Here is a 55,668-nt window from a genome sequence, read left to right as displayed (position 1 = left end):
AACTCGGCGCGGGACCTCCCCGACGAGATCGGCAGCGGTTGGGGCACCAACGCCGACCGGATATACGTGTGGAGCAATCCCGAACTCGACTTCGGCGTCAAGCAAGGCGGCCCGGTGGTCTTCGGGAGCCTCAACTGGGACTCGCCGCGGACTGCACATACGGTCATCCAAGCGTCCATCCCGCCCTTCGGCGTGAATGTGCACAGCACGATGATGGTCGGCTACGGCGTGAGCGAATCGCGGGGCCGGTTCCGGTACGACGCGTCGACAGGCGACGCACGGTTGATCTGGCCTGCCAGTGGTGACACGAGGATTCAGTGGCGCCATATTCATCCGACTGCACTCAAGATCGCCGGGCCGGGGTCGGTCCTCACCGACTCCAACAGGTTTGTCGACACCACCTGGCATCCGCTCGGCGGTGCGGCGATGGGCGCCGTCTGTGACCTCAGCGGCAGGGTGCACGGTCAGCAGGGCCTCTACGTGATCGACGGAGCACTGATTCCGGGAACCGCCGCGGCCTGCAACCCGTCGATGACCATCGCGGCGATCGCCGAACGGGCGCTTGACGACATCGTCGCGAACGACGTCGGGGTCACGATCTGAGTGTCACGCCGCGGGCGTCGAACGATGCCCGCGGACGGTCCTGGTCACCGGCCCGATCCGCGACTCGACCCGTCCCAGGACGTCGGCGAGTTGGATCGGATCCTCGACATCGGCGACCATCGCGACCGTGTAGCCGTTGTTGCCGACCATGAACGGCAGCACCGGGGCGTACTGGTCGCTTACCACGGCCATCGGTGTGCCCGCCTCGGCGAGGCGCCTCGCGTACTCGGTCGTCTCGTCGTCGAGGACGATGAGTGGAATGTCGGTGGGAGTGATCTTCCGTCGGTTTCTCATGCACCGAGAATGGCTCGCGAAGTTGGAGCCCCGATGCGAGCGACGTGGGAGTCGCCTGTGAGCGTTGACGCCAGCCTGCGAGACCGTCAGGCGGCCTCGGCGTCGGACGGGTTGTTGCGGCGACGGCGCAGCCACTCGAACACCATCGGCAGCACCGAGATCAGAACGATCAGGATGAAGATCGGTTCGATGAGCTTCTGGACGATCTCGAACTGGCCGAGCCAGTAGCCCAGCAGCGTGATGCCTGCGCCCCAGACGATCGCGCCGACGACGTTGTACAGCGAGAACACCGCGAACTTCATGCGGGCGGCACCCGCGACGATCGGAGCGAGAGTGCGCACGATCGGCACGAAGCGTGCCAGCAGGATCGTGATCGGGCCACGCTTCTCGAAGAACGCATGCGCCTCGTCCAGGTACTTCTCCTTGAGGAAGCGCGCATCGGGCTTGAACATGGAGGTGCCGGCGTAGCGGCCGATCCAGTACCCGATCTGGCCGCCGATGATGGCGGCGATGGGTACGGAGATGATCAGTATCCAGATGTTGAAGTTTGCAGCTTCGACCTTCTCTTTGTGATCGCCGGTCGCGCTTCCTGCCGCGATGAGACCCGCGACGAAAAGCAATGAGTCCCCTGGTAGAACAGGGAAGAGGACTCCCGATTCGATCAGAATCACGAGCAAGAGGCCGGCAAGAGCCCATGTCCCGAAGTACCCGATCAAGTTGAACGGATCCATGAATCCGGGCATCAGGGCGACGGTCGAGGTGGACTCGGCAAGAAGTGTGTCGATCACAGGCCCACACGATACCGGTGAAACCTTCAAGAACCCTTATAGACGATTGACGGGGGACCGCCCCGACGTCGAGAGCGACCTGGCAGACTGGATGCCGATCCCTATTTCAAGCGTGGAAAACATCCACCGGCTCGACAGGAACATGCGCATGCCCATCGCAACACCCGCCAAGTACGCCGAGATGCTGGCGAAGGCGAAGTCGGAGGGCTACGCCTTCCCCGCCATCAACTGCACCTCGTCGGAGACGATCAACGCAGCCATCAAGGGCTTCGCCGACGCGGGCAGCGACGGCATCATCCAGTTCTCGACCGGCGGCGCGGAGTTCGGATCGGGTCTCAACGTCAAGGACATGGTCGTCGGTGCTGTTGCGCTGGCAGAGTTCGCACACGTCGTCGCCGAGCAGTACGACGTGACGATCGCCCTGCACACCGACCACTGCCCCAAGGACAAGCTGGACGGCTTCGTCCGCCCGCTCATCGAGATCTCGCGCGAGCGCGTCGCGAACGGTCAGAACCCGCTGTTCCAGTCGCACATGTGGGACGGTTCGGCCGTGCCGATCGACGAGAACCTCGAGATCGCCAAGGAACTCCTCGCCAAGACCAAGGAAGCCAACATCATCCTCGAGGTCGAGATCGGCGTCGTCGGCGGCGAAGAGGACGGCGTCGAGAACGAGATCAACGACAAGCTGTACACCTCGGTGGAAGACTTCGAGAAGACCGTGGACGCCCTCGGCACCGGCGAGAACGGTCAGTACCTGCTCGCTGCGACCTTCGGAAACGTTCACGGCGTGTACAAGCCGGGCGGCGTCAAGCTGCGCCCGGCGGTCCTGAAGGAGGGCCAGGACGCGGCGATCAACAAGCTCGGCCTCGCCGCCGATGCACAGCCGTTCGACTTCGTCTTCCACGGCGGCTCGGGTTCGCTCAAGAGTGAGATCGAAGAAGCCGTCAGCTACGGCGTCATCAAGATGAACGTCGACACCGACACCCAGTACGCATTCACGCGACCGGTCGCGGCGCACATGTTCGCGAACTACGACGGCGTCCTGAAGGTCGACGGAGAGGTCGGCAACAAGAAGGTCTACGACCCGCGCAGCTACCTGAAGAAGGCCGAGACCTCGATGGCCGAGCGTGTCGTCGAAGCGTGCAACGACCTCGGTTCGGCAGGTAAGACCATCGGTCGCTGACCCGCGGCACTGACAAGAAGGGGCGCCCGGATGATTCCGGGCGCCCCTTCTTCGTCTCGTTCCGCCTTTACGGCTTCTTGCAGACCTTCCAGTCGTCGCCGACCTTGTGGAGGGTGATCTGCGCGGGAGCCTTGTTCGACGGGTCGCCGGACGGGTACATGTCGACACCGACACGGGCGGTGTCGCCGTCGATTGCGACCGCGTTCACGTCGTCGAACTTCATCAGCTGGTCGTTGGCCTTCTGAGCCTGGTAGGCCTTGTTGAACTCGGCCTCGTCCATCGACGTGTAGGTCGTGTTCTCCTCGCCGCAGGTGATGTCGCGGAGCTTCGCGAGGTCACCGTCGTTCATCGCCTGCTGGTACGACTTCGCGGCGTCCGCGGCCTTCGTCTCGGGTGAGGTGCCGATGGTCATGTACCAGATGCCGACTGCGATGGCCGCGATCACGACGAGAGCTGCGATCACGAGGCCGATCAGCTTGCCGCGCTTGCTCTTCGGAGCGGCCGGAGCGGCCGGGGCGGCGGGAGCGGCGGGGGCGATCACCTGCGGAGCCGCCGGCTGTGCCGGAGCTTCGGGCGCCGGGGCAGCGGGAGCCACAGGTGCGGCAGGTGCAGGCTGCTGAGCGGCGAACTTCTCGGTCTTGTCCGCGGTGGCGGCTGCAACCGGCGCGGCGGCGGCAGCGGACTTGGTGATCTGGACGGTCGGAGTGACGTCAGCGGTCGATTCGACGGAACCCTCCGTCGAATCGTTGGCGTCAGAGGCCACATCGACTGACTCCTCGACGACGTCCGAGCTCGCCGCATCGTCGGCCGCGGGCTCGTCTGCCTCGGCTGCGGGCTCGGGTGCCTCGACTGGATCGCCGACGACGTTCTCCTCCACAAGTTCGTCGCCGGATGTCGCGGCTGCGGCTGCCGCAGCCACATCTGCGGGCACGGCGAACGCCCTCGTCGGCGACTCCGAGTCGCTGCCCTGGGGCTGGGGAGCCTTCGGGGCGTCGTCGCCCAGTTTCACGACGCGCGTGGGTGCGTCGGGGGTGGACTTGTCGTTGTCTGAGTCAGGCATGCGGCTCAATCCCGTGTGGTGAAAAATGATGCAACGCGCATACGCGCGTCGCCTGAGACTATCGAATTAGTCTGGCAACGGTCTCTTCGGAGAGTCCAGTCGAATGATTCAATGGTGGTGTGACGTCATTCGGAGACCTCCTCGGACCCCAGCCCACGCTCCTCACCGGAGACGATGAGGCCGAATCGGACCTGCTCAACGGGGCCGACCCGGCCGCTGTCGCGGCGGAGCACCCGACGGCGTCCATCGCGTGGGCGTACTTGGCTGAAGCTGCACTGGACGGTGCGACTGACGGCGCCGAGCCGGACACGGCACGAATCGTCGCCGCCTACGCCTACGCGCGCACCGGCTACCACCGTGGACTCGACCAGCTGCGTCGACACGGCTGGAAGGGTTTCGGTCCGGTGCCGTGGAGCCACGAGCAGAACCAGGGGTTCCTGCGCTGCGTCGGCGCCCTCGCGCGGGCCGCAGGGGCGATCGGTGAGGAGGACGAGCACCTCCGCTGCCTCGACCTGCTCAACGACAGTGATCCCCGCGCGATCTCCGAACTCGGCCTCGACTGACCGGAGGTCCTGCTGAGCAGCACTGCGCGTTCGCTCCGCGACGCTCATCACGCCGGTGACGAGGCGTTGCGGACGATGCGTGCCCGCATCGCCAGGCGAATCCCGCGGTGGTTGTTCGTGCGACTCCGCCGGCTCTGGCTGTCGCTGGTCCCCATCGCGCAGTGCGCGGCCGCGGCGGGTCTTGCGTGGTGGGTGGCCGCGGATCTGCTCCAACACTCGAGACCGTTCTTCGCGCCGATCGCCGCGGTGGTCTCCCTGGGTCTCTCCCTGGCGAAACGATGGCGCCGCTCTGTTGAGCTGATCGGCGGAGTGCTCATCGGCATCTTCGTCGGAGACCTCTTGATCTCCACGATCGGCTCCGGTGCCTGGCAGATCTGTGTGGTCGTCGCCGTCGCGATGTCGATCGCGGTGTTCCTCGACGGCGGTCTGATGATTCCCATCCAGGCGGCATCGTCCGCTGTGCTCATCGCGACGCTGATCCCACCGGGACCGGGAAGCCTGGACCGCGCGGTGGACGCTCTGATCGGCGGCGGCCTCGGCATTCTGGTGGTGGCAGTGGCGCCCGTGAACCCTGCTCGACGAGCACGCCGTGACGCCGCTGCGATCCTCCACACGCTCAAGAACCTGTCGGCCGACCTGGCCGTGGGGCTCCGTACGAACGACGAAGACGCCATCTATCGCGTTCTCGCGTCCGCGCGCGGCACACAAGCGTCGATCGAGGCGCTGCGGAACGACGTTGCCGCGGGACGTGAGGTAGGACGGCTGTCTCCCCTCTACTGGTCGTCGCGCGACCGTCTCAAGCGGATCGCCGCCACTGCGGATCCGATCGACAACGCCGTCCGAAACTTCAGGGTGATCACCAGACGGTGCCTCGGCGTCACCCAGCGCGGCGTGACCATCGAGCCGGCGATCGTCGAGATCATCGACTCGATGTCGTCGGGGTTCGAGATGCTGCGAGCCATGATGATGGCCGAGCCCGGGGAGTCGCCCGACCAGGCCGACGCGGCTCGTGAGATCAGGTCGATCGTACGCAAAGCACGAACCTCGATCGCCGACAACGTGGAGGACATCTCCGAGACTGCGGTTCTCGTGGAGCTGCGATCCCTGCTCGTCGACATGCTGATGGTCGCGGGGTTGAAGCGGTCGTCGGCCATCGCCCAACTCCATCTCAACCGGTGAACGGGCTGCCCGGCTGACATCCGCTCCTCTCGTCGACATCCGCTCACTTCGGGAGGTGAGCGGATGTCGGTGAAGGGAGCGGATGGTCGACGAAGGGAGCGTCCAAGACTCTTGACATATTCAATAATGCGCATATATTGAGGTCATGGGTAGTGAGCATGGACATGAGGGGCACTCGCACGGGCCGACGGCCGCCGACCTGGCCTCGGGTGCGGTCAACCGCAGGTTGTGGCCGATGGTCGTCTCCGTGGTCATCATCGGCGGATTCTTCGTCGTCGAATTGGTCGCCGGACTCGTGTTCGGTTCGTTGGCGCTGGTGGCCGACGCCGGGCACATGCTCACCGACGTGGTCGCGCTCTGCATGGGTCTGTCCGCGTTGTTGTTGGCGCGACACGGTCGGGTGACCGACGGTCGGAGCTTCGGTTGGTATCGCGCGGAGGTCTTCACCGCAGTGGTGAACGCGGTGCTCCTGATCGGTGTGGGCGTGTTCGTCCTCGTCGAGGCGATCCGCCGCATCGGCACCGACCCCGAAGTTCCCGGCGGCGCGATGATCATCGTCGCCAGTCTCGGGCTGCTCGCCAACATCGTCGTGATGTTCCTGCTGCGTGCCGACGCGGAGGGGTCCATCGCGGTCCGTGGCGCGTATCTCGAAGTGCTCGCGGACGCCGTCGGCAGCGTCGGAGTCCTCGTCGCAGGCGTCATCGCGATGACGACCGGGTGGGGATACGCGGATCTGCTCGTCGCGGTCCTCATTGCCCTGTGGGTGGTGCCTCGCGCGGTCAAGCTCGCTCGTGACGCGCTCAAGATCCTCAACCAGCAGGCGCCGGCTCATCTCGACCTCGCGGCGCTGCGGACCGAACTGACAGATCTGCCGGGTGTCGACGATGTTCACGATCTGCACGTCTGGTCGGTGACCACCGGCATGGACGTCGCAACCGTGCATCTGACCAGCTCGGGCGATCACGAGCAGGTGCTGGCGGACGCTCGCCGTGTGCTCGACGGTCACGGGCTGGAACACGCGACGGTTCAGATCGAGTCGAGTGGCACTACGGGCGCATGTTCTGGTGAGCTGACCTGGTGATCACGACCCACTGCGCCGACATCGTGGACGCCGCACTGCGAACCGCACGATCGGCGCTTGTCGTGGCCCGGTCCGGAGTCGCCGACGTCACTCGACCCGACCACGCACTGGCATCGGTCATCGACATGCGGACGATCGGTCCACTCGCCACCCCGGTCGCTTCGAGTGCCCGCCGGTACCCGGACCGCGTCGCGGTGATCGACGGTGACCGATCGATCTCCTACGCCGAGCTCGACGCGGCGTCGTCCGCCCTCGCCGCCTCCCTCGTGAAACGCGGAAGCACGCAGGGACGCACCGTCGGAGTCCTGTGCCGGGACGGCATCGGCTCGATGGAGGCGATGATCGCGGCGTCGAAGACCGGCGCGAGGGTGGTCCTGCTGAACACGGCCATGGCGGGTCCCCAGGTGGCAGAAATCGTGGCGCGCGAGAACGTCACGGTGCTCGCGTACGACGCGGAGTTCTCGCCGATCGCCGAGATGTGCGCGGTGCCGAACCGATTCGTCGTGAACGGCGACACCGCAGGGGAGGAGAGCGTCGCCGACCTCATCGCAGAGGGCGTCACGTCGGCGCCCGCGCCGCGGCCGAAGCGTCCGGGCTCGATGGTGCTGCTCACCGGCGGCACCACGGGGCTTCCGAAGGGCGCCGAACGCAGCGTGCGCAATCCCCTCGACGCGGCCGGTCTCATCGAGCGGATCCCGCTCCCACGCTGCGGAGTCGTGGTGTGCGCGGCGCCGCTGTTCCACGGCACCGGGCTGAGCCAGGTCCTGTATTCGATGTCTCTCGGCAGCACCATCGTGCCCGCGGCGGGCCGCTCGTCCGACGAACTGTGGGAACTGATCGAGCGGCACCGCGCGACGTCGATCGTCCTCGTTCCGACGATCCTCCAACGACTCCTCGCCGTCCCCGATCACACCAGGTTCGACGCGTCGAGGGTCGAAGTGATCTTCACGGCGGGCTCCCTGCTTCCAGGCCCCGTCGCGGTAGCGGCGCTCGAACGGTTCGGCCCGGTGCTCTACAACCTCTACGGGTCGAGCGAGGTCAGCGTCGTCTCGGTCGCGACACCCGAGGACCTCGCGGCGGCCCCGACCACCGCAGGCCGCCCGCCATCCGTCGTCCGCACCAGGATCTACGACGAGAACGGTCGAGAGATCACCGAACCCGGACTGATCGGATCGATTCACGCGGGAAGCGCGCTCGCCTTCGACGGCTACACCGGTGGCGGCACGAAAGACCGCATCGACGGACTGCTCGCCACCGGCGACCGCGGCCACTGGGATGCCGACGGCAGGCTGTTCGTCGACGGCCGGGACGACGACATGATCGTGTCCGGCGGAGAGAACGTGTATCCCGGCGAAGTCGAGGATCTCATCCTCGCGCACAACGACGTGCTCGACGCCGCGGTCGTCGGAACGCCCGACGACGACTTCGGCCAGCGGTTGGTGGCAGTTGTCGTCCGCGGGGCCGGGTCCACGGTGACCGCGGACGAGATCCGAGCCCACGTGAAGCAGAACTTGGCGAGGTACAAGACACCGCGTGAGGTGCACTTCGTCGACGAACTGCCCCGCGCCGCCGCCGGGAAACTGCTGAGGCGGACGCTGGTGGAGCGTTACCGCCAGAACTCGAACAGCGCCCAGCCGTAGCTGATGAACGCCGAGTCGATGCCGAAGGTGTCCATCACCGTGTATACGATGTTGAAGAACGTCCTGTTCAGCACGGGAATGTAGAGCAGGACGAACACGATGAGGAAACCGAACGGCGCGACCTTGGCGACCGAGCGACGAGTCTCGTAAGAGAGGTACGGCTCGATCGCGCCGAAACCGTCGAGTCCGGGGACCGGCAGCATGTTCAGCAGAACGGCCGTGAACTGCAGGAATGTCAACAATGCCAGCGCAGAGTACAGATTCAGGCCTGCGAGGTCGTCGCCGGGGGCGAGACCGATCAGCGCCGCACACAGCACCAGACCGAGTATCAGGTTCGCCGCCGGGCCCGCGAGCGAGACCTTGGTCCGCTGTTCCGGGGTGAAGCCGGCCTCGTTCACGTAGACGGCTCCGCCGGGGAAGCCGATGCCTCCGAGCGCGATGATCAGCAGGGGGAAGCCGATCGACATCGCCGGGTGGGTGTACTTGAGCGGATTCAACGTCAGATACCCGCGGAGCTCGGCCGAGCGGTCGCCGAACCTGAATGCGGTGAACGCGTGCGCGAACTCGTGCAGCGACAGCGAGATCACCCAACCGCTCAACACCACAAGCACCGTGCCGACCGTCGCGGTGGCGGTGTCGTCCTTGCCCGAGTCGATCAGCAGGTAGACGCCGACGCCGAACGCGGCGCACAAGCCGAGGAACACGGGTCCGGGGCGGACCGACTTCAATGCGGCCGCGGTGGGTGTCGTCACGTCGCGACCAGCTTCCAGTCGATGTGGTGGCGGTAGAAGGTCGACCGCTTCACCACCCGCTCAGTGAGCACACCTTCGCGTTCGACGACCACGTTGGTCCCGCCCGTCTGGACGGCGCGCCCGGCGTGCCAGCCGCCCGGCAGCCTGCGCGCGACACGCCCTCGGACTCCCGGCTCGTCAACGGTGGGCTCGATCTCGACGGCCGTCGTCTCCCCGTCGAACAGCCGATGCGAGTCCACGTACGTCTCGCCGTGCAGCCGCGCGCCCTCCGCACCCAGATGGCGAGCCCGTCCGACGAGCACGGTGGCGGCGTCATCGCGGATCAAGGGGAGTGTCCGGGCCACGCCCGACTCGGCGAGAGCGATCGCCCTGGCGCCGTGCTTCAGCCCGTACACCTTGGTCGCCCGTGTCGAATGCGGTGCGATGTAGGCGATTTCGATGTCGAGGCGGTCGTTCTTCATCAGCGCCGCCACCACCTGGGACAGAAAGACGTCCGGGTCGACGCCCGACTCGGCTGCGGCCGGGGGCGACACGATGAGGCGGGTCAGGTCGGGGTCGGTCACGGCGTCGGCCACGAGTTGAGCCGCTGTGAGGCCACCGTCTTCCGGCCTCGACGGCGTGAGATGTGTTGCTGCCACTCGACCAGCCTAACCAGCGGCTCACGCCACGCCTGTCGAGTCGCTGCCGAAGACACTCGGCGACCAATAGGCGCTCGCGGCCCGCGACCCGATAGGGTAGTGCCGAACAGGAGGAGCACCAGACATGGCTGCGATTGTGCTCATCGGCGCCCAGTGGGGCGACGAAGGCAAAGGTAAGGCGACAGATCTGCTCGGCGAGAAGCTGCAGTGGGTGGTCCGCTACCAGGGTGGAAACAATGCGGGACACACGGTTGTCCTGCCGAACGGTGAGACGTTCGCCCTCCACCTCATCCCGTCCGGCATTCTGACCCCGGGCGTCAACAACGTGATCGGCAACGGCGTCGTCGTCGACCCGAGCGTTCTGCTCGCTGAACTCAAGGGCCTCGAAGACCGCGACGTCGACACGTCACGACTGCTGCTGTCGGCCGACGCGCACCTGCTGATGCCGTACCACGTCGCCATCGACAAGGTCACCGAGCGATTCCTCGGCAACAGCAAGATCGGCACCACCGGCCGCGGCATCGGTCCCTGCTACCAGGACAAGATCGCTCGCGTCGGCGTGCGTGTCGCCGACGTCCTGGACGAGAAGATCCTCACGCAGAAGGTCGAAGCGGCCCTCGAGGTCAAGAACCAGATCCTCACCAAGATCTACAACCGCAAGGGCCTCGACCCGAACGAGGTCGTCGACGGCACCCTCGAACTCGCCGAAGGCTTCAAGCACCGCATCTCCGACACGCGTCTGCTGCTGAACCAGGCGCTCGAGCGCGGCGAGACGATCCTGCTCGAAGGCTCGCAGGGCACGCTCCTCGACGTGGACCACGGCACATACCCGTACGTGACGTCGTCCAACCCGACCGCGGGCGGCGCGGCCGTCGGCGCGGGCATCGGCCCGGGCCGCATCGACACCGTTCTCGGCATCCTGAAGGCGTACACCACCCGCGTCGGCGAGGGGCCGTTCCCGACGGAGCTGTTCGACGAGTGGGGCGCGTATCTCGCCAAGACAGGCGGCGAGGTGGGTGTCACCACCGGCCGTGCACGGCGCACCGGCTGGTTCGACGCCGTCATCGCGCGTTACGCCACGCGGGTCAACGGCATCACCGACTACTTCCTCACCAAACTCGACGTGTTGTCGAGCCTGGAGACGGTCCCGATCTGTGTCGCGTACGAGGTCGACGGCGAGCGTGTCGACGACATGCCGATGACACAGACCGGATTCCACCACGCGAAGCCGATCTACGAAGAGATGCCCGGCTGGTGGGAGGACATCTCCGGCTGCCGCACGTTCGAGGATCTGCCCAAGAACGCACAGGACTACGTCTTGCGTCTGGAAGAGCTGTCGGGCGCACACATCTCGTGCATCGGTGTCGGTCCCGGTCGTGACCAGACCATCGTCCGTCGTGAGATCGTCTGAGACTGGCTAGAGTCCTCTCATGAGGATGCCGGGGATCAGCAGGGACTACGGTTCCGTGCTGCTGGGGTCGGCTGATCAATCGAGCCGCAGCCAGCGGGTGCGGATCCAGACGTTCCTCACCATCGCGATCGTCACGGCGAACGTGATCGGCATCGTGATCGCGATCTGCCTGGTGCTGTTCGGCATCCCGGAACCGTCGTTCCTGCGGCGTGACCTGGTCCTGATCAACTTTCTCGCAGTGCCGGTCTACATCGGAGTGGCACTCCTGCTCGGTGTGGTCGTCGGAACGGCGTCGACGGTCAAAGCCGTCCGGTGGTCGATCGACGGGGAGGTCCCGTCTCGCGACGACGCCAGGCGGGCGCGTCGTGCACAACGACGCCTCGTCCTTCTGCAAGGTGTGCTGTGGATCGGGGGCGCGGGTGTGCTCGGCCTGCTGTACGGGCTCGCCGATCCCGAGCTGATCCCGAAGACGGTCCTGATCATCCTGATGTGCGGACTCGTCGTCGTGTCGATCGCGAGTCTGTTCACCGAGATACTGCTGCGGCCGGTGTGGGCGAGGATGATGCAGGCAGGCCTCGGCATGCGCGGCGGCACGGTGCGGTCTCGCGCCTTCACCAGTTGGTTCATCGGTACGGGCGTGCCGCTGCTCGGCATCACATTCGTCGTGCTGTTCGGCGCGATACGCGGTGAGACGAGCAGTACCAGCGTCCTCATCTCAGTCTCCGTGCTCGCGGTGATCGCGGGAGCGGTCGGTCTGCTCACTACGTCGCTGTTCGTGTGGAGCATCACCGGGCCCCTGCAGAGCGTACGTGCAGGGATGGCGGAGGTCCGCGGCGGAGCCGTCGATCACGACGTCGACCTCGTCGTCTACGACGGCTCAGAGCTGGGAGAACTGCAGTACGGATTCAACACGATGGTCTCGGGGCTTCGGGAGCAGGAGCGACTGCGAGACTTGTTCGGACGGCACGTCGGGCGGGACGTCGCCGCCGCCGCTCTGCGCAGCGACCCAGAGCTAGGCGGAACCGAGCAAGTGGTCGCCGTGGTCTTCGTCGACGTCATCGGGTCGACGACGATCGCCGAGAAGCGCTCACCGACCGAGGTCGTCGCCCTGCTCAACAGGTTCTTCGCCGTCATCGTCGACGCCACTGAACGCAACCGTGGACTGGTCAACAAGTTCGAGGGCGACGCGGTTCTCGCGATCTTCGGCGCCCCGGTCGCGCTCGATGAGCCGGCGACTGCAGCGCTCACCGCAGCCCGGGAGATCGCCGACGGACTCGCCGCGGACGTACCGGAACTGACGGCGGGCATCGGCGTCAGCCACGGGACTGTCGTCGCGGGCAACGTCGGCGCCGTCCAGCGGTTCGAGTACACGGTGATCGGTGATCCAGTCAACGAGAGCGCTCGACTCTCCGAGGTCGCCAAAGACGATCCCCGCCACCCCGTCGCGTCGGCTCGTGCGATCGGCGCCGCATCACCCGACGAGGCCGCGCATTGGTCGCTGCTTCGTGAGATGACCCTCCGCGGTCGGACCGAATCGACGCCCGTCTACCGCGCACAGTAGCCACCCTGTTCCTTGAGCGGCCGCAGTACCCACCGTGCCCACTCAACCCGTGGCCGACGCCAGACGCTTCGACTGGCTGCGCTCGCTCAACGAGCAGTAGGGCCTCCGTCGTCAACGAGCCGCGGCCCTCGTCGACGAACGCGGCTTTCGTTGACGAAACCGACGCTTCGTTGGCAAATGCGGCCTCTGTGAAGGCCGCGTTTGTCTGTGAGGGTCGCGGCGAGGGTTGTGGTGGGTGTGAGGGGCTTCGTTCGCCTGTGCTCGGCAGGGAGATGGCCGGTTCGGCGTGAATCAGCCCGTTCTCGTCGTGGACACGGCTTTGGGTGTTGCTCCCGTAGGGAGCGGCCGCGCTGGACGTCGCCCGCGACTTCCACTGACAGACGCGGCCTTCAGGGAGGCCGCGTTTGCCAACGAGGTGGCGGTCGGTGTCGAGTAGTGCAGTGTTCCTCAGTCGAGGCAGAACTCGTTGCCTTCGGGGTCGGTCATCACGATGTAACCGCCCTCCATCGGCGGGACGGGATCCTGGCGGCGCACACGCTGTGCGCCGAGCGACGTCAGGCGAGCGCACATGTCCTCCAGCGCGGCCATGCGGGCGTCGCCGACCAGGCCGGGCGCCCCGCGCACGTCGAGATGCACACGATTCTTGACGACCTTGTCTTCCGGTACCTGCTGAAAGAACAGCCGTGGACCCACTCCGTCGGGATCCTCCGCCGCCGACCGCGAGTTCCACTGCGACGCGGGCACGCCGAGGCCTGTGAGGAACGTGTCCCACGCGTCGAACGGGTCGTCACCCGGTCCGAGTTGAACTCCAGGTGGGCCCGGAACGCGGTAGTCGAGCACTGCCGCCCAGAAACGCGACTGACTCCGCGGATCGTGGGCGTCGAAGGTGACCTGGATGTCGAGACTCATGATTCCTATCCGTGATGTCGATGCCACGCGGCTCGCCCGCGTGCGTACTCCGGCCGGTCTCGGTAGACGAACTCGAAACCCTGTGCTGCACTCTCCGAGTTGACCGGGAGGATTCCGAACTCCTCCGGCAGTAGTCCGACAGTCGCGATGTACGCGGTCGGTGTCGCGGTGCCGTACTCGCGCGACTTCGGGATGTAGTCGACTCGAGGCAGTTCAACGCCGGGGAACATCGTCGCGACGCGGGCGTTGTCCTCTGCGGACTGCTTCACTGCGAGATTCTGAGATGCCTTCTTCACGGAGTCGAACACGCCCATCAACCGAGCGTACTTCCATCGAATGCCGCCGTGGGTGGTGCACGCGCGGATGCCCGTAAACTGCCGGGTATGGCGTCTACAGTGATCGGCACCCCGCTGAGTCCGACCGCGGTCAAAGTCCTCCTGCTCGGTTCGGGTGAGCTCGGCAAAGAAGTGACGATCGCTCTGCAACGATTCGGTGTCGAGGTCGTCGCCGTCGATCGATACGCCGACGCTCCGGCCCACCAGGTGGCACATCACGCCGAAGTGATCGACATGACCGACGCCGCGCAGGTCCGTGCCGTGATCGACAAGCACAAGCCGCACTACGTGCTCCCAGAGATCGAGGCGATCGCGACCGACGCTCTCGAAGCGGTCGAGAGCGAAGGCCTGGCCGAGGTGATCCCGAGTGCCAAGGCGGTGTCGGCCACGCTCGATCGTGAACGGATCCGTCGCCTCGCCGACGAGGAACTCGGGCTCCCGACGTCGCCCTACCTGTTCGCGGGCTCGTTGGAGGAGATGCGCCGCGCCGTCACGAGCATCGGATTCCCGTGTGTGGTGAAGCCGGTGATGTCGTCGTCGGGCAAGGGCCAGAGCGTGCTCAAGGGCCCCGACGACATCGATGCGGCATGGGAAGCGGCGCGGACCGGCGCCAGAGTCAACAACGACCGCGTGATCATCGAGGGCTTCGTCGACTTCGATTACGAGATCACCCTGCTCACCGTGCGCGCCGTCGATCCGTCGACAGGCAAGCTCGCAACCTACTTCTGTGATCCCATCGGCCACCGTCAGGTGTCCGGCGATTACGTCGAGAGCTGGCAGCCTCAGCCGATGAGCGAGATCGCCTACGGCACCGCTCGGTCGGTGGCCGCGCGGATCGCCACCGCGATGGGCGACGGCGAGGGCACCGGCCGCGGTGTGTTCGGCGTTGAACTGTTCGTCAAAGGCGACGAGGTGTACTTCTCCGAGGTCAGCCCCCGCCCGCACGACACCGGACTGGTCACCCTGGCCACTCAGCGACTCTCCGAGTTCGAACTCCACGCTCGAGCGGTCCTCGGGCTGCCCGTCGACACCACCGCGGTGTCGCCGGGCGCGTCTGCCGTCATCTACGGCAGGCACGAAGCCGTCGGCATCAAGTTCGCGGGCGTCGCCCAGGCGCTGGCCGACCCGGCCGTCGACGTCAGACTGTTCGGAAAGCCGGAGAGCTTCGCGCGCCGTCGGATGGGCGTCGCCGTCGCGACCGCGCCGACCACCGACATCGCGCGTCAGAAGGCGACACGCGCGGCGGAACTCGTTCAGCCACTCGTCGCCGACGCGGCCGAACCCACGGCGCCGCCGACCGTCGCGCAGGAGACTGTCGCGGTCAAACGTCCGCAGCCCGCGCAGCCCCGGCCGCCGATGCCACGCGGAGGTCCCATGGGCCAGCCTCCGCGCCCACCCATGGGACGTCCAGGAGGACCGCGCCCCGGACCAGCCGGACCCGCAGGCCCGAGGCCCGTCGCCCCGCCTCCGCCCGGTGCGGGCGGCCACCCCGCTCCGCCCCGCAGGCCGGGACCCTCACCCGCCTGATCCGTGCCCCACCTGAGGAAAACCTGAACAGTTTCGTAACACCCGTGTATGCGGGTCCCGATAGACCGGTTAAGGGCGGACACGCTTCCACCTGTTGCTCTATCAGATGAAACGAAAGGTACTCCTCATGAAGAAGACCCTGACACGTGCTGCCGTCGGCATCGCCGCGGCGGGCGCAATCGGTGCAAGCTCGCTTGTCGCTGCTCCGGCTCAGGCCGCAGGCCCCGGAGATCTCCAGATCATCGGCGGCGTCACCTGTACGTTCAAACTCTGGGGCCCCAACTGGTCCGACGGCCCCGTCTGGCAGATGAACCGCTTCATGGGCGTCAAGAACATCGGCGGCTCGACGATGACCGGCGTGACCGTCACCGAGTTCGGCGGACCGACCCGGTGGGTCAAGGCAGACAAGGACAAGAAGACCAAGACCGGCGAGCTCAAGCCCGGTCAGACCGCGATCCTGTGGAACGACAAGTGGAAGGGCTGCTGGCCCGCGTCGATCTCCGGCTACACGATCGGCCAGCAGGTCGAGAACCCGTTCAACAACGCAGGCTACTGGCAGAACGTGAAGCGTTCGCAGCCGAAGCCGTAGACTTCGACAACAGACAAAAGGTCCGTCCCTTTCGGGACGGACCTTTTGTCGTCTGTGCAGATCAGACCTTGTCAGGCTCGGATGCGGCCAACATGTCGTGGCGCTCGACGACCTTGATGCGGTCGCGACCCTGCTCGGCGCCGAGAGCGCGCTCGTGCTCGTCGAGACGGTTCCAGCCGTCCCACGTGGTGAACGGGATCTTGCGCTCTTCGAGCAGCGCGATGATCGCGTCGTCTGCCGGGGTCGCAGGCGTGTTCAACGTGCCGGCCTTCATGTCGTCGAGAATGCACTCGACGGTCTCGTTGGCGTCGCCCTTGGTATGGCCGATGAGACCGACGGGCCCGCGCTTGATCCATCCGGTCGTGTACAGCCCGGTCAGATGAGCGCCGTCGTCGAACACTCGCCCGGCCTCGTTCGGGATGACGCCTGCCTGGCTGTCGAAGGGGAGACCTGGCAGATTGTCCGAGAGGTATCCGACCGCGCGGTAGATGGCGGTGACATCCCACTCGCGGATCGCGCCGGTCGGCTTCACGTTGCCCGTGCCGTCGAGCTCGGTGCGCTCGGTGCGGAGACCGACCACCTTGCCGTCCTCACCGAGGACCTCAACGGGGTTCTCGAAGAAGTGCAGGAACAGCTTGTGAATCGCGCCCTGCTTCGGCTCACGGATCGCGTAGTTCTCGATGATCGTCGCGACCTGATCAGTGATCTTGCTGCTGCGGCGGGCGACGGCCGATCCCTCGTCGTACTCGATGTCCTCGGGATCGACGATCACCTCGATGTTCGGCGAGTGATCGAGTTCCTTGAGCTCGAGCGGCGTGAACTTGGCCTGCGCCGGACCACGACGGCCGAACACGTGCACCTCGATCGCCTTGTTCGACTTGAGACCCTGGTAGACGTTGTCCGGGATCTCCGTCGGCAGCAGTTCGTCGCCGGTCTTGGCGAGGACACGCGCGACGTCGAGTGCAACGTTGCCGACACCGATGACGGCGACCTTCTCCTCCTCCAGCGGCCAGGTGCGCGAGAAGTCGGGATGGCCGTCGTACCAGGCGACGAACTCGCCTGCGCCGTAGCTGCGCTCGAGATCGATTCCCGGGATGTCCATGCCGCGGTCGTCGGTGGCACCTGTCGAGAAGACGATGGCGTCGTAGTGGGCGCGCAGGTCGTCCAGCGTGATGTCGGTGCCGTAGTCGATGTTGCCGAGCAGGCGGACCTGCGGCTTGTCGAGGACCTTGTGCAGGGCGTTGATGATGCCCTTGATGCGCGGGTGGTCAGGCGCGACGCCGTAGCGGATCAGGCCGAACGGAGCGGGCATGCGCTCGTAGAGGTCGATGCTCACGCCGCGTTCACCGGCGGTGTCCGACTTCATCAGGGCATCGGCACAGTAGATGCCTGCCGGTCCGGCGCCGACGATGGCGACCCGCAACGGGCGGTTGGTGTCAGTCATGTGCTCGTGCTTCCTCGCACTGGTTGGAATGCTGTCGTCTCTTACGTTAGGTCGTGTGCGGTCCCTGCCAAAATCTCTAAGTGAGGTGAACCTCAGTCGTCCTGGGCGTGAGGGAAACTCTTGACGATCTGGACCCGGTATGCCGCGCTGAACTGGGCGGGACGCCCCGCCGACCACCGACGCCCAACTCGATAGACTCAGGACCTATGAGCGCGAAACAGCCCGACAGCACCGACGTGCCCGCCGAGGAGCAGGCCCCGAAGACGTGGCGGGACGCGCTGCCTTTCATCATCGCGTTCGTCGTCGTGCTGCTCGCCGTCGGATTCATCGGGATCCGTCACTGGACCAACCCTGCGGAAGAGCGGCTCACCGACTCCGCTCAGGTCCAGAACGTCGTCAACGACATGTACACGGCGCGGAACTCGCTCGACTACGAGAAGTACCGCAGCACCCAGTGTGAGAAGAACCTCTCCGACGCCGCATTCCCGAAGTCGTTGGACTTCGCCAACCAGAACCGGGCCGAGCGAGATCGCGACGGAAAGCTGATCGTCCCGAACATGGACGTCGAAGTGGCCGGGGACCGTGCCGCGGTGACTGTCACCGAGAAGCGCGAGAACAAGGGAGTCGAGACCAAGACCGAACTCACCGTGATCAAACAGGGTGACGAGTGGAAGGTGTGCGCAGCATGACGTACTCCGGCGACATCCCGGTCAGCGACGCGTGGGTCAGGCTCCGCGACAACCCGAAGGCCGTGCTCGTCGACTGCCGTACCCGTGCGGAGTGGAACTTCGTCGGTGTCCCCGACATCACATCGCTCGGCAAGCAGACGGTGTTCGTCGAGTGGGTCGACTACCCGAACGGCGCCCGCAACCCGCACTTCGTCGACGAACTCCGCGCCGCCGGCCTGACCGACGACGATGAGGTGCTCTTCCTGTGCCGGTCCGGCCAACGATCGATCGGTGCCGCCGAAGCCGCGACTGCTGCGGGCTTCCAGTCGGCGTTCAACATCAGCGACGGCTTCGAAGGCGCGACCGACGCCGAGGGGCATCGCGGCGGCGCCGGGTGGCGCGCAGAATCTCTTCCCTGGCGACAGCCGTAAGGAGCATCAATCATGAGCAACGAGCTTCCCGACTGGGTGTCGCCGGAGACCCTCGCCGTCCGCGGCGGGCTGATGCGTTCCGGCTTCTTCGAGACCTCGGAGGCGCTGTACCTGAACAGCGGCTATGTGTACGAGTCCGCTGAGGCGGCGGAACGCGCGTTCACCGGTGAAGACGAGCGTTTCGTCTACACCCGCTACGGCAACCCGACGGTCGCCATGTTCCAGGAACGCCTCCGGCAGATCGAGGGCACGGAGGCGGCGTTCGCCACCGCCAGCGGCATGGCTGCGGTCTTCGTCGCACTCGGTGCGATCTGCAAGAAGGGGACGCGCCTTGTCGCCGCACGCAGTCTGTTCGGGTCGTGCTTTGTGATCTGCAACGAGATCCTGCCGTCGTGGGGCGTCGAGACGGTGTTCGTGGACGGTGAAGACCTCTCCCAGTGGGAGGAGGCGCTGTCCAAACCGACGGACGCAGTGTTCTTCGAGACGCCGTCCAACCCGATGCAGACGCTCGTCGACATTCGCGCGGTCGCCGACATGGCGCACGCGGCAGGCGCGAAGGTGGTGCTGGACAACGTCTTCGCGACGCCGCTGTTGCAGCGCGGCCTCGACTTCGGCGCCGACGTGATCGTCTACTCGGGCACCAAGCACATCGACGGCCAGGGCCGGGTGATGGGCGGGGCGGTGCTCGGCACACAGGAGTTCATCGACGGGCCGGTCCGCGAACTGATGCGGCACACCGGGCCTGCCCTGAGTCCGTTCAACGCGTGGACCATGCTCAAGGGTCTCGAGACGATGAAGGTGCGCCTCGACCAGTCGGTGTCGTCTGCGCTGCGCATCGCGGAGTTCCTCGACGCCGACCCCCGCGTCGCGAACGCGATCTACCCGTTCCTCACCTCTCATCCGCAGCACGATCTCGCGCGTGCCCAAATGGCGGGCGGCGGTACCGTGATCACCTTCGAACTCGGTGCGCAGCCGGGGAAGTCGGGCAAGGAGCGGGCCTTCGAGGTCCTCAACAAGCTGCAGGTGATCGACATCTCGAACAACCTCGGCGACGCGAAGAGCCTGATCACGCATCCGGCGACCACCACCCACCGGGCGATGGGCCCGGAGGGACGCGCCTCGATCGGTCTCACCGATGCGATGGTGCGCCTGTCGGTGGGGCTGGAAGGCGCCGACGACCTCCTCCGCGACCTCGACCAGGCTCTCGGCTGATTTCGAAAGGTCGTTGGAGCAAGCGCGTTGGGATCAGTCGGACAAGCCGAGGGCGGACAGCACGGTTCGGAACTTGGCTTCTGTCTCGGCCACTTCGGCGTCCGGATCGGAACCGGCGACGATGCCGCCGCCCGCCCACGTCGTCACACCGGTGTGCGCCGCGTCGAGTTCGAGGCAGCGGATCGAGACGAGCCACTGGCCGTCACCCGAGGCGTCGCACCAGCCGACTGCGCCCGCATAGAAGTCTCGGGGGCCTTCGATCTCTGCGATCAACTCGGCCGCCGCCGTCGTCGGAGTCCCACAGACGGCGGGAGTCGGGGACAGCAGAGCTGCGAGGTCGAGTGAAGTGATCGAGGCGTCCGCCAGCACACCGCGGATCGGCGTCGCGAGATGCCACACAGCGGGCGTGGACTGGATCTGCGGCCCATCCGGTACGTCGAGCTCGGTGCAGAGCGGACGGAGCGCGTTGACCAAGGAGTCGACGACGAAGGCGTGTTCGCGAAGGTCCTTGTCGGAGGCGCGCAACGATTCGACGGCTGCGCGGTCGGATGCGGCGTCACTCCCACGAGGCGCGGTGCCGGCAAACGGGTGACAGGTCACGACTCGGCCGGACCGGCGGACGAGGAGTTCGGGGCTCGCGCCGATCAACCAGTGTCCACGGCGGCCGGCAGCGTCCAGGGGGACGGCGAACGCGGTGGTGGTGGTCGCATCGCGGCCGGGAACGAACCGCGACGCGAGTGCAACCGGGTCGATCGGATCGTCGAACCGGAGATTCAGGGTGCGTGCGAGGACCGCCTTGCCGACTCGGCCTTGACCGATGGCGGCGAGAGCGGACCGCACGCGGTCGGCGTGCACGTCGGCCGGAGTGATCGTGGAGACGGCTCGACCGAACCCGGAGGTGACGACGGACAGGGGTGCGGCGGGGCCGAAGGTCTCGGGCGCGATCAGCGCGGCGTCGCCGGTCGGGTCGAATCCGAACGCGCCGGTCACCGTGGCGACCGCACCGGCGGCCATCGCGTCGTGGGCCTGCCCGACGCTGCTGAACTCGGCGGACACGCCGGAACCTCGCAGGGTCAGGGTGGGTGAGGAGAAGAACGAACTGAGGGTCACTGAGCCAGACCAGCAGGTGGCTCGGGCTGGTCGCGGCGCTCCGCCGGCTGGGGCGGGAGAGGTGGGATCGGCGGCAGCGTCGGCGGCGTCGAAAGACCGGAGTCGAGTCCGGGAGCGAGCGTGATCGACGCGGCGGCCTTCTCGAAATCAGAGATGCCGCGGTCCACGGCGGCCAGCGGATCGGCTTTCGCGTTCGCAGGCAGCGCCCAGATGGTCACCAGTCGTTGATCGAGTTCCCGCGCCGTGATCAGCAGGCGTGCGCGCTCGTCGAGCTGAGTGACGTCGGCGTTGCCGATCGTCGCGTCGAGGGCTTTGGCGGCATCACGGATCCGGCGATGCAGTCGAGCCTCCGGATCGTGCGAGCCGGCCCAGGACGCGGGGACGGCGACGTCCACTCCGGGGATGTGGATCGCCGCTGCCTGCGACTTCCTCCCCGATCTCGCCAGTGCGACGGCGAACGCGGTCGCAAGGCCGGCGATCGCCACGAGCACGAGCAGGATCACGACAACGATCATGGAGTTACCTCATCCTCTGATACAGGAACACGATGACGCCGATCAGGATCAGCCCGGCGATGACGGCGGCGGCGATCTTCACCTTGCTCCACGGTCGCTGGCCCTGGACCTCGCCGGTCAGCCCGTTGACGACCACCTGGAACGGCTTGCCGTCGAAGTTGACTGTGAGCAGCCACATGGGCAGCAGGAGATACATGAACTGCAACATGTCGAACGACGTCTGCTTGCGGCTGATCCGCTGGTGGTCGCCGCCGATGTCGTAGCGGATGGTGCTCTCCACCTGGGCGTCGACGCGCGGGCGGGCGTCGCGGTCGAACACGTCGCCCGGGTCGCGGTCGTAGGTCCGAGACAGATGTCCCGCGACGAACTCCGGCGTGTACGGCACCGCTGCCTGGATCGGCCACGGTTCGAGCTCCCGCACGCGCGGCTCGTCCATTCCGGTGTTGGCGAGTTCGGGCAGGTCGCGAATGCTGTTGTGGACCACCCCGGACACCGACCGCCAGGCGATGCGTGTCTCAGTGTGCTGGTTGTCGCCCGATCCGACGACGACGGTGTAATTGTCGCCTCGCTGCCCGGAGTAGCCGGTAGTCGCCTCGACGTCGTAGGTGTAATACGACATGTAGACGCTGGTGAACGAACCGAGCGTCCGATACTTCTTGAACTCGGTCGGTGCGAACCAGCGGCTGTTGATCCACTTCTCGATCGAGTCGCGGGCCTGTGGCTCGCCGACCTGCAGCGGCAGGACGGCGTCCAACGCGAGACGCTCGGGAGCGTCCTGGACGTCGTCGCGCTGAATCGGAGTGGCGCAGTACGGGCAGCGGGTTGCGGTGAGGCTGCCGTTGAAGATGGTCTTGCCGCCGCACGCCTGACACGTGACGACGTGTTCGTTTCCGCCGATCGACGCGAGGCCGAGGGGCGCCCGCTGAGCGAGCTGGTTCATCGTCGACTGCAGGTCGTGTTTGACGATGCGCGCCGACTGATCCAATTCGATCGGGTACGACGTTCCGCACGACGAACAGCCGAGACACTGCCGCTCGGGGACGAATGCGAGCGGTGCCCCGCAGTTCCCGCACGGGTAGGTGCGGGTCTGCTCGGTCACCTGACGCTGCGCACGGTCGGCGGCGTTGGGTGTCGAGGGCGGTGCGGGCACAGGCGCGGCGGCCCTCGGGATCGGCGGTGGCGCGCCAGAGGGCCCGCCGGTCGGCGGGATGGGTGGCGGTTGGGTCATCGGGTCACTGCCCGGGCGCAGGGGGTGCGGGCGGAGCCTGCGGCGGCAGGGGCGGAGGCCCGGCCGGGGCGAACAGCGGTGCGAGTGCCGGAACTTGGCCCGCCTGCGTCCAGCCGGCCATGCCCTGGGACCAGACGAGTGTGGTCGGCGTGAGTGAGCCGCGCAATTGGTCGATCGTGAACGGGCCTGCGGCGGTGCCGTTCTGATCCACGTGGAACGTCTGTGCCGACGGAACGGGTGGCGGCCCGGCAGGCGCCTGCTGCTGTTGCTGCTGATTGAACTGGTTGGCGAACTGCCCGGCCATCGCCATCCCGACGCCCATGCCCATCATGTCGCCCGCGGTGCCTCCGCCGGGATTCTGGGCGGCGGCGAGCATGGCGTCGCCCGCACGACCCTGCTGGAAGCGATTCATGTCGCCGACGTTGTTGAGGAAGCCGCGTTCTTCGACACCTCGGGCGACACCGCGGGTCATCGCGGCGGTGATCTCGTCGGGCAGCGAGATGTTCATCGTCACCGACTCGATGGCCAGTCCGTACTCGTCGTCGACGCGGGTCTGCACGTATTCGCGGAGCTTGTCGCTGAGTTCCACCTGCTTGCCCTGCAGGTCGATCGCCCCGACTCCGGTCTCGAGGATCATGTCCGAGAACGCTGTGGAGATGACGCGACGCAGCAGTTCGGCGATCTCGTCGGCGTTCACCTGGCTGTCGGCGCCGATCACTTCGCGGAGGAAGATCGCCGGGTCGGCGATGCGGATGACGCACAGTCCGTTGGCGCGGACCTGGACCATGCCGAAGTCGGGATCGCGCAACGTGATCGGGTTGGGCGTGCCCCAGCGCAGGTCGGTGACTGGCCTGCGGTTGATGAAGTACACCTCGCTGCGGAACGGGCTGTTGAACCCGTGCTTCCACCCCTGGATCGTGCTCATGATCGGCAGGTTCTCGGAAGTCAGCTCGTAGTGGCCCGGCTCGAAGGTGTCGGCGAGCTGCCCGCGGTACACGAACACCGCCTGCTGGCCCTCGCGCACGATCAGCTGAGCGCCGTTCTTGATCTCGTTGTTGTAGCGCGGGAAGCGCCACGCGAGGGTGGAACGCGAGTCGTCGACCCATTCGATGATGTCGACGAGTTCGCCACGCATCTTGCCGATGATGCCCATGTGAAGTCTCCGTTCGCAGATGGTGTGCAGGTCAGACCGCGCGGGCGGCGGTGATCTTCTCTTTGTTGACGAGTTCGGGAAGCAGTTCGGACGCCTCCGTGCTGAGCGTGTCCGCAGAGTGCGCAAAATCGACGCCGACCACGCGGACACAGTGTGTGTCGTCGACCCGGGTGGTCGCACCGCGGCGCGATGCCTTGGCATGCGACGAGCTGTTGTCGACGTCCTGCGTCCACGTGCCCAATTGCAGGGACTCGTCGCGCGGGCACGTCCCGGATCGGGCGATGAGCGCGTGGATCGGTACGCCTCGGCCGCCGCTGGCGAGCGACTTTCCGTCGGAGTCGATCTGGTCCGGGGAGCGGGTCTCGGAGTCGGGGACGATCATCGTCACGTTCTTGTCCTCAATGGTGCCGGTGGTGAGCGTCCACCCCTCCGGGACTTCGACGGTGAGGGCGATGCTGTCGTTGAGCATCGCGGTCTCGGTGTGCGGGCCGGATTCTGCCTCGGACTTCCGTGGCTGCCAGATGAGTACGCCGACCCCGACGCCGATCACCGCGACCAGCGCGGTGAGGCCGACGATCAGCCCGGTCCGCGACTTCTTCGGAAGCGGCGGGTACCCGAACGGGTTGGGTGGGCCGAACTGATTGGGCGGGCCGAACTGCGCCGGGCCGAACTGCGGGGGTTGCTGCCCGTACTGCGGAGGTGCGTATTGGGGAGGCGTGTACTGACGGGGCGCCTGCGCCGCCGGACCGCCGAAGCCCGGCCGTGCGCGCGGGTCCGCCGGGCTGCCAGGGTGGCCGAAGCGCGGGTCCTGCGGATACGTCACGGGGTCGGGCCTTCCATCGTGGTCGGGCGATGCCCGAAGTGTCTGCTGACGACTCTATCTGTCGACTGAGGCGGGGAGGAGTCGGCGACGAGTGAACGAATGACCCGGAAGTTGAAACCACCGCGCGCCAAACCCTCGTCTGCACCCACGAGGCCGCGGATAGTGGTCGGCAGGTCACGAGTATCAGCGACAAGCCCCGGCTAGCTGGTCGGCAACCCTCCTCCGCGGTGGGGTGCTCCGGGTGACGACCTGGCCGCGCGCAAGGAGTGCGCGGCAAGCGCGATTTTCAAGGAGTCTTCACCATGACCGCTGTTCTCGACGCGCCCGTGTGCCGTCCTGCCTCTGTTCTCGCTCTGGCCCCGGTGGTGGGCGCCGATGTCACGGTGCCCGCTACCGGACACTCCGGGGGCGTCGCGTACGCCAATCTCGACTACGCGGCGTCTGCTCCCGCGTTGACCGCAGTCGCGGATCGACTCGCGGGTGCGCTCGCGGAGTACGCGAGCGTGCACCGCGGTGCAGGTCACCTGTCGCAGGTCACGACGGCCCGCTACGAGCAGGCCAGAGAAACGGTCCGGACGTTTGTCGGCGGTCGTGCGGACGACACCGTCGTGTTCACCCGCAACACCACCGACTCGATCAACCTCGCCGCATCGATCGTGCCGGGCGACGTGGTCGTCCTCGACATCGAGCATCACGCCAACCTGCTGCCGTGGACGCGCACCGGTCGGGCCCGCATCGTCGAATCGCAGTCGACGATCGACGCCACGCTCGCCGCTCTCGAGGACGAACTCGCGTCGGCGCCCGCTGCGCTCCTCGCCGTCACCGCTGCGTCGAACGTGACCGGCGAGGTGCTCCCGCTCGCACGCCTCGCAGGTTTGGCGCATCGCCACGGGGCCAGAATTCTCGTCGACGCGGCTCAGCTGGTGGCGCACCGCGGGGTGTCGATAGCGAGCTTCGGCATCGACTACCTGGTGTTCTCCGGCCACAAGGTGTACGCGCCGTTCGGCGCGGGAGTGCTCGTAGGTCGTCCGGATTGGCTCGACAGCGCACCTCCCTACCTCGCAGGCGGGGGAGCGAGCGCCGACGTCTCGATCGACGACGTCGCATGGCATGCCGGGGCCGCTCGGCACGAGGCCGGTTCGCCGAACGTGCTCGGCGCCGTCTCCATCGCCGCGGCGGCCGACGAACTGCGCCGAGTCGGCTTCGAGAACATCGGGGCTCACGACGACGTGCTGATCCGCCGCCTCGACGCGGGTCTCGCAGCGCTCCCGCACGTGCGTCCGCTCCGCGCGTTCGACGACGGCCTCGACCGGGTCGCCATCGCGAGTTTCACTGTCGTCGGCCACACGCCTCGTGCTGTGGCCGAGCATTTGAGCAGTCGCGGCATCGGCGTTCGCGACGGCAAGTTCTGCGCGCACCCGCTCCTGGCCAAGCTGGGTCATCCGGACGGCGCCGTCCGCGCCAGCTTCGGTGTGGGCACCACGTCCGACGACGTCGATCGCCTTCTCAACGCTCTGGCGGAACTGGCCTGACTTTCTCCAAACGCGACCCTCCCCGCTCACTGAGCGGGGAGGGTCGCGTCGTTCCGGCGGCGCTAACGGCGCGCGGTCAGTGTCCCGTTCTCGCTGAATGTCCTGGCCAGGTCGATGGCAGGAGTTGATAGCGGGGCCGCTGTCGGATCGGCGGCGCCGCTGTCGAGGCGGATGCAGTACGTCGAGTCGACGCGCATGATGCCCTTGCTCACCTTCGCGTGGAACCCGACCTTGTCGGTCACTTTGATATCGAGGAAGTCAAAGCCGCCGACTGGCAGCGCCGCGACGTTCTCGGGGCACAATCCTGCATTCAAGAACGCGACGTCGAGGCCGAGGTCGCTGATGCCTTCGGCTCGATCCGCCATCGAGATGTCCTTCTGCAACTCCGCAGTAGTCCGCGGATCATCAGCGCGTACGACCGCGAAGGCGTTGTCCGGCTTCGCTCCGATGGTGACAGGTACAGTCTTCCAATCTTCGTGGAGGCGCAGGGTTGCCGTGACGCCGTACTCCAGCGACAGCGTGCGATCGGTGACTGTCGGCGTGGGCGAAGGTGGAATCAAAGACGTCGATGTGTCTGACGTGTCTGACGTGGCGGAGTCGTCGTCGGACTTGCTGTTCCACGGTTGCAGGGTTGCGATCAGACCTCCCGACACGAGCAGTGCGGCGGCCAGGACTCCGATGACGATCAGGGCGGTCCGCGACTTCGGATGCTGCGGTGTCGTGTGCTGCCACGGATCCGTCATTGTTGGCCTTTCGCGTGCTCAGTGTTTCGAGTCAACTGATCGTAGACGCTTCGCCGTTTCATCCGTTCCGTGGGATTGGGCGGCTATCGCCGAGTTGCTAGCTGATCTCGGCGAGCGCATGCTGGTGGACCTGAACTTAGTTGCACAACGCAAGTAATTGGAGTCGAACCATGCCCGCGCCCGAATGCATCGACGAGGTGTTCCTCGCGCTGGGGCGATTCATCAGACTCCGCGACCGGGGCATTCACACGTCGTTCCGCTCACCGGAAGGCGAAGTCGAGACAGCGGCCTACCGTGGGCTGTTCGTCCTCAAACACGGCCCCATGCGCGCGAGTGAACTCGCCGCGGCGATGGCCGCCGACCCGTCCACCACCAGCCGGCATGTCGCCAAGCTCGTCTCCGAAGGATTCGTTCGGCGAGAACCGGATCCCGCAGACGGCCGCGCGTTCCGCTTGATCCTCACCGACGAAGGTCACGTCAGAGTCCGCGAACTCGGCGCACGTCGTCGCCAGGTGGTCGGCGAGATGGTGGCCGACTGGTCCGACGAAGAGTTCGACACCTTCTCAGCTCTGCTGACCCGATTCGTCGACGCGGTGGAAGACCGCATCGATCCCTGTAGTGAGAAAGGAGAAGCCCGATGACCTCCGCAGCTTCGGCCGACTTCCCCGGAAAGGGTCTGACACACCGCCAGATCCTCACGGTGATGGCCGGCCTGATGATCGGCATGTTCCTGGCCGCGCTCGACCAGACGATCGTGTCGACGGCCATTCGCACCATTGCCGACGACCTCAACGGTTACGACATGCAGGCGTGGGTCACCACTGCCTATCTCGTGACGTCGACCGTCGTGACGCCGCTGTACGGCAAGGTGTCCGACATCTACGGACGCAAGCCGTTCTTCCTGGTGGCCATCACGATCTTCGTGATCGGCTCCCTCGCGTGCAGCATGGCGACGTCGATGTACGAGCTCGCCGGATTCCGCGCACTGCAGGGTCTCGGAGCCGGAGGTCTGTTCACGTTGGCGCTCACCACGATCGCCGACATCGTTCCGCCGCTGGAACGAGCCAAGTACCAGGGCTACTTCCTCGCCGTCTTCGGCACCTCGAGCGTCCTGGGGCCGGTGCTCGGCGGCCTGTTCGCCGGAGCCGATTCGATCCTCGGTGTGTCCGGGTGGCGCTGGGTGTTCCTGGTGAACGTGCCGATCGGCCTGATCGCACTCGTCGTCGTCTACAAGGTCCTGAACTACCCGCAGCAGAAGCTCGTCGGACACCGCACGGACTACTGGGGTGCGGCGACCGTCGCCGTGGCCGTCACTCCGCTCCTGATCGTGGCCGAGCAAGGCCGCACCTGGGGATGGACGTCGACCAACTCGATGATCTGCTACGCCGTCGGCCTCATCGGCATCGCGCTGTTCGTGCTCGTCGAATCCCGGATGGGTGACGAGGCGATCATCCCGCTGCGCGTGTTCAAGAACCGAGTGTTCACGCAGGGCGTCTTCATCTCATTGGTGGTCGGCGCCGTGATGTTCGGCGGCATCTCCATGCTGCCGCAGTACTTCCAGGTGCTTCGCGGTTCGAGCCCGATGATGGCCGGTCTGCAGATGCTGCCGATGGTCCTCGGCATGATGAGCGCCTCGATCCTGTCGGGCCAGTTGATCTCCCGGAGCGGGCACTACAAGAAGTTCCCGATCATCGGCTCGATCCTGATCACCACGATGGCGTTCCTCCTGCACTACCTCAGCACCGAGACACCGCTGTACCTGGTGATGCTCGCGGCGTTCGGCCTCGGCTTCGGCCTCGGCAACCTGATGCAGCCGATGATGCTCGCGATGCAGAACATCCTGCCGATGCGCGACGTCGGCATGGCGACCGGAACGGCGACGTTCTTCCGTCAGATCGGTGGAACGCTCGGCGTGGCGGTGTTCTTCTCGCTGCTGTTCTCGACGATGGGAACCAACATCTCCGACGAGATGCGTGCCGCCGCCGGAGCCCCGGAGTTTCAGCAGGCGGTGGTCGAAGCCGCGCAGAGCGACGACCCCGACGTGGCGGCATTCGGCAAGGGCCTCATCGCGTCCGCCAAGAACCCGGAAGCCGGCGGAGGCGACAGCGATGGGCTGATGAAGGACACGACGATCATCGAACGGCTGCCTCACGGCATCTCGCACCCGATCAAGCAGGGTTTTGCGGACTCGATGGACAAGGTGTTCCTGTCGGTGTCGATTCTGTCGCTGCTCGCGATCATCGGCACCATCACCTGGACTGAAGTGCCTCTTCGCGGTGGCCCGAAGAAGGAATCCGAACCCGCAGAGGTTCTGGCCGCCGAGTGAGAAGAAAGACGCCGCGAACCTCAGTGGTTCGCGGCGTCTTGGTGTATCTCGGGAGGAGTGTCAGCCCTGGTAGCGGGCGACAGCGGCCTCGGCGACCTTGATCGCCTCGTCCTTGCCGACCCAACCGCCCGGGGTGACGGACTTACCGGGCTCGAGGTCCTTGTAGCGCTCGAAGAAGTGCGCGATGGCCTTGAGCTCGAACTCGTTGACGTCCCCGACGTCCTGGATGTGGTCCCACCGCGGGTCGCCTGCGGGCACCGCGAGCAGCTTGTCGTCGCCGCCTGCCTCATCGGTCATCGTGTACATCGCGACGATGCGCGCCTTGACGATGACGCCGGGGTATACCGACTCGGGGAGCAGGACCATCGCGTCGAGCGGGTCGCCGTCCTCGCCGAGGGTGTGGTCGATGTAGCCGTAGTCGGCCGGGTAGCCCATCGACGTGTACAGGTAGCGGTCCAGGTAGACCTTGCCCGTCTCGTGATCGACTTCGTACTTGTTGCGTGCGCCCTTGGGGATCTCGACGGTGACCTCGAACTCCATGCGTTCACTCCTTCATCTCGTGTGTGGGACCCTGCATCAAAGCGTGTGGGCCCAGCGCCGGTGGAAAACACGTGCGACGGCCTCCAACGATACTGTTAGTTCCGTCCCCTGTATTTCCCAGACCGGAGGTTCCGTGGCTTCGCGCATCCCGCCGACCGTGATCCCGCCGACGGGCGAGCCCACTCGGAAGTCCCGAAAAGGCTTGCGCATCACGCTGATCCTGCTGCTCGTCGCACTGCTCGCAGGCGGCGGAACGGCGGGCTGGTGGTCCTACACGCAGCGACCGGACCCCGTGCCGGACGGAACCCCCGCGCAGCCGGCCGCGGTCACCGTCGACCAGGTGATCACAGCCGTGTCCGAGACTGCACCCGCACCGACGGCAGCCGGTGTCCGCGCGGTGCTGTCGAAGCCGTCGCGGGCCGATGCACTCGGTGAGTTCACCGGGCAGGTCACCGACCCGCTGACCGGCAAGGTGTTGTGGAGTCGTGACGCCGACGAAGCGCGGACCCCCGCGTCGAATGCGAAGATCCTCACCGCGGCGGCGGTCCTGATGACGCTTCCCCATGACAAGCGGATCACTACGAACGTCGTCCTCGGCGACGACGGCCAGGCGATTCTCGTCGGTGCGGGCGATCCGACACTCACCTCCGGCGACGGGGAGCAGACGTTCTACTCGGATCCCGGTCGCATCTCCGACCTGGCGACGCAGATCAAACGGTCCGGAGTGGAGGTCACCTCGGTGGCGTTCGCGACGCCGGGCTTCACCGGACCGTCGATGGTTCGCACGTGGGATCGTCGAGACATCGAGGGCGGGGACATCACCCCGCTGACGTCGCTGATGGTCGACGCCGGCCGCCGCGATCCGCTGGACGAGTACTCGCCGCGTACCGATCAGCCTGCGGAAGAGGCAGGCCGTGCACTCGCCGACGCGCTCGGCGTGCACAGTCCAGTCACCGAGGTCGACGCCCCGGCGGGCGCTCGGACCATCGCGTCGGTGAAATCTGCTCCGCTCTCCGTGCGGGTCGGCGACATGATGCGGTTCAGCGACAACGTGCTCGCCGAGATGCTCGGTGTCGAGCTCGCCGCAGCGACCGGCGGCGAGGCGAGCACAAGCGGCGGTGTGGACGCCGTCCTGAAGGCCCTGCGCACCGCGGGGTTCGACGTAGACGACGTGAAGCTGTCCGACCTGTCCGGACTGTCGTACGCGGACAAGGTGCCTGCCGGTGTTCTCGACGCAGTGATGGGCGCGACAGTGGGCGGCGACAACTCGCCGAAGCTGCGATCGCTCCTCGACACGCTTCCAGTGGCGCATGGCACCGGAACGCTCGCCGACCGATTCGATCCGGACGAGATGCCCGGTGCGGGATGGGTGCGTGCGAAGACCGGAACATTGACAGGCGTCACGTCGTTGACCGGAATAGTGCAGACCGTCGATGGTCGAGTGCTGTCGTTCGCATTGATGTCGGGCGGCACCTCACCGGCCGACGCGCGGCCCGCGATAGACACCGTCGCCGGCGCGCTCCGCGAATGCGGATGCCGGAGTTGACATGACCGACCCACAGACCAGGAGCCACGACATGGCCGAGACCACCCGGGACGAATCGATCGTCACCGCCGAGACGTCTGCGCTCACTGTCGGCGTGGACTGGGAGCTCGCGGCCTCGATCGGGCGACGAGTGGCGCGGCCGGGGCCGCGCGTGACCCGCTACACGATGGACCAGGCGCGCGCCGAACTGGCGGCCGCCGCAGTGCGCGCGGAGGGCCCGGTCCGGGAGGTCACCGGACTCGCCGACGGACTGCGCGTGCCGACGGCGCGCATCGTCGACCGCGCCGGATGGATCGACGCGGCGTCGCGGTCCATGCCTGCGATGCTGACTGACGACCCGCAACCCGAGACGGGGCTGGGAGCGAAGATCGCAGGTGTCCAGGCCGGCGGTCTGCTGGCGTTCCTCTCGGGCGCGATTCTCGGGCAGTACGACCCGTTCAGCACCGACCCCGACACCGGTGAACCCGGAGTGCTGCTGCTGGTGGCGCCCAACATCATCGCGGTCGAACGGCAGCTCCGCGCAGTGCCGTCCGACTTCCGGCTGTGGGTGTGCCTGCACGAGGTGACCCACCGCGTGCAGTTCTCCGCCAACCCCTGGCTCACCGGCTACATGCGCGAGAACGTCAGCGGACTCGCGGGCGGCGACGAGGACTCGGTGACCGAGGTCCTCGCACGCGTCACCGAGGCGGCGCGGAGCGGGAAGCCCCGCGAGAAGGGCATGGTCGGAGTCATGCAGCTGCTGCAGTCGCCGGAACAGTTCGAAGCGTTCGAGCGCGTCCTGGTGCTCGGGACTCTCCTCGAAGGGCACGCAGATCACGTGATGGACGCCGTCGGACCAGCCCACGTTCCCACCGTGGAGCAGATCCGCGCCGGATTCGATGCGAGGCGCAGTGCGCCGCGCAATCCGCTGCAGCGGCTCATCAGGGCGCTGATCGGCATGGACGCGAAGATCGCACAGTACGTGCGCGGCAAGGCGTTCGTCGACGAAGTCGTCGAGACCGTCGGCATGGAGCGGTTCAACACCGTCTGGACCTCTCCCGACACGCTCCCGAAGATGAGCGAGATCGACGAGCCGTCGAAGTGGATCGACAGGGTTCTCTGACCGGCCCCGCGGAACGCGCCGTGATCGGCGCGATCCGCGGCTTCGTGTCGGCCCACCTCGACGGCGGTCCCGTCTGCGTCGCATTGTCGGGAGGTGCGGACTCACTCGCGTTGACAGCGGGTGCGGCACGCGCGGGACTGGACGTCCACGCGATCGTCGTCGATCACGGCCTGCAGACCGGATCCGATGTCGTCGCCGAAACGGCTGCGGCCACGGCCAGGAAGCTGGGGGCGACCGCCGAGGTCCGCCGAGTGACTGTCGACGGCGGCGGAGGGCTCGAAGCGGCTGCCCGGACGGCGCGCTACGCCGCGCTGCGGGCGGGGCGCGACGGCAGGCCGGTCCTGCTCGGCCACACCCTCGACGATCAGGCCGAAACCGTTCTCCTCGGTCTCGGACGCGGATCGGGCGGCAGGTCGCTCGCGGGAATGCGGCCGTGGTCGTCCCCCTGGGGGCGCCCACTGCTCGGCATCCGTCGCGCGCAGACCGTTGCCGCGTGCGCGGGCTGGGGGCTGCCGGTGTGGGACGACCCGCACAACGACGATCCGCGGTTCACACGCGTCAGGGTGCGCACCGAAGTGCTCCCGTTGCTCGAGGACGTGCTGGCGTCCGGGGTCGCCGAAGCCCTCGCGCGCACCGCTGATCAGCTCACCGCCGACTCCGACGCCCTCGACGGGTTCGCTGAGAGCCTCCTCGACCGGCAGGTGGACGAGGGGCTCGCGGTGGGCGACATCGGAGACGCGCCACCTGCCGTTCGCACCCGTGCGGTGCGTTTCTGGCTTCAGCGGCGGGGGATCGAGACGCCGTCGCACCGAAATGTCACGGCCGTCGACGCTCTGGTCTCCGACTGGCGCGGACAGGGGCCGATCGCAGTCGGGGGAGACGACGAGGCCCGCCTGGTCGTGACCAGACGGGCCGGAGTGCTCGTCGTCGAGCGTGCCGCTAGGTGACCTTGCAGAACTTCGGCTTGAACTTCGAGTGGATGGTGTCGAAGTAGCGGGTGAAGGTGCCTGCCACGGCGGCGCCGCCGAGGCCGAGTCCGACGCCGACGACAACGCCGATCGCTGCGCCCGCAAAAGCGAGCGGGCCGCCGACAAGACCGACGACCGCGCCGATCACCGCGCCGGCGAGACCGCCGATGGTGGTGGCCGTCGCCAGCTCGGAGTTCATCCGATTGAGTGCCTCCAGATCGCGCTGCTTGCGTGTCTGCGGGCCGCAGAGTTGCTTCTCGTCAGCCACCGACTGTCGGACCTCGGCCGCGTTCCGGACCCGCGCCGGAGCGGCGACCGAACGGGTGACGTCGGTCGACGGGACCAGGGTGGCGGTACGGCCCTTCACCGTCGCATCGATCGGGTACGCGCGCTTGTCAGTGTTCAGGTATGCGAGGGGGACCGTTTCGAGTACGGACCCGGCCGCGTCGCGGACGACGAGCGAACCGGATTCGACGGTGAGCGACCCGTCCGCGATACGGACGACGACGTCGTTCTGGTTCGCCTGAACGGTGGCTCGGACAGGGGTGTTCGCGGGTGCTGCTGCGGCCGGTCCGGCGACGAGGGGGATGGTCAGAACGGCTGCGATGAGCGTGATGACCGTGATTCGGACACGGTTGAGCCTTGGGGTGGGCATGGGCCTCATTTCAATGATGGAGCGCGCACGAGAGCGCGGAGTGTCGTCTGAACGTGCCACACGAAACATGATGGATTCCTCGCTTTCGGCAAAGTTGTGACAACTGTGATGGAAGAGACTTCTGATTCTCTGAATCAGTGGTATTTGCAGCCTTCGATCGATCGGATCGGTGCCGATGTGCCGCACCGATGGTCGGCGTGACAAGCTAGAGACGTGGCACGTGACGACAACGCCTTGGGTTCAGACAGCGGTTACGGCGGAGACATCGAGTCCGTCCTGATCAGCCGTGAGCAGATTCATGCACGCACGGTCGAGATGGCTCAGGCCGTCGGCGAACGGTACAAGGACGCGGACGAAGACCTCGTCCTGATCGGTGTCCTCAAGGGCGCGATCATGTTCATGACCGATTTCGCTCGTGCACTGCCGATCCCGTCGCAGATGGAGTTCATGGCGGTCTCCAGTTACGGCTCGTCGACGTCGTCGTCCGGTGTGGTCCGCATCCTCAAGGACCTCGACCGGGACATCGCGGGGCGTGACGTTCTGATCGTCGAAGACGTCATCGACTCCGGACTCACGTTGTCGTGGCTGATGAAGAATCTCGCGACCCGTTCACCGCGGTCACTCGAAGTGGTCACCCTGCTGCGCAAGCCGGATGCGATGCGCGCCGTGATCGACGTGGCAGACGTCGGCTTCGACATCGGCAACGAGTTCGTCGTCGGATACGGACTCGACTACGCCGAGCGGTACCGCGATCTGCCGTACATCGGCACCCTGCATCCGGACGTCTACTCGTCCTGATCTGGCGTCGCCGGGAACACCGCGGGTCGCCCGAGCGTTGACAGGTAGCCTCGTATTCGTCGAACGACGGGAAGGACTAGAGGTCCGGTGCCCATGCGCGGCGAGTACGCCACCTCACGCACCGGTCCACGCGCACACCCATGAACCGTAAGAAACTGTTCCGAAACCTCGCCATCGTGGCCGTGGTGCTGCTCGCCCTGTGGGGTTGGAGCGTGATGCGGAACTCCGACCGTGAATACACCGGCGTCGACACGTCCGTCGCCATGGCGCAGCTGGACGCGAAGAACGTGAAGTCGATTCAGATCGACGACCGCGAACAACGACTCCGGATGGAGTTGAAGAAGCCCGTCAAGGTCGACGACGCCGACCAGACCAAGGTGACGACGCAGTACCCGTCGGGTGTCTCGTCGCGCATCTTCACCGCAGCCCAGAAGTCGGGGGCGACCTACCAGACGAACATCACCAAGGACTCGGGGATCTGGCAGTCGATCCTGATCTTCGTCCTCCCGATGATCATCCTGTTCGGCCTGTTCTTCTTCCTGATGAACCGGGCTCAGGGCGGTGGACGCGGCGGCGTGATGGGCTTCGGGAAGTCGAAGGCCAAGCAGCTCAGCAAGGACATGCCGAAGACGACGTTCGCCGACGTCGCCGGCGCCGATGAGGCCGTCGAGGAACTCGACGAGATCCGCGACTTCCTGCAGAACCCGGCCCGCTACCAGGCGTTGGGCGCGAAGATCCCGAAGGGCGTCCTGCTCTACGGTCCGCCGGGAACCGGCAAAACGCTCCTCGCGCGCGCAGTGGCGGGCGAGGCGGGCGTGCCGTTCTACACGATCTCCGGCTCCGACTTCGTCGAGATGTTCGTCGGTGTCGGTGCGTCGCGTGTCCGTGACCTGTTCGAACAGGCCAAGGAGAACAGTCCCTGCATCATCTTCGTCGACGAGATCGACGCCGTCGGACGCCAGCGCGGCGCAGGCATGGGTGGCGGTCACGACGAGCGCGAGCAGACGCTGAACCAGCTGCTCGTCGAGATGGATGGATTCGGCGACCGGTCCGGCGTCATCGTGATGGCCGCGACCAACCGTCCCGACATCCTCGATCCGGCGTTGCTGCGGCCCGGCCGCTTCGACCGTCAGATCCCCGTCTCGAACCCGGACATCGCGGGCCGTCGAGCCATCCTCGCCGTGCACGCCAAGGGCAAGCCGATCGCGCCCGACGCCGACCTCGACGGTCTCGGCAAGCGCACGCCCGGCATGTCGGGCGCGGATCTCGCGAACGTCATCAACGAGGCCGCACTGCTCACCGCCCGTGAGCACAAGAACGTCATCACCGGCGAGGCGCTCGAAGAGGCGGTCGACCGCGTGATCGGCGGACCGCGTCGCAAGAGCCGCATCATCAGCGAGCACGAGAAGAAGGTCGTCGCCTACCACGAGAGCGGTCACACGCTCGCCGCGTGGGCGATGCCGGATCTGGACCCGATCTACAAGGTCACCATCCTGGCCCGAGGCAAGACCGGCGGACACGCGCTCGCCGTGCCCGAGCAGGACAAGGAACTGATGACCCGCTCGGAGATGCTTGCGCGTCTGGTGATGGCGATGGGCGGTCGGGCCGCGGAGGAACTCGTGTTCCACGAACCGACCACCGGAGCGAGCTCTGACATCGATCAGGCCACCAAGATCTCGCGCGCCATGGTCACCGAGTACGGAATGAGCGCCAAGCTCGGCGCCGTCCGTTACGGCCAGGAACAGGGCGACCCGTTCCTCGGGCGCGGGATGGGCAACAGCGTGGACTACTCGTCCGGCGTGGCGGCCGAAATCGACGCCGAGGTCCGTGACCTCATCGAGGCGGCCCACACCGAGGCGTGGGCCATCCTCGACGAGAACCGTGACGTCCTCGACGTTCTCGCGGGCGCTCTCCTTGAGAAGGAGACGCTGCTCCGCAAGGATCTCGAAGAGATCCTCGAAGGCGTCGTGAAACGTCCGCGGATCACCAAGTTCGACGTCTTCGGCGACCGCACGCCTAGCACCAAGCCGCCGATCAAGACGCCGGGTGAGCTGGCAGTCGAGCGTGGGGAGGAATGGCCGCCGAAGCCTGCAGAGCCCGTCGCACCGGTTCCGCAGAATCAGCCGCCCCAGTACCAGGCGCCGCAGAATCAGCCGCCCCAGTACCAGGCTCCCCAGTACCAGCAGGCGCCTGAGTACCAGCCGCTGCCCGCGTACGACGGACAGACGTACCCGCAGCAGCCGCCTGCGTACGGTGCTCCTGCCCAGTACGGGCAGCCTCCGGCTGGGCAGCCGTCGTACGGGCAACCTGCGGGCGGGCAGCCGGCCACCGGACCACAGCCACAGGCAGGCCAGGGCTACCTGTACCCGGGGACGACACCGCCTGCCGCCCCGAACGGTCAGTCCACGCACGGCACGCGGCCCGATTACGGGGCTCCGCGTGACTGGTCGGCACCCGGATGGCCGCCGGAGAACCAGACTGACGGCGACGGCTCGTCCGACCGCCGGTGACTCGAGGAGAGACAATGACCAGCGTCGACGACACCCACGCGGTGGACGGCGTGACTGCGCCGGGACACGGTGCGGTCGGAGAGTTCGACCAGGCTCGCGCGGAGGCCGCAGTCCGCGAGCTTCTCATCGCAGTGGGCGAGGATCCCGACCGCGAAGGGCTCAAGCGCACGCCGCACCGCGTCGCCAACGCCTACCGCGAGATGTTCGCCGGGCTCTACATCGAGCCCGACGAGGTCCTCGCGACAGTCTTCGACGAGGGTCATTCAGAGCTGGTCCTGGTCAAGGACATCCCGATGTACTCGACGTGCGAGCACCATCTCGTCGCGTTCCGCGGCGTTGCGCACGTCGGCTACATCCCGGGTGAGTCGGGGCAGGTCACCGGCCTGTCGAAACTTGCTCGCGTCGTCGACCTGTACGCGAAGCGTCCGCAGGTTCAAGAGCGCCTGACCAGTCAGATCGCCGACGCGCTCGTGCGTCGACTCGACCCGCGCGGCGTGATCGTCGTGATCGAGGCCGAGCACCTGTGCATGGCGATGCGAGGCATCCGCAAGCCCGGAGCCACCACCACGACGTCCGCCGTGCGCGGACTGTTCAAGACCAGCGCGACCTCGCGCGGCGAAGCTCTGGACCTGATCACTCGGTGACCGGCCGACCACTCGCAGACGAGCCCGTCGATGAGCGCACCCTGGTGATGGGTGTGCTCAATGTGACGGCCGACTCGTTCTCCGACGGCGGTCGGTACCTCGACGTGGACGACGCGGTTCGGCACGGCCAGGCTCTCGCCTCGGCCGGCGCCGACATCGTCGACGTCGGCGGGGAGTCCACGAGGCCGGGCGCGATTCGCGTCGATCCCGGTACGGAGGCTCAGCGGGTGGTCCCGGTGATCTCGGCGCTCACCGATGCCGGGGTTCGCGTGTCCGTGGACACGATGCGTGCGTCGGTCGCGGCGGCGGCGTTGGAAGCGGGTGCGAGCATCGTCAACGACGTGTCGGGTGGCCGTGCCGACCCTGACATGGGGCGTGTCCTCGCCGACGCCGGCGCGCCGTGGATTCTCATGCACTGGCGACCAGCGGGTGAGGCTGCGGCCGGAGACCGTCACTTCACCCACCGGGTCGACGACGCGGTCGGGTACCGCGACGTCGTCGCCGAGGTCTCGGGTGAACTCCTCGGTCAGGTCGACGCGGCAGTCGCCGCCGGAGTGGATCCGGATCGGATCGTCCTCGATCCGGGTCTCGGCTTCGCGAAGACCGCGGAGCACAACTGGGCCTTGCTGCACGCGCTTCCAACGCTTGTCGGACTGGGTTTCCCGATTCTGATCGGGGCGTCGCGCAAGCGATTCCTCGGGTCCCTGTTGGCCGCGGACGGGCGTGACCGCCCGCCTGCCGGACGTGAGGTCGCGACCGCGGCCGTCTCGGCGTTGTCGGCGGCCGGGGGCGCGTGGGGAGTGCGAGTGCACGACGTCGCGGCGAGCCGTGACGCGATCGACGTGGCCGCCGCATGGCGTGCCGGGGGACGAAGGGGAACTCATGGCTGACCGGATCGAACTCCGTGGACTGCGGGTCCGCGGCAACCACGGCGTCTTCGACCACGAGAAGCGCGACGGCCAAGAGTTCATCGTCGACGTCACACTGTGGGTCGACCTGCGCGCCGCCGCCGCGTCCGACGACCTCGCCGACACCGTCGACTACGGCACGCTCGCGCAGCGTGCGCACGACATCATCGCAGGTCCGTCGCGCGACCTCATCGAGACGGTCAGCGCCGAGATCGCCGACGCGGTGATGGCCGACGATGAACGGATCGTCGCGTGCGAAGTGACACTGCACAAGCCGTCTGCGCCGATCCCACTGACCTTCGACGACGTCGCGGTCGTCGCACGACGCTCACGGAAGCCGCGCGGAGCGTGACCAGCCGCGCAGTCCTGTCCGCCGGGTCGAACATCGGCGACAGCGAGGCGTTCCTGCGGTCGGTGGTCGACGCTGCGGGCGACGACCTGGTCGCGGTGTCCGACGTCTACCTCACCGCGCCGTGGGGCGGCGTCGAACAAGACGACTTCGCCAACGTGACCCTGATCGTCGAAGCCGACCGGACTCCGGCGGAATGGCTCGAGTTCTGCCGATCGTGTGAGCAGGCCGCGGAACGGGTCCGCGACGTGCGATGGGGGCCGCGGACCTTGGACGTCGACGTGATCACCGTCGACGTCGACGGAACGACAGTCGTCTCGGACGACCCGGACCTCACGCTCCCGCACCCGCGTGCCCAACTGCGTGCCTTCGTGCTCGTGCCGTGGCTCGCAGTCGACCCCGACGCCGTGCTCGTCACAGAGGCCGGTCCGCGGGCAGTCGCCGACCTGATCAGCGGTTTGGATTCCGCCGAAGCGGCGGGCGTCCGCCGTGCGGGAGCGCTGCGATGAAGGGGACCGGCGACGACGAAGAGCGGATGACCCTCACCCGCGTCCGCGACCTGCTTCTGATCGCCGTGGTCGCCGGACTCGCACTGTGGATCCTGATCCGCTACAACTACGGCGCGTTTCCGTCGCTGCCGTGGCCCGCCGGAGTGTCCCTGTACGTTCTCGCGGTGTTCGAGTTGATCACGGGCTTCATCGTTCGAGCGCGCGTCGCCGGACGCGACATCGGTCGGGCACGCGGACAACTGCACCCGATCGCCGTCGCCCGAGTGATGGTGCTGGCGAAGGCGTCAGCCATCCTCGGTGCGATCGCCGCAGGCGGGTGGACCGGTGTGCTCGTGTTCCTGCTCGACAACGGCCTGCTCGACGCTGCGCGCGCCGACCGTCCGGCCGCGATTGTCGGGGCCGTCGGTGGTGTCCTGCTCGCGGCCGCCGCAGTGTGGCTGGAACACTGCTGCCGCGCACCCGACGATCCCGACTCCGAATCGGACGCCTCCGACCCCGCTCCCGCCTGACAGCGTCGCCTCGATGGGGGGCGTCGGACGGCGAACGAAGGCGACGGGACGACTTTCCGAGGTCCGGTACGTCCGTACGCGTCTACGGGCCGGTAAGTTGGCGTGCATGACCGACGAGGCACAGTCCGACTCCAATCAGGGTTCGCGTACTTCCGCAGGCCAGTGGGTGATCGCGCTCTTCGTGGTGCTGGCCCTGGTCGCGAGTCTGCTCATGGTCCTGGGCGACGACCTGTCGATGCAGGCGTCTCTCGCCGTGATCGCGGCTCTGTGGGCGGCGGTGATCGGCGCGGTCCTGGTGACGAAGTACCGACGCCAGGCAGACGTCGCCGAAGGGCGCACCCGAGATCTGCGACTCGTCTACGAGCTCCAGTTGGAGCGTGAGATCGCGGCCCGTCGTCAGTACGAGTCGGACGTCGAGGCGTCGATCCGGCACGAGATGTCGACGGAGACCAACCACGAACTCGAAGACCTCAAGATTCAGGTCCTGGCGCTGCGGTCGAGCCTCGAGCAGTTGCTCGGCGAGCCACTGCCTGCGTCGCGGATCGCGATCGGCCTCGAACGGCCCCGCGAACTCGGATCGGGCCTTGCGGGAGCGACATACGCCGGGGACTCGGACGACCGTGCCGCCGCTGAGCGAGACTTCGCCTCGACGGCCCCGCCCGTCGAGTCGGGACGCCATGCCCCCGCGAGTGACGTCCCGCCGTCGGGCATGACGGAGATCATCCCTGTGGTCACCGAGGAGCCGGCACCCGAACCTGTCCGTGCAGAGCCGCAGCCGTCTCAGGCCAAGCCCCAGCAGGCTCCATCGGGCCGGTTCCCGCAGCCGCCGCCGGTCCCGCAGGCGCCCCAGCGTCCCCAGCAGGCCGGACCCGCACCACGGCCGCAGTTTCCCGCGGGCCCGCAGACCGGTGGACATCTGCGTGCCGCGTTCGGCGCAGGCGCGTACGAACCGCCGTCGGGCCCAATGCGTCAGACGCCCGCTCGCCCGCAGCGTCCCCAGCCCCCGAAGTCCCAGCCCCCGCAGTCCCAGCCGCAGCAGCATCCGAACGAAGACGGCGCGCACGCCGCAGGCCGGCCCGCTAGTGAACTGTTCTCGCGCCTTCGCGAAGGCGCGAACGACGGCGAACGCAAGTCCGGAGGCCGCCGCCGCCGCGACTGATCTGCGTCGGGACTCACCACGGCGACAACACTTCAGGGTGAAGCCAGTCACAGGCGTCTGGCGAGGTCGTGGCGGGACGCCTATCGTGGTGTCCGGACGTCTGGTACCCGGAGCATGCGCACCGCATGTGGGAGGGACTGGAACATCGAGTTGGAGGCAGCGGTGAATTCACCGACGGCGCCGGCGCGGCTACGCGTCGGGATCGTGAGTGCGGGACGTGTCGGTACTGCACTCGGCGAAGCCCTAGCCGCCGCAGGTCACCACGTGAACTCCGTCGTCGCGAACTCCCCGCAGTCTGCGGCACGCGTCCATGATCGACTGCCGTCCGCTGAGATCTGCGATCTGAACTCGCTCGTCGCGGCGTCTGACCTCATCGTCGTCGCCGTCCCGGACACCGTTCTCGCCGACGTCGCATCGCAGATCGCCGCCGCCGACGCCTTTCGGCCGGGAACCATCGTCACCCACACCGCAGGCGCCCACGGCGTCGATGTCCTCGGCCCGATCGCCCGCCGCGGCGGCATCGTTCTCGCGACCCACCCGGCCATGACATTCGTCGGCACCCGCGACGATACGGCTCGGCTGTCGGCGTCGTGCTTCGGCGTCACAGCGGCCGATGAGATCGGCGACGCGATCGCGATGGCTCTGGTGCTGGAACTGGGAGCGACGCCCATCCGCATCGCCGAGACGAGCAGGACGCTCTATCACGCGGCCCTCGCGCACGGCGCGAACAATTTGAACGCACTGATCACCGACGCCGTCACGGCATTGCAGGCGGCGATCGCGGGGCCCGGCGGTCACGCCGCGCGCACCGCGACAGTCGACGGCGGATCCATCGGTCTCGCCGAGCAACTCCTCGCACCGCTGGTCACCGCGTCGTTGGAGAACGTGCTCTCACAGGGGCGGTCCGCGCTGACCGGTCCCGTCGCCCGCGGTGACATCGACACAGTCGCCCGACACCTCGATGAATTGTCCGACGTCCACGAGGGCATCGCTCACGGTTACCGTGTGCTCGCCGGTCGAGCTGCAGCCCAGCACGACTCGCCGCAGGCCCTCCGCGAAATGCTGGAGGCACACCCGTGACCGATGCACCCCTGTTCACGCCCGGCGAGCTGACCGTGCACAGCGAACCCGCGGTGATGCGTCGCATCACCAAGGCCCTGCGCGGCACCGGCAAGCGCGTCGCGCTCGTCCCGACGATGGGCGCCCTCCACGAGGGACACCTGCAGTTGGTGCGGACCGCACAGGACCTGGGCACCGTGGTGGTCGTGTCGATCTTCGTCAATCCGCTGCAGTTCGGCGCGGGCGAAGACCTCGACGCGTACCCGCGCACGTTCGACGACGACGTCGCCAAGCTCCGCGAGCTCGGCGTCGAGCTGGTGTTCGCGCCCACCGCGAAGCACATGTATCCGATCGGGCCGCGGACGACGATCCACCCGGGCCCGGCAGGGGAGATACTCGAGGGAGCTGCGCGTCCCACGCACTTCTCGGGCATGCTCACCGTCGTCAACAAGCTCTTCAACATCGTGGCCCCGCACGTCGCGTACTTCGGCGAGAAGGACTACCAGCAGCTCGTTCTCATCAACCAGATGGTCAACGATCTGAACCTGGACGTCGCGGTCGTCGGTGTCCCGACGGTTCGCGAGGCGGACGGCCTCGCCCTGTCGTCGCGCAATCGGTACCTGTCGGCGCAGGATCGTGAACTGGCGACAACGCTGTCGGCGGCTCTGCTCGCTGGCACGCATGCCGCAGAGCACGGGGAGGCCGCGATTCTTGCGGCGGCCCGGGCCGTGCTCGACACCGAGCCGAGCATCGAGGTCGATTACCTCGCGCTGCGCGGCAGAGGACTGGAAGATCCCCCCGAGGTGGGGGACGGGCGGCTGCTCGTGGCGGCCCGACTGGGATCCACGCGACTGCTCGACAACGTCGGCGTCGCGATCGGTACCGGGTTCATCGGAAAAGAAGAAGGTTGAGCATGTTCCGCACCATGATGAAGTCCAAGATCCACCGGGCGACGGTGACGCAGGCCGACCTGCACTACGTCGGCTCGGTCACCATCGACGCCGACCTGCTCGAGGCCTCCGACATCCGCGAGGGCGAGCAGGTGACGATCGTCGACATCAACAACGGCAACCGCCTCGAGACGTATGCCATCGCAGGCGAACGCGGCACCGGCGTGATCGGGATCAACGGTGCTGCAGCCCATCTCGTCCACCCTGGCGATCTGGTGATCATCATCGCCTACGGCGTGATGGACGAGGCCGAAGTGGCCGCCTACTCCCCGCGCGTGGTGTTCGTCGACGCCGACAACCGACAGATCAGCGTCGGCGACGACCCGGCGGACGTCCCCGCCGACTCCGGCCTCAAGGATCCGCGCCACCCCGAGCGTGAACTCGTCACCACCCCCGCCTGATGCTCCTCACAGTCGACATCGGCAACACGAACATCCATCTCGGAGTGTTCGCAGGTGTCGGTGACAATGCGGCACTCGTGCGCGACTGGCGAATACACACCCAGCCGAACTACACCGCTGACGAACTCGCGCTGACATTGCGCGGCCTGCTCGGGCGCGACGTCGAGCAGGTGACGGCGGTGGCAGTGCTGTCGACGGTCCCGTCGCTGCTGCGTGAGATGCGCGTGATGCTGCCGCGGTACTTCGGGAACGGGCCGCACGTGCTGCTCGAGCCGGGCGTCCGGACGGGTGTCCCATTGCTCGTCGACAACCCGAAGGAAGTCGGCACGGACCGGGTCGCCAACGCGCTCGCCGCACACGAGAACTTCCCCGGCCGCCCGTGCATCGTGGTGGCCTGCGGAACGGCGACAGTCGTCGACGCGGTGTCGGCGAACGGCGAGTTTCTCGGTGGTGCGATCGCTCCCGGCATCGACCTCGCCGTCGGAGCTCTCAGCGACCACACGGTGACCGTGCGCAAGGTGGAACTCCGACCCCCACGCAGCGTCGTCGGCAAGAACACCGTGGAAGCGCTGCAGTCGGGCATCCTCTACGGATTCGCAGGTCAGATCGACGGTCTCGTCCAGCGGATCCGCCGTGACGTTCCGGGCTTCGACGGTCCGGACGTCGCCGTCGTCGCGACCGGTTACCTGGCGCCGCTCATGTTCGGCGAATGCGTCACGCTCACCGACCACAGGCCCCATCTCACCCTGGACGGCCTGCGTCGCGTCCATGAACGGTCCCGTAAGCGCTGAGCGAGTCTCACCGCATAGGTAGCGTCGAAGGCGATGCAAGCCTTCGACGACGGGAGAGCGATGTCAGACGTGGCAGGAATCGACGCCGCGAAGTACGGCCCGTGGGCGGTGATCGTCGGGGGCTCCGAAGGCGTCGGCGCGGAGTTCGCCGAACAGGTCTCCGCAGCCGGTCTGAACGTCGTCCTGGTCGCACGGAAGAAGGCTCCGCTCGAGGAGACTGCGGAGCGATGCCGGGCGCTCGGCGCCGATGTCCTCGTGATCAGCGCCGACCTCACAGTTCCCTCCGACCTCCAACTCGTCATGGACGAGACTCACGGGCTCGACGTCGGGCTGCTCGTCTGCAACGCGGGCGCCAACAGTTACGGCTCGCGGTTCGTCGAAGGCGATCTCGGCGAGTTCATGAACGTGTTGACGCTCAACGTGACCGTGCCGATGGCGCTCGCTCACCATTTCGGCGCGCGCATGCGCAAGCGTGGCTCCGGTGGGATCGTCACGATCGGATCGATGAGCGGGTATCTGGGATCGGCGGAGCACACGGTCTACGGCGGGTCGAAGGCGTACATGCGGATCTTCACGGAAGGCCTGTGGCTGGAGCTTCGGGATGCGGGCGTCGACGTCCTCCATCTCGTCCTCGGAGTCACCGACACTCCTGCGATGCGACGCGGGGGACTCGACTTCGACATGCCGGGCCTGGTTGTCGGGCAGCCGAGCGACGTCGCTCGTGAAGGGCTGGCGAACCTCGCCGCCGGACCGGTGCACGTCGTCTCGCCGAATCAGGACAGTCCCGTCGTCACCGGCCTGCCCGATCGTGCCCGCGCGGTCCTCGGTCACCACAAGATGATGCAGGGACTCATCCGCCGCAAAGTCTGACGTCGAACTCGTCCGATACGGTCGGACGATGGACAAGCTCTACGGCGACGACCTCCGGGTCGGGACCGTGTACCGGTTCGGCCGACACGAGGTGACGCACGACGAACTCGTCGAGTTCGCGCAGAAGTGGGACCCGCAAGACTTTCACTCGGACGCGGCGGCGGCCGACGACGGCGCATACGACGGGCTGATCGCGTCCGGTGTCCACACGATGGCGATCAATCAACGACTGTCCGTCGAAGCGATGTACCGGCACTGGCACGTGATCGCTGGACGCAGCGTCGACGTGCGATTCCTGCGTCCGGTGCGCGTCGGTGACGTCTTGTCCGGTCAGGGCGAGATCATGCGGATCGACCACGAGCCCGATCGTCGACGAGCATTCGTCGCGGTCGAGCGGACGCTCACGAACCAGACGGGACGCCAGGTGCTGGCCGTGTCGACGACCCTCTACGTGCACCTGGCGCCCACCCCTGGAGATCAGTTGCGGAGTCGAGCGGCTCCGTAGCCTGCGGCAGCGGCGATCACCACGGCGAGTGCTCCGCCTCCCCACGCCCACCAGTTGGTCGAGGAATCGTCCTGTGCGGACGCCGTGGTGGTCGGTGCGGACGGGTCGCCTGCCGCAGCGACGGCGGGCGCCGTCGACGAGCCGGGAGCGGTTGACGACGGGGCACCGGGCTTCGGGCCGTCGCTGAGCGCGCGCGCCTTCTCGGCAGCAGTGCCTGCGACGGTCAGCGGCGACGAGGTGTCCTGGCTGCGATCAGATGATCCGTGGGCGGCGAAGGTGTACACGGCGCATGCGTTCTTGATGCAGTTGCCCGCACCGAACACAGGGGCCACGTCGAGGGTCACCGAGAATGAGCCGTCGGCGGAGATCTGGGTCGACGGCACCCATGTCACCGGGTTGTACGCACTCGAGTCGGTGGTCGAGTACTTGCCGGTCTCGGCGACACCGACGTAGACACCCGGACCGGTGGTCGCGAAACCGGTGCCGTTCACGGTGACCGACGTGGTGCCGGTCGCGGCGATCGTCGATGTGGACAGGGACGTCGAGGCAGTGCCGGTGCCGCGGTTCTCTGCGGGCGGCGCGGGGCGCGACCGGCCGCCGTCGGTCGGAACCGCCACGGCGCGGTCGGCGGCGGGCCCTCCGGTGAACGAGACACCGGTCGCGGTGTCCTGACTGCGGTCGGATGAGCCGTGTGCGGCGAACGTGTAGACCGCACACGGCGAGGTGGTGCAGTCGGCGCGGCCGAATTTCGCCTTGACCGGGAGTTGCACGCTGAACGAGCCGTCGGCGCGCATGCGCCCGTTGCTGGTGGCCACCCAGACTGCACGATCGTCGAACGACGACTGGTCGGTGACCGAGAACTGGTTCGACTGCGCGATGCCGACGTAGACCCCGGGACCGCTGGTGGAGAATCCCGAGCCCGAGACGGTGACGGAATCGCCCGACGGGTTGAGTCCGGAGGTTCGATCGACACTTACGGACGGACCTGCGCCCGGCCTGGGAGCCACTGGTGCGGCCGGTCGGCCGGGTGCACTGGGAGAGGTTTCCGCCGGGCCGCCCGCCGCGCTGAACGAAATCGGGACCCATGCGTCCTGACTGCGGTCGGCGAGTTTCGGGAATGCCGTGAACGATGCGACGAAGCATGCCGTGCGCAGGCAGTTCACCTTGCCGAACGTCGAGGTGACGGCGATCTGTGTGCTGAAGGTCCCGGTGGAGCCCACCGTGACCTTCTTGGCGTCGGCGTATGTGCTCGGGTAGCCCGACGAAGGCTTCGCGATCGTCTGGGTGACGTACACGTTCTCGCCGCTGCGGTATCCCTTGCCGCTGACGGTCACCGTCGCGCCCGACCGGAGACCGGTCGTGGGCGTCACTGTGAGGACCGGAGTTCCACGGCTGGGACCGTTCGTTCCCGGGAGGAGGGACATCAGCCGGTTCAGCAGGTCCATGCCCTGTGCCGTGAGACGTTCGCGGACGTCGGTCAGCATGGAGACCTTGGTCGCGGCGGATGCGTTGTGCGGCAGCAGAATCGACGTGCCGTCCACCAGGTCGACACGCTCACCGGCTGGAGCGGCGGCCGGTGTGGGCGCCGCAGACGTCGTCGTTGAAGGCTTGGGTGACGATGTGGTCGGTCGGGCCTTCGGTGTCGAGGGAGCGGTTTTCGAGGTCTTCGGCTTGTCGGGGTGCGGCGCACCGGGCAGCAGATTGCCGACAGCGGCGAGGCCGTCGTCGATCGGTGAGGCGTACGCGGGTGCGACGCCGAGCGCTGCGGTGAGCAGAACAGACGTCGTCACGACGGACAGTCGGATGATCGGGCGTCGCATGGCCGTCCTTCACAATTCTCTAGTAAGGTCAGCCAACCCTATTGCTCGTCGTTGTCGGCGGCAAAGTCTGAAGCGTCGTTTTTGAGACGCGTCAGGAGAGCCGCGTGCTGGACTTACGCCTGACCTGGAGTTTTCGTGTCAACTCGTGTGCCTGAGCCAGGAGTAGTCGGCCCAGTTCGGTCCTGCGCTCTGGTTGGAATCGAGCCTCCACGCCGGTCAGGCTCAAGGCCCATGCGGGACGGCCGTCGGAATCGAACACTGCTGCGCCCATGCCCCAACTCGCTTCGACGAGCAGGGCTGGATTGGTGGCGTACCCGTCGAGGCGAGTTCGAGCGATGCGGCGGCGGATCATGTCGTGCGCATGCTCGGGGCCCCACGTGGCACCCAGATCGGACCTTTGCAAATAGTCGTCGATGTCGCGGTCCGGGAGATGGCTCAGGATCGCGAGCCCGGCCGAGGCGACGCCGAGCGGGAACCGAATGCCCTCGTACAACACGTGCGAACGGACCGGAAAGCTTCCTTCCTGACCTGCGACGCACACGGTCTCGTCACCGCGCCTGGCGCTCAAGAACACCGACTCGCCCGACTCTCCGGCCAGTCGATCGAGCACGGACTGGGCGTCGTCCCTGATGTCGTAGGCCGCGGCTGCGGTGGCGCCGAGCAGATAGAGCTCCGGCCCGAGCGACCAATCGCCGGTTCTGTTGTCGCGATCGACGAGGCCCTCGGCCGCCAGCGCGGTGAGCAGACGGTGCGCGGTCGGGCGTGCCAGGCCTGCGGCTGCGGCGAGCGCCGTCGTCGACGTCGCCGCCGAACTCGAGCCGATGGCCCGCAGCAGCGCCGCGATCCGCGCAACGCCTTGTCCGGACTTGTCTGTCGACGCCATGGCCTCAACGCTAGGGCGTTCACTCAATGAACGCAAGGTTCATCCGGCGACCGCCCAGAGAGAGGTTGGACCGCACCTCTTGAACTGTTGACGTGCAGAAAGTGACACTCGAAGCCGATACTGAGGTGTTTGTTCAACGGAGGAATGAGGCTGGACATGTCCAGAAAAGTGTGTGCGTCGGCGGCTGACGCGGTCGGTGTGATCACCAGCGGCGCGACGCTCGCCGTCGGTGGGTTCGGGCTCTGCGGTGTGCCGGACGCCTTGATCGAGGCGCTGCACGATCTGGGCGTCGGTGACCTCGAGGTGTTCACCAACAACTGCGGCGTCGACGACTACGGCCTCGGAATCCTCCTCGCTCAACGGCGGATCAGGCGGGTCACCGCCTCGTACGTCGGTGAGAACAAGGAGTTCGCGCGGCAGTACCTCGCAGGCGAGCTCGAGGTGGAATTGGTCCCGCAGGGCACACTCGCCGAACGACTCCGCGCGGGTGGAGCGGGGATTCCCGCGTTCTACACCCCGGCCGGAGTCGGCACCCTCGTCGCCGAAGGCGGGATGCCCTGGCGGTACGCGCCGGGCGGAGAGATCGAGGTGGCGTCGCCCGCGAAGGAGGTTCGTACCTTCGGCGGTCGGGAGTACGTGATGGAACGGTCGATCACCGCGGACTACGCGCTTGTCCACGCCGCACTCGGCGACACCGACGGCAACCTCGTCTTCGACAAGACCGCCCAGAACTTCAATCCGCTCGCCGCCATGGCCGGGCGCATCACGATCGCTCAGGTCGAGGAGCTGGTGGCGCCCGGCGTCATCGACCCGAGCGAGGTGCACCTTCCCGGTGTCTTCGTCCAGCGCATCGTCGACACCGGACCGCAGGCCAAACGGATTGAGAAGCTCACCGTCGCGACCGAAGGAGCCGCAGCATGACGACCACCGTCGCACGAGGCTGGACACGTGAGCAGATGGCGCAACGTGCCGCGGCAGAGATGATCGATGGCGAGTACGTCAACCTCGGTATCGGTCTGCCCACCCTGATCCCGACGTACCTCGACGACTCAGTGAACGTTGTGCTCCACTCGGAGAACGGGATACTCGGCACCGGCGGCTACCCGACTGTCGAGAACGTCGATCCGGACCTGATCAACGCGGGCAAGGAGACCGTCACCGTCGAACCGGGCGCCGCGTTCTTCGACTCGGCGCTGTCGTTCGGGATGATCCGCGGAGGTCACGTGGACACGGCGGTCCTCGGCGGGATGCAGGTGTCGGCCGACGGCGACCTGGCCAACTGGATGGTCCCCGGCAAGATGGTCAAGGGCATGGGCGGCGCGATGGACCTCGTGCACGGTGCTGCTCGCGTCATCGTCGTCATGGAACATCGCGACCGTGCAGGATCCTCGAAGATCGTTCCGACCTGCACGTTGCCGTTGACCGGCAGGCGAGTGGTCGACCGGATCATCACCGACCTCGCCGTGATCGACGTCACCGGCAGTGGGCTCGTCCTGCGCGAGACCGCTCCCGGAGTGACCGTCGATCACGTCGTCTCAGCGACGGACGCCGAACTGCGCGTCGCGAGTCAGCGCAGCGGGTGAGTGAGCAGGAGCTCGCAGTTGCGGTCCGACGCCTTGCCGAGGAGTTCGAGGTCGGCGTGGATGTCGTTGTACGACAGTTCGCGGTACAGGCTGGCCAGACCCTTCTGTGACAGGTCAGACGTGTCTGCCGTGTACGGGCTGTCGGCCTCGATCAGCGGGGTGAAGATGCTGAGCGTGCCGTCCTTGTTGTCGGACACCTCGATGATGCGTGCGAGCTGAGGGAAGTCGATGTGACTCGCCGTGTTGATCTCCCAGAAGCTGTGCTTTCCGGTGGACCCGCGGTGCGCGATCATCTCGTTGCGGTGCGTGTGGCCGTTGACCCACGCGATCACGTTGGTGTGCGACTTCAGTCGTTCGACGAGGTGCGTGCCGTCGAACGTCCGCTCCCCCGGGGTCTCCGGGTTGGGGAGTTTGGCGGTCATCGTCGACGACGTGTGGTGGCTGAACACCATGACGAGCTGGTCGCTGTGCGATGAGATCTGGCGTTCGATCCACGCGAGTTGCTTCTCGCTGATCGAGCCGTCGGCGATGCCCATGCTGTTCGTCGTGTTCATCGCGATGCCGAGGAGTCCGGGCGCGATCTGGAACTTGTACCAGGTGGGGCCCTCCGGATCGGCGAACCCGTGGCCGACCGGACCCGCTCCGGTCAACGCCGGATCGAAGTGCCTGCGGACGAACTCTCGCGGCGAGTACGGGCGTCGGCGCAGATCTCGGGTGGCCGGCAACGTCGGGCCGGTGGTCTTGAGCTTCGCCAGCATCCCGGCGACCGCCGCCGGGTCGGAGCCGAGCGCCTGGCCGATCGCCTGCGCGGTCGGGTCGGAGCCGGGGAGGTCGTACTTCACGTCTGACAGGTACAGCCAGTCCACGAGTCCGTTGGGAACGGTGCCGAGCAACTGGTCGTCATGGTTGCCGAAGACCGAGTACCACCGCATGTTCAGGCCCGGGCTGGTGTGCGTGCGCATCGCGGCGTGCAGTATCCCGGGGATCGTCGGGAATCCGCGGTCCTTGTAGATGTCGGGCTTGTCAAGCTCAGGTCGGTAATAGAGCGCGGACCCGAGGGCCTGGACACCCTCGAAGCGGGTTTTCGAGCCGGTGTTCGGGGTGATCGCACCGCCTGCGAGGAGTCGCTGGTACCACTCGAGTTCGATGATCTCGTGGTTGTCCGTGTTGTCTCCGGTCGAGACGACGCAGTCGAACGCGCGACCGGTGAACGGTCCACCAGAGAGTGCGTTGATCCGGTTGATCAAGGCGACGGCGCCCTGGGTGCCGAGGGCTTCCTGGGGACGAAACGCCGGGCCCTGAATCGGGTGCACATACTCGAATCGTGCGGGGCTCTGCACGTCGGTGATGTGGATGTCGGTGAGCTGCACGAACGACGCGACCGCGGTCCGACGGTCGTCGCGGCCCGATTTCGCCGTCGCGAGCTCCTCGCGGATGAAGAGCGGCCAGCCCTTGCCCTGCACCAGCTTGCGGTAGCCCTTGGCATTCGCGCGTCCTCCGACACCGACCTTCTCCAGCGTGGTGCCCGCCGCATTCGCGGACGACGTCGCGCCGGGCTCTGCGTGTGCCACACCGGAGACCAGGGACGATGCGGCGACGGCTCCGGCCGCAGCACCGCTGCGACGCAAGAAGGAACGGCGGGACATGCTCATCGGGCGACCTCGCTCAGATGAAGTGATTCTGAACACGACATGAAGCGACTGTAACCGGAGACGCGTCGTAGCTGATGAAGTGGGCGCTAATCCGTCGTGCGAGCGGTCACGCTGAGCACGGGCTTGTCGGCGGGCGGCTCGTCGTCCGCGGTGAGTTGGGCCCACATCGCGTCGACCATCGGCTGCAGGAACAGGTGGCCGACGTGCTTGATCATGAGCCCGAGTGTCTGATCGGCGACGCTGCGGTCGGTCGACGCCTGTCCGGCTCCACGCATCTCGACGACACCCTGCCGACTCAGTTCGGTGAGGCGCGCGAGGAGAGTGCCGCCGCTGTTGTGCGGGTCGAGGAGCACACGACGCATGTAGTTCACCACCGGCGGGTGCGCGTGGAGCATCTGTGCGACCGCACGATCACGAGCCGCAGCCGATTCGGCCGGCGAGTCGCCTGAGGGGGCGTCGGCGATCGCCTGTGCGTGATAGTCGACCACGAGTTGCTCGACGGCGTCACGAAGACCGTCTTTGGTCTTGAAATGGTGTTGCACGAGACCGACGGTGACCCCGGCCTGCGCCGCGATCATTCGCATCGACACACGGTCCTCGCCGTGCTCGGAGTACAGGTCGAGCGCCGCGTTCCGGATCTTCGCGCGAGCGGTCAGATCGGAGGCGGACGTGCGGGGATCACTCATGTCGGCTCCTTCCGATCGTCAGTGGATTGAGTCTACGGCGGGGCCATTGACCGATACACGCACACTGCTTACTATACGGCTGTATAGCGATGTTGGATGGAGATGCTTCTCTGCCGGCTCGCGACGCCACCCGCCCCTATCGGAATCGAGAAGCCCATGACCACACTGTTCCCCGACTACCGCGCATCGTGGGAGAGCGACGACCAGGCCGCGCTCCGCGCACACGCTCGCGCGTACTTCACCAAGGAGGCCACCCCGAATCAGGAACGGTGGGCGGAACAGCACCAGGTGGACCGTGAGTTCTGGACCAAGACCGGAGACGCAGGTCTGCTCTGCCTCGATCTGCCGGAGGAGTTCGGTGGATCGGGCGGCGACTTCGGGCATGAGGCGATCGTTCAGCAAGAACTCGCCTTCGCAGGCGACTCGGCATTCGGTTTCGCCGTGCACTCGACGATCGTCGCGCACTACATCAACGCGTACGGCACCGACGAGCAGAAGCGCCGGTGGCTGCCGAGCGCGGCCAGCGGTGAGTCGGTTCTCGCGATCGCCATGACCGAGCCGGGCACCGGTTCCGATCTCCAGTCCGTCCGGACCACCGCTGTCCTCGAAGGCGACGAGTACGTGATCAACGGATCGAAGACGTTCATCTCGAACGGCTCCCACTGCGACCTGCTCGTCATCGTGTGCAAGACAGACCCGACCCAGGGTGCGAAGGGCGTCTCGTTGATCGTCGCCGAGACGAAGGACCTTCCGGGCTTCGCGCGCGGACGCGTCCTCGCCAAGATCGGGCAGCACGGCCAGGACACGCGCGAACTGTCGTTCACCGACATGCGGGTGCCTGCCGCGAATCTCCTCGGCGGCGTCGAAGGCAAGGGCTTCTATCAGTTGATGAGTCAGTTGCAGCGCGAACGTCTGATCATCGGCGTCGGGGCCGTCGCCGTCGCCGAAGCCGCCGTCATCGAGACCCTCAAGTACGTCAAGGAGCGAGAGGCGTTCGGGCAGCCGATCCTCAAGTTCCAGAACACCCGATTCGTTCTCGCGGAATGCAAGGCCGACGTCCTTGCGGGCAAAACGCTCATGGATCACTGCATCTCGGAGCAGATCGCCGGCCGTCTGGATCCGGCGACGGCGTCGATGGCCAAGTTGTGGGGCACCGAGAAGCAGAAGGAAGTGGTCGATCGCTGCCTGCAGATGTTCGGAGGGTACGGCTACATGGCCGAGTACCCGATCGCGCGCATGTACGCCGACACCCGCGTTCAGACCATCTACGGCGGCACCAGCGAGATCATGAAGGAACTGATCGGCCGCTCGCTCTAAGGCGTGTCTCCTAATTCGCTTCGCGCGGTCTCGACGGCCAGATGCACTCCCCGCGGCGTTGTCGTCGGTCGTGATACCTACCGGTATCCCTTCCTCCTCCGCCTTGCGGGGCGCACACCTGATCCGCCGATCCCGAGCGGCGAATTAGGAGACACGCCCCTATACCGCATACTGTATGTTCGTACAGTACATGGTGTCCCGGCTCAGTCGGCCTTGTCGACCTGACTATCGCGCCGTCGGCAGCCAGTTGCTCAGGCCACCCGCATCGGCCTCCCGGCCCCTTGGACGCCAGGTGGAGGTTGGGTCACGGGTCGGACGTACGGGTGTCGGCGATATCTCCGTCGCCACAAGCCGAGGTATCGCACCCAGCACAACTTCATCGACAGGAAGGTCTGGACATGGACACATTTCGCGACAAGGCCGGCGGGCCGATAGGTACCGATATCGACACCTGGGTGCGCTCGTTTACGCGCATGGAATCCGGTTCCTCCGAGCTTCCTCCCCACCACCCCAACTGCCTTGGCTGTGGACCAGAGAACCCGAATGGTCACTTCCTCTCGGTACGGCGTGACGGAGACGGCGTCGTCGCACACCACCAGTTCGACCAGCGCCACGTCGGGGCACCCGGCATTGCACACGGCGGCGCGGTAGCGACCGTGATTGACGACCTCTTCGGCTTCTTGCTCTATTCGGTCGGCGAGCTCGCCGTGACGCGCCGTCTCGAGCTCGAGTATCTTGCGCCAGCACTACTCGACACCCCGTACATCCTGCGCGCTGCAGTTCGGTCTCGCGATGGCCGGAAATTGGACCTCACGTCCACGATGGAGGATGCAGAGGGCCGCACTGTTATTACTGCCACTGCCCTGTTCATCGTGGTCGAGGTTGAACACTTTTTGCAGTCACAGAGAAACTCGAGGGCTTAGGCCAAACTCACCGCCGCGAGCACCAGGCCCGAATACGTCGAGGATGTCGGCGGAGCCTGAAGCTATTGAACGCCACGCCCAAAGAAAGGGCGAAGCTGAAGGCACCGTGCATCGCCAGTTGCCCTGTACGAGTCAACCAAGAGGCAGCGCTACCTACGACGGAACCCCGTCGGCGGGTGGCCGGTCCAGTGCTTGAAAGCGTGTGAAAAGCTGGCGAGGTCGCTATATCCGAGGTCCGTGGCGATCTCGCTCGCGGACACAGATCCGTCCAGTAAACGAAGAATCGCGTACTCACGAATGACCGACTGGCGCAGTCCGCGATAGGTCATCCCTTCCTCAGAGAGGCGCCGCTTAAGTGTGCTCGTAGAGATGGAGAGTTCGTCTGCAATCCACTGACTTCCACAATCTGCGGGACGCTTCTCTATCAGACGTCTCACCTTGTCCGAATACGAGGCGATTTTACTCCGCTCGTCGAGCCTTCGCTGCAAGTCACTGATAGCGAGTCGATACGCCACGGGGTCAGAGAACCGGCAGACGTGATTGACCGCGTCAACGGGAAAATGCAGAATGGACAGTGAAGCGTCAAATACCAGGCGACCAGCTAACCGATCCTGATCCACGGGCAGACCTTCCGGAGCGGGCCAACCCAGTGAGAGTGTGATGTCTGGTGCATCGCCAACGAGTATATTCAGCAGCCTCAGCAGGACCGCACCACAGTAGGTGACCACTAGCC

58 protein-coding genes and 1 riboswitch (1 of these 59 only partly in view) are annotated in these 55,668 nt (G+C 66.7%); of the genes, 37 read left to right on the top strand and 21 right to left on the bottom strand.

The window, feature by feature from the left end; genetic code table 11:
- Window positions 1–603 carry the end of a GMC oxidoreductase gene (locus GM1_RS13200; protein ID WP_040520107.1) on the top strand. Its footprint begins 996 nt before the window's first position, so 603 of the gene's 1,599 nt are visible here — the last part of the coding sequence; the start codon falls outside the window, past its left edge; its stop codon occupies window positions 601–603.
- A 3-nt stretch (window positions 604–606) separates the two neighbouring features.
- Here GM1_RS13200 and GM1_RS13195 read toward each other — a convergent pair whose 3' ends face one another.
- Entirely contained in the window at window positions 607–897 is a 291-nt protein-coding gene (locus GM1_RS13195; RefSeq protein WP_008379557.1) for a hypothetical protein, read from the bottom strand.
- Window positions 898–983: 86 nt separating this feature from the next.
- Complete coding sequence (locus GM1_RS13190) at window positions 984–1,640, bottom strand: DedA family protein (protein WP_052005406.1); 657 nt, start codon at window positions 1,638–1,640, stop codon at window positions 984–986.
- 193 nt (window positions 1,641–1,833) lie between these two features.
- Here GM1_RS13190 and fbaA point away from each other — a divergent pair, with 193 nt between their 5' ends.
- Window positions 1,834–2,868, top strand: coding sequence for a class II fructose-bisphosphate aldolase (fbaA, locus tag GM1_RS13185; protein WP_008379553.1), 1,035 nt, complete (start codon window positions 1,834–1,836; stop codon window positions 2,866–2,868).
- A 67-nt stretch (window positions 2,869–2,935) separates the two neighbouring features.
- Here the strand turns inward: fbaA and GM1_RS22325 are convergent, their stop codons facing one another.
- Window positions 2,936–3,928 (bottom strand): Rv0361 family membrane protein, encoded by a 993-nt coding sequence (locus GM1_RS22325; protein WP_008379551.1) that lies wholly within the window; start codon window positions 3,926–3,928, stop codon window positions 2,936–2,938.
- Between the two features lie 119 nt (window positions 3,929–4,047).
- Here GM1_RS22325 and GM1_RS13175 point away from each other — a divergent pair, with 119 nt between their 5' ends.
- From GM1_RS13175 to GM1_RS13160, 4 genes are all read left to right on the top strand, one after another.
- Window positions 4,048–4,491 (top strand): DUF3151 domain-containing protein, encoded by a 444-nt coding sequence (locus GM1_RS13175; RefSeq protein ID WP_008379549.1) that lies wholly within the window; start codon window positions 4,048–4,050, stop codon window positions 4,489–4,491.
- Between the two features lie 75 nt (window positions 4,492–4,566).
- Window positions 4,567–5,670 carry an FUSC family protein gene (locus tag GM1_RS13170; protein WP_008379547.1) on the top strand — a complete coding sequence of 368 codons (1,104 nt, stop codon included), beginning with the start codon at window positions 4,567–4,569 and terminating at the stop codon, window positions 5,668–5,670.
- A gap of 145 nt (window positions 5,671–5,815) precedes the next feature.
- On the top strand, window positions 5,816–6,751 hold the full coding sequence (locus GM1_RS13165) for a cation diffusion facilitator family transporter (protein WP_008379545.1): 936 nt from the start codon (window positions 5,816–5,818) through the stop codon (window positions 6,749–6,751).
- Window positions 6,748–8,391: an AMP-binding protein gene (locus GM1_RS13160; RefSeq protein ID WP_008379544.1), complete on the top strand. Its 1,644-nt coding sequence runs from the start codon at window positions 6,748–6,750 to the stop codon at window positions 8,389–8,391. Before GM1_RS13165 ends, GM1_RS13160 begins: the two co-directional genes overlap by 4 nt.
- Here the strand turns inward: GM1_RS13160 and GM1_RS13155 are convergent.
- Both GM1_RS13155 and GM1_RS13150 read right to left on the bottom strand, forming a co-directional pair.
- A complete protein-coding gene (locus GM1_RS13155) occupies window positions 8,358–9,143 on the bottom strand; it encodes a site-2 protease family protein (protein WP_008379542.1) in 786 nt (261 codons plus the stop codon). The genes GM1_RS13160 and GM1_RS13155 overlap by 34 nt on opposite strands.
- Complete coding sequence (locus GM1_RS13150) at window positions 9,140–9,781, bottom strand: hypothetical protein (protein WP_008379540.1); 642 nt, start codon at window positions 9,779–9,781, stop codon at window positions 9,140–9,142. The genes GM1_RS13155 and GM1_RS13150 overlap by 4 nt, the downstream gene beginning before the upstream one ends.
- Before the next feature lie 124 nt (window positions 9,782–9,905).
- Between GM1_RS13150 and GM1_RS13145 the strand changes: the two genes are divergently transcribed.
- Both GM1_RS13145 and GM1_RS13140 read left to right on the top strand, forming a co-directional pair.
- Window positions 9,906–11,192, top strand: a complete 1,287-nt coding sequence (locus tag GM1_RS13145; RefSeq protein WP_008379538.1) for an adenylosuccinate synthase — start codon at window positions 9,906–9,908, stop codon at window positions 11,190–11,192.
- A 25-nt stretch (window positions 11,193–11,217) separates the two neighbouring features.
- Window positions 11,218–12,753, top strand: a complete 1,536-nt coding sequence (locus GM1_RS13140; RefSeq protein ID WP_008379537.1) for an adenylate/guanylate cyclase domain-containing protein — start codon at window positions 11,218–11,220, stop codon at window positions 12,751–12,753.
- Window positions 12,754–13,200: 447 nt separating this feature from the next.
- On the opposite strand, the gene GM1_RS13135 is transcribed toward GM1_RS13140, so the two are convergent.
- Together GM1_RS13135 and GM1_RS13130 are read right to left on the bottom strand one after the other, a co-directional pair.
- Window positions 13,201–13,662 carry a VOC family protein gene (locus tag GM1_RS13135; RefSeq protein WP_008379535.1) on the bottom strand — a complete coding sequence of 154 codons (462 nt, stop codon included), beginning with the start codon at window positions 13,660–13,662 and terminating at the stop codon, window positions 13,201–13,203.
- 5 nt (window positions 13,663–13,667) lie between these two features.
- A complete protein-coding gene (locus GM1_RS13130; RefSeq protein ID WP_008379534.1) occupies window positions 13,668–13,976 on the bottom strand; it encodes a hypothetical protein in 309 nt (102 codons plus the stop codon).
- Between the two features lie 69 nt (window positions 13,977–14,045).
- Between GM1_RS13130 and purT the strand changes: the two genes are divergently transcribed.
- Entirely contained in the window at window positions 14,046–15,524 is a 1,479-nt protein-coding gene (gene purT / locus GM1_RS13125) for a formate-dependent phosphoribosylglycinamide formyltransferase (protein ID WP_040520100.1), read from the top strand.
- A 127-nt stretch (window positions 15,525–15,651) separates the two neighbouring features.
- The gene (locus GM1_RS13120; RefSeq protein WP_008379531.1) at window positions 15,652–16,113 is read left to right on the top strand and encodes a hypothetical protein; all 462 of its coding nucleotides are present in this window, start codon (window positions 15,652–15,654) and stop codon (window positions 16,111–16,113) included.
- A gap of 61 nt (window positions 16,114–16,174) precedes the next feature.
- On the opposite strand, the gene GM1_RS13115 is transcribed toward GM1_RS13120, so the two are convergent.
- Window positions 16,175–17,557 (bottom strand): FAD-dependent oxidoreductase, encoded by a 1,383-nt coding sequence (locus GM1_RS13115; protein ID WP_008379529.1) that lies wholly within the window; start codon window positions 17,555–17,557, stop codon window positions 16,175–16,177.
- Between the two features lie 206 nt (window positions 17,558–17,763).
- On the opposite strand from GM1_RS13115, the gene GM1_RS13110 reads away from it, so the two are divergent.
- The 3 genes from GM1_RS13110 to GM1_RS13100 are packed head-to-tail and all read left to right on the top strand — an operon-like array spanning window position 17,764 to window position 19,868.
- A complete protein-coding gene (locus GM1_RS13110) occupies window positions 17,764–18,246 on the top strand; it encodes an Rv0361 family membrane protein (RefSeq protein WP_008379526.1) in 483 nt (160 codons plus the stop codon).
- On the top strand, window positions 18,243–18,656 hold the full coding sequence (locus GM1_RS13105) for a rhodanese-like domain-containing protein (protein ID WP_008379525.1): 414 nt from the start codon (window positions 18,243–18,245) through the stop codon (window positions 18,654–18,656). Before GM1_RS13110 ends, GM1_RS13105 begins: the two co-directional genes overlap by 4 nt.
- Window positions 18,657–18,668: 12 nt before the next feature.
- Window positions 18,669–19,868 (top strand): O-succinylhomoserine sulfhydrylase, encoded by a 1,200-nt coding sequence (locus GM1_RS13100; protein WP_008379523.1) that lies wholly within the window; start codon window positions 18,669–18,671, stop codon window positions 19,866–19,868.
- A 33-nt stretch (window positions 19,869–19,901) separates the two neighbouring features.
- Here the strand turns inward: GM1_RS13100 and GM1_RS13095 are convergent, their stop codons facing one another.
- From GM1_RS13095 to GM1_RS13075, 5 genes are all read right to left on the bottom strand, one after another.
- The gene (locus tag GM1_RS13095; RefSeq protein WP_008379522.1) at window positions 19,902–20,978 is read right to left on the bottom strand and encodes an isochorismate synthase; all 1,077 of its coding nucleotides are present in this window, start codon (window positions 20,976–20,978) and stop codon (window positions 19,902–19,904) included.
- Complete coding sequence (locus GM1_RS13090; protein ID WP_008379521.1) at window positions 20,975–21,493, bottom strand: hypothetical protein; 519 nt, start codon at window positions 21,491–21,493, stop codon at window positions 20,975–20,977. The genes GM1_RS13095 and GM1_RS13090 overlap by 4 nt, the downstream gene beginning before the upstream one ends.
- 4 nt (window positions 21,494–21,497) lie before the next feature.
- The gene (locus tag GM1_RS13085) at window positions 21,498–22,643 is read right to left on the bottom strand and encodes a TFIIB-type zinc ribbon-containing protein (protein ID WP_244874772.1); all 1,146 of its coding nucleotides are present in this window, start codon (window positions 22,641–22,643) and stop codon (window positions 21,498–21,500) included.
- An 82-nt stretch (window positions 22,644–22,725) separates the two neighbouring features.
- Complete coding sequence (locus tag GM1_RS13080; RefSeq protein ID WP_008379517.1) at window positions 22,726–23,874, bottom strand: SPFH domain-containing protein; 1,149 nt, start codon at window positions 23,872–23,874, stop codon at window positions 22,726–22,728.
- 31 nt (window positions 23,875–23,905) lie between these two features.
- Window positions 23,906–24,697, bottom strand: coding sequence for a hypothetical protein (locus tag GM1_RS13075; RefSeq protein ID WP_008379515.1), 792 nt, complete (start codon window positions 24,695–24,697; stop codon window positions 23,906–23,908).
- Window positions 24,698–24,869: 172 nt separating this feature from the next.
- Window positions 24,870–24,983: riboswitch (SAM riboswitch) on the top strand.
- Window positions 24,984–24,999: 16 nt separating this feature from the next.
- On the opposite strand from GM1_RS13075, the gene GM1_RS13070 reads away from it, so the two are divergent.
- Window positions 25,000–26,229 carry an aminotransferase class V-fold PLP-dependent enzyme gene (locus tag GM1_RS13070; RefSeq protein WP_008379514.1) on the top strand — a complete coding sequence of 410 codons (1,230 nt, stop codon included), beginning with the start codon at window positions 25,000–25,002 and terminating at the stop codon, window positions 26,227–26,229.
- A 62-nt stretch (window positions 26,230–26,291) separates the two neighbouring features.
- On the opposite strand, the gene GM1_RS13065 is transcribed toward GM1_RS13070, so the two are convergent.
- Window positions 26,292–26,972 (bottom strand): hypothetical protein, encoded by a 681-nt coding sequence (locus GM1_RS13065; protein ID WP_008379513.1) that lies wholly within the window; start codon window positions 26,970–26,972, stop codon window positions 26,292–26,294.
- Window positions 26,973–27,142: 170 nt separating this feature from the next.
- Here GM1_RS13065 and GM1_RS13060 point away from each other — a divergent pair, with 170 nt between their 5' ends.
- Both GM1_RS13060 and GM1_RS13055 read left to right on the top strand, forming a co-directional pair.
- Window positions 27,143–27,613 (top strand): MarR family winged helix-turn-helix transcriptional regulator, encoded by a 471-nt coding sequence (locus GM1_RS13060; RefSeq protein WP_008379512.1) that lies wholly within the window; start codon window positions 27,143–27,145, stop codon window positions 27,611–27,613.
- A complete protein-coding gene (locus tag GM1_RS13055) occupies window positions 27,610–29,298 on the top strand; it encodes an MDR family MFS transporter (RefSeq protein ID WP_008379511.1) in 1,689 nt (562 codons plus the stop codon). Before GM1_RS13060 ends, GM1_RS13055 begins: the two co-directional genes overlap by 4 nt.
- A 60-nt stretch (window positions 29,299–29,358) precedes the next feature.
- Here GM1_RS13055 and GM1_RS13050 read toward each other — a convergent pair whose 3' ends face one another.
- Window positions 29,359–29,838: an inorganic diphosphatase gene (locus GM1_RS13050; RefSeq protein WP_008379510.1), complete on the bottom strand. Its 480-nt coding sequence runs from the start codon at window positions 29,836–29,838 to the stop codon at window positions 29,359–29,361.
- Between the two features lie 133 nt (window positions 29,839–29,971).
- Here GM1_RS13050 and dacB point away from each other — a divergent pair, with 133 nt between their 5' ends.
- From dacB to tilS, 3 genes are read left to right on the top strand one after another with little or no spacing between them, the layout of a single operon-like run.
- A complete protein-coding gene (dacB, locus tag GM1_RS13045) occupies window positions 29,972–31,384 on the top strand; it encodes a D-alanyl-D-alanine carboxypeptidase/D-alanyl-D-alanine endopeptidase (RefSeq protein WP_008379509.1) in 1,413 nt (470 codons plus the stop codon).
- 31 nt (window positions 31,385–31,415) lie between these two features.
- Complete coding sequence (locus GM1_RS13040) at window positions 31,416–32,486, top strand: Rv3626c family coenzyme F420 biosynthesis-associated protein (RefSeq protein ID WP_008379507.1); 1,071 nt, start codon at window positions 31,416–31,418, stop codon at window positions 32,484–32,486.
- A complete protein-coding gene (tilS, locus tag GM1_RS13035) occupies window positions 32,465–33,433 on the top strand; it encodes a tRNA lysidine(34) synthetase TilS (RefSeq protein WP_373278344.1) in 969 nt (322 codons plus the stop codon). Before GM1_RS13040 ends, tilS begins: the two co-directional genes overlap by 22 nt.
- Here tilS and GM1_RS13030 read toward each other — a convergent pair.
- Window positions 33,426–34,109 carry a DUF8020 domain-containing protein gene (locus tag GM1_RS13030; RefSeq protein WP_008379504.1) on the bottom strand — a complete coding sequence of 228 codons (684 nt, stop codon included), beginning with the start codon at window positions 34,107–34,109 and terminating at the stop codon, window positions 33,426–33,428. The two genes, tilS and GM1_RS13030, sit on opposite strands and share 8 nt — an antisense overlap.
- Before the next feature lie 213 nt (window positions 34,110–34,322).
- Here GM1_RS13030 and hpt point away from each other — a divergent pair, with 213 nt between their 5' ends.
- From hpt to GM1_RS12960, 14 genes are all read left to right on the top strand, one after another.
- Window positions 34,323–34,907, top strand: coding sequence for a hypoxanthine phosphoribosyltransferase (gene hpt / locus GM1_RS13025; protein WP_008379502.1), 585 nt, complete (start codon window positions 34,323–34,325; stop codon window positions 34,905–34,907).
- A gap of 140 nt (window positions 34,908–35,047) precedes the next feature.
- Window positions 35,048–37,417, top strand: coding sequence for an ATP-dependent zinc metalloprotease FtsH (gene ftsH / locus GM1_RS13020; RefSeq protein ID WP_008379500.1), 2,370 nt, complete (start codon window positions 35,048–35,050; stop codon window positions 37,415–37,417).
- 14 nt (window positions 37,418–37,431) lie between these two features.
- Complete coding sequence (folE, locus tag GM1_RS13015) at window positions 37,432–38,061, top strand: GTP cyclohydrolase I FolE (protein WP_008379499.1); 630 nt, start codon at window positions 37,432–37,434, stop codon at window positions 38,059–38,061.
- Between the two features lie 47 nt (window positions 38,062–38,108).
- Window positions 38,109–38,951: a dihydropteroate synthase gene (folP, locus tag GM1_RS13010; RefSeq protein WP_040520119.1), complete on the top strand. Its 843-nt coding sequence runs from the start codon at window positions 38,109–38,111 to the stop codon at window positions 38,949–38,951.
- Entirely contained in the window at window positions 38,944–39,321 is a 378-nt protein-coding gene (gene folB / locus GM1_RS13005; protein ID WP_008379496.1) for a dihydroneopterin aldolase, read from the top strand. The genes folP and folB overlap by 8 nt, the downstream gene beginning before the upstream one ends.
- A complete protein-coding gene (folK, locus tag GM1_RS13000; RefSeq protein WP_008379494.1) occupies window positions 39,318–39,827 on the top strand; it encodes a 2-amino-4-hydroxy-6-hydroxymethyldihydropteridine diphosphokinase in 510 nt (169 codons plus the stop codon). The genes folB and folK overlap by 4 nt, the downstream gene beginning before the upstream one ends.
- The gene (locus tag GM1_RS12995; RefSeq protein WP_008379493.1) at window positions 39,824–40,336 is read left to right on the top strand and encodes a DUF3180 domain-containing protein; all 513 of its coding nucleotides are present in this window, start codon (window positions 39,824–39,826) and stop codon (window positions 40,334–40,336) included. Before folK ends, GM1_RS12995 begins: the two co-directional genes overlap by 4 nt.
- Window positions 40,337–40,442: 106 nt before the next feature.
- On the top strand, window positions 40,443–41,495 hold the full coding sequence (locus GM1_RS12990; RefSeq protein WP_008379491.1) for a DUF6779 domain-containing protein: 1,053 nt from the start codon (window positions 40,443–40,445) through the stop codon (window positions 41,493–41,495).
- Between the two features lie 114 nt (window positions 41,496–41,609).
- Window positions 41,610–42,575 (top strand): Rossmann-like and DUF2520 domain-containing protein, encoded by a 966-nt coding sequence (locus tag GM1_RS12985; RefSeq protein ID WP_008379489.1) that lies wholly within the window; start codon window positions 41,610–41,612, stop codon window positions 42,573–42,575.
- A complete protein-coding gene (panC, locus tag GM1_RS12980; protein WP_008379487.1) occupies window positions 42,572–43,465 on the top strand; it encodes a pantoate--beta-alanine ligase in 894 nt (297 codons plus the stop codon). Before GM1_RS12985 ends, panC begins: the two co-directional genes overlap by 4 nt.
- 2 nt (window positions 43,466–43,467) lie before the next feature.
- Entirely contained in the window at window positions 43,468–43,905 is a 438-nt protein-coding gene (panD, locus tag GM1_RS12975) for an aspartate 1-decarboxylase (RefSeq protein WP_008379485.1), read from the top strand.
- The gene (locus GM1_RS12970; RefSeq protein WP_008379482.1) at window positions 43,905–44,696 is read left to right on the top strand and encodes a type III pantothenate kinase; all 792 of its coding nucleotides are present in this window, start codon (window positions 43,905–43,907) and stop codon (window positions 44,694–44,696) included. The genes panD and GM1_RS12970 overlap by 1 nt, the downstream gene beginning before the upstream one ends.
- Before the next feature lie 60 nt (window positions 44,697–44,756).
- Window positions 44,757–45,566: an SDR family NAD(P)-dependent oxidoreductase gene (locus GM1_RS12965; RefSeq protein WP_008379480.1), complete on the top strand. Its 810-nt coding sequence runs from the start codon at window positions 44,757–44,759 to the stop codon at window positions 45,564–45,566.
- A gap of 28 nt (window positions 45,567–45,594) precedes the next feature.
- Window positions 45,595–46,071 (top strand): MaoC/PaaZ C-terminal domain-containing protein, encoded by a 477-nt coding sequence (locus GM1_RS12960; protein ID WP_008379478.1) that lies wholly within the window; start codon window positions 45,595–45,597, stop codon window positions 46,069–46,071.
- Here GM1_RS12960 and GM1_RS21610 read toward each other — a convergent pair.
- Together GM1_RS21610 and GM1_RS12950 are read right to left on the bottom strand one after the other, a co-directional pair.
- Window positions 46,044–47,891: a neocarzinostatin apoprotein domain-containing protein gene (locus tag GM1_RS21610; RefSeq protein ID WP_008379476.1), complete on the bottom strand. Its 1,848-nt coding sequence runs from the start codon at window positions 47,889–47,891 to the stop codon at window positions 46,044–46,046. The two genes, GM1_RS12960 and GM1_RS21610, sit on opposite strands and share 28 nt — an antisense overlap.
- A 91-nt stretch (window positions 47,892–47,982) precedes the next feature.
- On the bottom strand, window positions 47,983–48,774 hold the full coding sequence (locus tag GM1_RS12950; protein WP_008379475.1) for an IclR family transcriptional regulator: 792 nt from the start codon (window positions 48,772–48,774) through the stop codon (window positions 47,983–47,985).
- Between the two features lie 156 nt (window positions 48,775–48,930).
- On the opposite strand from GM1_RS12950, the gene GM1_RS12945 reads away from it, so the two are divergent.
- On the top strand, window positions 48,931–49,695 hold the full coding sequence (locus tag GM1_RS12945) for a CoA transferase subunit A (protein ID WP_008379473.1): 765 nt from the start codon (window positions 48,931–48,933) through the stop codon (window positions 49,693–49,695).
- On the top strand, window positions 49,692–50,357 hold the full coding sequence (locus tag GM1_RS12940; RefSeq protein ID WP_008379470.1) for a 3-oxoacid CoA-transferase subunit B: 666 nt from the start codon (window positions 49,692–49,694) through the stop codon (window positions 50,355–50,357). Before GM1_RS12945 ends, GM1_RS12940 begins: the two co-directional genes overlap by 4 nt.
- Here the strand turns inward: GM1_RS12940 and GM1_RS12935 are convergent.
- Window positions 50,342–52,009 carry a TIGR03767 family metallophosphoesterase gene (locus GM1_RS12935; protein WP_040520097.1) on the bottom strand — a complete coding sequence of 556 codons (1,668 nt, stop codon included), beginning with the start codon at window positions 52,007–52,009 and terminating at the stop codon, window positions 50,342–50,344. The genes GM1_RS12940 and GM1_RS12935 overlap by 16 nt on opposite strands.
- Window positions 52,010–52,095: 86 nt before the next feature.
- Entirely contained in the window at window positions 52,096–52,695 is a 600-nt protein-coding gene (locus GM1_RS12930) for a TetR/AcrR family transcriptional regulator (RefSeq protein ID WP_008379466.1), read from the bottom strand.
- A 156-nt stretch (window positions 52,696–52,851) separates the two neighbouring features.
- Here GM1_RS12930 and GM1_RS12925 point away from each other — a divergent pair, with 156 nt between their 5' ends.
- Both GM1_RS12925 and GM1_RS12920 read left to right on the top strand, forming a co-directional pair.
- Window positions 52,852–54,012, top strand: coding sequence for an acyl-CoA dehydrogenase family protein (locus GM1_RS12925; protein ID WP_008379465.1), 1,161 nt, complete (start codon window positions 52,852–52,854; stop codon window positions 54,010–54,012).
- Between the two features lie 398 nt (window positions 54,013–54,410).
- Entirely contained in the window at window positions 54,411–54,935 is a 525-nt protein-coding gene (locus GM1_RS12920) for a PaaI family thioesterase (RefSeq protein ID WP_008379464.1), read from the top strand.
- A gap of 149 nt (window positions 54,936–55,084) precedes the next feature.
- On the opposite strand, the gene GM1_RS12915 is transcribed toward GM1_RS12920, so the two are convergent.
- A partial coding sequence (locus GM1_RS12915) for a helix-turn-helix domain-containing protein (protein ID WP_008379462.1) occupies window positions 55,085–55,668 on the bottom strand: 584 nt, incomplete at its 5' end.

Source organism: Gordonia malaquae NBRC 108250, assembly GCF_000344135.1.
Classification (GTDB): domain Bacteria; phylum Actinomycetota; class Actinomycetes; order Mycobacteriales; family Mycobacteriaceae; genus Gordonia; species Gordonia malaquae.
The sequence above is the reverse complement of the archived record's forward strand: the minus strand, read 5'-3'. Positions and strand labels throughout refer to the sequence as shown.

Bases quoted from the DNA above. Each gene is read 5' to 3' on its own strand.
- GM1_RS12970 (WP_008379482.1), top strand. From the start codon at position 43,905: ATGCTCCTCACAGTCGACATCGGCAACACGAACATCCATCTCGGAGTG.
- GM1_RS13080 (WP_008379517.1), bottom strand. From the start codon at position 23,874: ATGGGCATCATCGGCAAGATGCGTGGCGAACTCGTCGACATCATCGAA.
- GM1_RS13165 (WP_008379545.1), top strand. From the start codon at position 5,816: ATGGGTAGTGAGCATGGACATGAGGGGCACTCGCACGGGCCGACGGCC.
- GM1_RS22325 (WP_008379551.1), bottom strand. From the start codon at position 3,928: ATGCCTGACTCAGACAACGACAAGTCCACCCCCGACGCACCCACGCGC.
- GM1_RS13090 (WP_008379521.1), bottom strand. From the start codon at position 21,493: ATGATCGTTGTCGTGATCCTGCTCGTGCTCGTGGCGATCGCCGGCCTT.
- GM1_RS13130 (WP_008379534.1), bottom strand. From the start codon at position 13,976: ATGGGCGTGTTCGACTCCGTGAAGAAGGCATCTCAGAATCTCGCAGTG.
- folE (WP_008379499.1), top strand. From the start codon at position 37,432: ATGACCAGCGTCGACGACACCCACGCGGTGGACGGCGTGACTGCGCCG.
- ftsH (WP_008379500.1), top strand. From the start codon at position 35,048: ATGAACCGTAAGAAACTGTTCCGAAACCTCGCCATCGTGGCCGTGGTG.
- folP (WP_040520119.1), top strand. From the start codon at position 38,109: ATGGGTGTGCTCAATGTGACGGCCGACTCGTTCTCCGACGGCGGTCGG.
- GM1_RS12920 (WP_008379464.1), top strand. From the start codon at position 54,411: ATGGACACATTTCGCGACAAGGCCGGCGGGCCGATAGGTACCGATATC.
- GM1_RS12930 (WP_008379466.1), bottom strand. From the start codon at position 52,695: ATGAGTGATCCCCGCACGTCCGCCTCCGATCTGACCGCTCGCGCGAAG.
- GM1_RS13190 (WP_052005406.1), bottom strand. From the start codon at position 1,640: ATGCCCGGATTCATGGATCCGTTCAACTTGATCGGGTACTTCGGGACA.
- GM1_RS13040 (WP_008379507.1), top strand. From the start codon at position 31,416: ATGGCCGAGACCACCCGGGACGAATCGATCGTCACCGCCGAGACGTCT.
- GM1_RS12925 (WP_008379465.1), top strand. From the start codon at position 52,852: ATGACCACACTGTTCCCCGACTACCGCGCATCGTGGGAGAGCGACGAC.
- GM1_RS13120 (WP_008379531.1), top strand. From the start codon at position 15,652: ATGAAGAAGACCCTGACACGTGCTGCCGTCGGCATCGCCGCGGCGGGC.
- GM1_RS12995 (WP_008379493.1), top strand. From the start codon at position 39,824: ATGAAGGGGACCGGCGACGACGAAGAGCGGATGACCCTCACCCGCGTC.
- GM1_RS13105 (WP_008379525.1), top strand. From the start codon at position 18,243: ATGACGTACTCCGGCGACATCCCGGTCAGCGACGCGTGGGTCAGGCTC.
- GM1_RS12935 (WP_040520097.1), bottom strand. From the start codon at position 52,009: ATGAGCATGTCCCGCCGTTCCTTCTTGCGTCGCAGCGGTGCTGCGGCC.
- GM1_RS13060 (WP_008379512.1), top strand. From the start codon at position 27,143: ATGCCCGCGCCCGAATGCATCGACGAGGTGTTCCTCGCGCTGGGGCGA.
- GM1_RS12940 (WP_008379470.1), top strand. From the start codon at position 49,692: ATGACGACCACCGTCGCACGAGGCTGGACACGTGAGCAGATGGCGCAA.
- GM1_RS12985 (WP_008379489.1), top strand. From the start codon at position 41,610: ATGCGCACCGCATGTGGGAGGGACTGGAACATCGAGTTGGAGGCAGCG.
- GM1_RS13055 (WP_008379511.1), top strand. From the start codon at position 27,610: ATGACCTCCGCAGCTTCGGCCGACTTCCCCGGAAAGGGTCTGACACAC.
- GM1_RS13115 (WP_008379529.1), bottom strand. From the start codon at position 17,557: ATGACTGACACCAACCGCCCGTTGCGGGTCGCCATCGTCGGCGCCGGA.
- GM1_RS13170 (WP_008379547.1), top strand. From the start codon at position 4,567: ATGCGTGCCCGCATCGCCAGGCGAATCCCGCGGTGGTTGTTCGTGCGA.
- panD (WP_008379485.1), top strand. From the start codon at position 43,468: ATGTTCCGCACCATGATGAAGTCCAAGATCCACCGGGCGACGGTGACG.
- GM1_RS12945 (WP_008379473.1), top strand. From the start codon at position 48,931: ATGTCCAGAAAAGTGTGTGCGTCGGCGGCTGACGCGGTCGGTGTGATC.
- GM1_RS12990 (WP_008379491.1), top strand. From the start codon at position 40,443: ATGACCGACGAGGCACAGTCCGACTCCAATCAGGGTTCGCGTACTTCC.
- GM1_RS13145 (WP_008379538.1), top strand. From the start codon at position 9,906: ATGGCTGCGATTGTGCTCATCGGCGCCCAGTGGGGCGACGAAGGCAAA.
- GM1_RS12950 (WP_008379475.1), bottom strand. From the start codon at position 48,774: ATGGCGTCGACAGACAAGTCCGGACAAGGCGTTGCGCGGATCGCGGCG.
- GM1_RS13195 (WP_008379557.1), bottom strand. From the start codon at position 897: ATGAGAAACCGACGGAAGATCACTCCCACCGACATTCCACTCATCGTC.
- GM1_RS13030 (WP_008379504.1), bottom strand. From the start codon at position 34,109: ATGCCCACCCCAAGGCTCAACCGTGTCCGAATCACGGTCATCACGCTC.
- fbaA (WP_008379553.1), top strand. From the start codon at position 1,834: ATGCCCATCGCAACACCCGCCAAGTACGCCGAGATGCTGGCGAAGGCG.
- purT (WP_040520100.1), top strand. From the start codon at position 14,046: ATGGCGTCTACAGTGATCGGCACCCCGCTGAGTCCGACCGCGGTCAAA.
- folB (WP_008379496.1), top strand. From the start codon at position 38,944: ATGGCTGACCGGATCGAACTCCGTGGACTGCGGGTCCGCGGCAACCAC.
- GM1_RS13070 (WP_008379514.1), top strand. From the start codon at position 25,000: ATGACCGCTGTTCTCGACGCGCCCGTGTGCCGTCCTGCCTCTGTTCTC.
- GM1_RS13140 (WP_008379537.1), top strand. From the start codon at position 11,218: ATGCCGGGGATCAGCAGGGACTACGGTTCCGTGCTGCTGGGGTCGGCT.
- GM1_RS21610 (WP_008379476.1), bottom strand. From the start codon at position 47,891: ATGCGACGCCCGATCATCCGACTGTCCGTCGTGACGACGTCTGTTCTG.
- GM1_RS13135 (WP_008379535.1), bottom strand. From the start codon at position 13,662: ATGAGTCTCGACATCCAGGTCACCTTCGACGCCCACGATCCGCGGAGT.
- GM1_RS13100 (WP_008379523.1), top strand. From the start codon at position 18,669: ATGAGCAACGAGCTTCCCGACTGGGTGTCGCCGGAGACCCTCGCCGTC.
- GM1_RS12965 (WP_008379480.1), top strand. From the start codon at position 44,757: ATGTCAGACGTGGCAGGAATCGACGCCGCGAAGTACGGCCCGTGGGCG.
- GM1_RS13050 (WP_008379510.1), bottom strand. From the start codon at position 29,838: ATGGAGTTCGAGGTCACCGTCGAGATCCCCAAGGGCGCACGCAACAAG.
- GM1_RS12960 (WP_008379478.1), top strand. From the start codon at position 45,595: ATGGACAAGCTCTACGGCGACGACCTCCGGGTCGGGACCGTGTACCGG.
- GM1_RS13065 (WP_008379513.1), bottom strand. From the start codon at position 26,972: ATGACGGATCCGTGGCAGCACACGACACCGCAGCATCCGAAGTCGCGG.
- GM1_RS13110 (WP_008379526.1), top strand. From the start codon at position 17,764: ATGAGCGCGAAACAGCCCGACAGCACCGACGTGCCCGCCGAGGAGCAG.